The organism is Maribacter polysaccharolyticus (assembly GCF_028882255.1).
GTDB lineage: Bacteria > Bacteroidota > Bacteroidia > Flavobacteriales > Flavobacteriaceae > Maribacter_A > Maribacter_A polysaccharolyticus.
Map to the genome: position 1 here is coordinate 288,357 of NZ_JARBUY010000005.1, position 57,671 is coordinate 346,027.

Sequence of the window (57,671 nt, forward strand, 5' to 3'; positions counted from 1 at the left end):
TATACTGGGCGACTTAAAGGTCAATTTAAAGTCCCCTTCATCGGCTATGATGTTCCCCCTAATAAATGTATTGGGGTCAAATTGCACCTCGGGAAAGAACACATCGACGATTTTATTGTATATCTTAAAATTAAAAGCCAAGGTTTGACCGTCTGAAATTTCAAAAGGCCTATAATTGGTATAGATACTACCTATGGAGTTCTGAACCAAACGTCCTAATTCCTTGACCCTGAAATTACCCTTCATGTACCCGGTAATGATATCGGGGGAATTTATATCGATGGTCCGAATGGAATCGCCCTCAAAGGAAGAAGACACCTTGAAATCATCAAAATAATAGGTGTCGTTTATATTTTGGAAGATCGTCTTTGTGAACTTTATGTCTCCTACGATATTATCCAACGAATTTCCACTAATATCAATATTCACGTTTCCTTTAAAAACCGAAACACTGTCTTTAATGAAATTCAATCGTTTTAGGTCCGCATGCTCTACGTTGGCGATAAAATTGAAGTTGTTACGATCCTCCCCAAAATCGGCCAATCCCTTAAAATTGAATCGTATATTGGGATCGTTACTAAAGATCGACCCGTCAAAAAGTTGTTCTTTCAGAATACCCGAAACCTTTAGGTTCTTATAATTGTAATTGTTGAAATTTATGGAATACACCTCCCCGATCACCTCGGTATTGAGTTTTTCCTTAACAAAACCTTTGCCTTCAACATTAAAGTCCAAGGTTGTTTTACCCAGATTCTTATTATCGACAAAATCACCCAGATCGAAATCGATCAAAGAAACAAACCCTTTATAGGCCGCATTTTCGATATTATTGAAGTCGGTCAATTCAAGATCCGTATAACTACTACCAATGGCCGTATTCAGGTTCACTTTGGCATATACCGAGCTTTCGGTCACCGTTGCGCTTCCCCTTACGGTAAACTGCCCGAATTTACTAAAGGCATTGGACATGGATTTGCTTCCCAAGAAATTCGGCATCAACGCCCGCAATTCATAATAGGTACTGGTCACGTTCTTCATTTGTGCCTTTAACACAAAGGGTTTATCTTTTGTAAACAGGTTCTTGAAATTAAAATCGCCCCGTACCCCCGTGTTTTCCACCAAAAGGAAAAGATCATCAGTATCAAGGTCATTGAGGACGCCATTGACCTTGGATGAAAACGACACCATTTTTCCCTTCCCGAATTGGTTATAAAGTAGATTTACTTCATCAAGGGATACATTGGAGTCCGAAAACTCGGCGGTTATTTTTACCTTGTCCAGAAAATCCTTGAAATCTTTCCTCTCGTAATCAAAAACAAGGTTCCCGATCAATTTGGATTCAGGCGTTTCGATATTCAAGGTATCAAAACGCATTTGCTGTTTGGTGTACTTGAACTTCGTTGCAAGTTTTTTTACTTCAATATTTCGCTTATCCACAAATGACATGGCATTTATGGCCGTTGAAACGTTGGGGCCCAAAATCAAAAAGTCCTCCGATGAAATATTGAGGCCCCTAAAGTCCAACGTTTCTTTGTTCTCCAGATTTTCATCGGTCAATCTAAAGGCACTGTTCGCTATATCGACATGAGATGAGGAAAAATAAAAAGGGGCCGTGTCCGGATCCCTAGGTTTTTTGTCATCCAATTTATCTATAAAAACCTCCAAATTGGTACTGAGCGAATCTTTGTAAGTCGTTAACTTAAAATTGAGTCCATCGATACCGATATCGCCAAATTCGAGTCTTCCCTTTGCCAAATTCCGGGCACTGAGTACGGAAGTTTCCAACCGGTTGATGAAAAACAATGTGTCTTTTTGATAATCCTCAATATAGATCCCTTTGATCGCAACGTCCCAAGAAATCAATGAAAGACTAATTTCATCGATATTGATATTCGTACCGAACTCTTTGTTTATGGTGTTTGTGGCGTATTTTGCAAAACGCGTCTGTACGAAGGGAAGGGAAAGTATTATGGTGCCCAATACGCATATGAGCAACAATACCAAGAGTATTCGAACCAGTATTTTTCTCAGTTTTCTGATAGGGCTTTTATGTTTTACCTTTGTACTTCAAATTTTATTCCAAACCTTGTGGAAAAAGAAACCATTTATATCCTTGCCATAGAATCGTCTTGCGACGACACTTCTGCGGCCGTTTTAGCCAATGACAAAGTCATCAGCAATATTGTTGCAACCCAAAAAATACATGAGGAATATGGGGGTGTTGTACCCGAACTTGCCTCTAGGGCGCACCAACAAAATATCGTTCCTGTCGTACACCAAGCTTTACTAAAGGCAAATATCGACAAAAAACAATTATCAGCCATAGCTTTTACTCGGGGACCGGGACTAATGGGTTCACTTTTGGTAGGAACCTCTTTTGCCAAGTCTTTGGCCTTGGGATTGAACATCCCCTTGATAGAGGTCAACCATATGCAAGCCCATATTTTGGCCCACTTCATTGCCGATGAAGATAACCGCGCACCGAATTTCCCGTTTTTGGCCATGACCATTAGTGGTGGCCATACCCAAATTGTTCGGGTAAACGATTATTTTGATATGGAAATCCTGGGCGAGACCTTGGATGATGCTGTTGGGGAAGCTTTTGATAAAAGCGCAAAAATCCTAGGCCTTCCTTACCCTGGTGGACCTTTGGTAGATAAATACGCCCAACTGGGAAATCCGAAAAAATTCCCTTTTCCCAAGCCAAAAGTAGGCGGATTGAATTTTAGCTTCAGTGGTTTAAAAACCAGCATCCTTTATTTTTTACAGCGGGAAACCAAAGCGAACCCCGATTTTATCGCGGAAAACCTGAACGACATTTGCGCCTCCATCCAATATACCATTATCAATATTTTAATGGACAAGCTCAAAAAAGCCGTAAAGGAAACCCAGATAAAGCAAGTGGCCATCGGCGGTGGTGTATCGGCCAATTCGGGCATACGCATCGCATTGAAAAATGCAGAAAAGAAATACGGTTGGTCCTCCCATATTCCTAAATTTGAATACTGTACCGATAATGCCGCCATGATCGGTATCGTAGGGTACCATAAATACAAACGAAATGTATTTGCGTCCCAAGACGTAACAGCTAAGGCAAGGTATATCATTCAATAATCGGGGTATGGCTTACAACAAGGATTTGGAAAAAAGATTGGACTATGCCTTTGGGGTATTCCCCAAAGAAGTCTCTAAGGCCATTTCAAAAAAAAGGATGTTCGGAGGTCTAACCTATTTATTTAAAGGAAAGATGACGGTAGGAATCTTCAATAACGATTTAATGGTTCGTATATTGGACAGGAAAATGGATGGGATTCTTAAATTGGAAGCCGTCCGACCCATGGATTTCGCCAAAAGCCCGATGAAAGAATTCATTTACGTCTCCCCAAAAGGGTATGAGACCGAAGAAGCGCTCCAAAATTGGATTGAATTGGGTATTGAACATGCCCAAAATAAATTACGTAAAGCCCATTAGAAACCATAAAGAACCATGCAATTATTCTATTACCCCAATCTGGATAACAGTACCACCCAATTTGTTTTCACCCCAGAGGAGAGCCACCATATCGTAAAGGTATTGCGCAAGAAAGAAAATGACGACCTTCTGATAACGAACGGGAAAGGATACCTTTTCGAAGCGAAGATCCTATTGGCCGATGCCAAAAAATGCAAGGCCCAGATAACCTCCACCACAAAAAAACATCGGAAGATGTATTGGTTTCATTTGGTAGTGGCCCCTACAAAAAGTAACGACCGATTTGAATGGTTCCTCGAAAAAGCAACGGAAATAGGTGTCGATGAAATCACACCGATCATTTGTGAAAGATCGGAACGTAAAATCGTTAAACCGGAACGTATGGAAAAGGTCTTGCAATCCGCTATGAAACAGTCCATGCAGGCCTATTTACCAAAATTGAACCCTGCCGTTACCTATAACGAATTCATAGATCAGGAAAGAAAGGGACTTTTATTCATCGCACATTGTGAGGAAGACGAGAAGTTGGAATTAAAAAGATGTGTAGCTCCGGATAAGGACATCACCATACTGATCGGGCCTGAAGGCGATTTTTCAAGGCACGAAATAGACAAGGCATATAAAAAAGGATTTCTTCCGGTTTCACTGGGAAAAAACAGACTTAGGACGGAAACCGCGGCCATCGTAGCCTGTACGACCGTCAATTTAATCAACAACGGATAAATACAACTTTGTATCTTTAGGCAATGGGATATTCAAAACTCCTCGCTATACTATTTTTCACCACCCTTGCAAACTTGGTAAGTGGTCAGGAAATCGCCATCTTAAAATACAAAGGCGGTGGGGACTGGTATGCCAATCCGACGGCATTGCCCAATTTGATCCGATATTGCAATGCCCATATCGACACCGAAATCAAAGAAAGGCCCCAAACGGTAGAAGTTGGCGACATTACCATATTCCAATACCCCATGCTCCATATGACCGGACATGGGAATGTGGTATTCTCCCAAGAGGAAGCGGACAACCTAAGGACGTACTTACTTTCAGGTGGCTTTTTACATATTGATGACAATTATGGCATGGAGCCTTATTTACGAAAGGAACTTGCCAAGGTCTTCCCCAACAACGATCTGGAAGAACTCGGTGCCGATCACCCCATTTTTTCGGAACACTATCAATTTCCCCAAGGGTTGCCAAAAATACACGAACATGACGGCAAAAGACCACAAGCCTTTGGCATTACCATTGACGGTAGATTGGTACTTTTGTTTACCTATGAATCCGATTTGGGCGATGGCTGGGAAGACCCTTCTGTTCATAACGACCCCGAAAGCGTACGTATAAAAGCCTTACAAATGGGTGCGAATATCATCTCCTATGTATTTAAAAGTTAATTGATATATGACAGCCAAAACAATTGCAGACGGCATCTTAAGGGCAATAGCCATTCTTGTGGGTATTTTTCTTGTCTTACTGTTCCTCTATAAAATTCAATCGGTTTTGGTCTATTTGGCCATTGCTTTGGTAGCCTCGTTATTGGGAAGGCCCATTGTCCTGTTTTTACGCAAAAGACTTAAATTCAACAATACATTGGCCGTTATCGTTACTATGTTACTGTTCATAAGCCTGATAGGGGGAATCATAGCATTGTTCGTACCTCTCTTGATCACCCAGGGCCAAAACCTTTCATTGTTGGATATTGATAACCTACAAGCCGATGTCGAGAACCTTTACCAGCAGGTGACCCAATATTTTGGAGTAAGCTCTTTGGAAATTGAACAGGGCATAAAAGATTCCAAGATTTTCGCCAATCTGAATTTTGGTTTTATCCCCGACGTATTGAATTCGTTCGTTAGTCTTTTGGGAAGTCTGAGCATAGGCTTGTTCTCTGTGCTCTTCATTGTATTTTTTTTCCTGAAAGACAGTAAATTGTTCGAACAGGGACTAATGGTCTTTATTCCGGAGAACAAGGAAAGTCGTTTAAAAAAATCGCTCGACACCATTAAGGATTTACTTTCAAGATACTTCGTAGGCCTGGTGTTACAGATACTCATCTTATTCATTATCTACTCCATTGTTTTGTTCATTTTCGGGATTGAAAATGCCATCGTCATCGCGTTCTTGTGTGCCCTTCTGAATTTGATCCCCTACGTGGGTCCGATCATTGGGGGCGTACTAATGATGATCCTGACGATGACCAGTAATTTGGGGTCCGAATTCAGCACGGTAATCTTGCCGAAAACCATCTATGTAATGATCGGTTTTGCCATCGGGCAATTGGTCGATAATTTCTTTTCTCAGCCCTATATCTTTTCCAATAGTGTAAAGTCCCATCCCCTTGAAATCTTTCTGATCATCATCATTGGCGGATTGCTTTTCGGAATAACAGGAATGATCATTGCCGTACCCGGATACACCGCCATTAAGGTAATTTTAAAGGAATTTTTAGCCGAAAACAAGATTGTGAGATCCTTGACAAAAAACCTATAGTATAACTTTGAATAAAGACATATTAAATACTGGTGTTCAAAAGTTTATAAACTCAAAAATCAATACTGACATCATGTCAGTATTACTTAAAAAGAGTCCATTTCCGGGTATTTCCCCCCAAGAGTTGGCCGAACAGGTACAAGCTAAGGAAAAGTGCGAAAAAAAACTTCCTACCTGGTTCCATACAGCGGGAATTTATTACCCCAATAAGCTGAATATCGAACAATGTTCCTCGGAAATCACCGCCGGGTACAAGGCGGAGATCGTAGGTGGAAAAACCCTGGTTGATATGACAGGGGGATTTGGGGTAGACACCTATTTTTTCAGTAAGAAGACCGACACCGTTTTCCACTGTGAAATCAATGCAAACCTATCGCAAATAGCTACCCATAATTTTAAGGTTTTGGGACTGAAAAATGTGGAGACGATACCGACGGACGGCATGGAATTCCTGTCCGGTTCCACGAAGGGATTTGATTGGATATTCATTGATCCTTCTAGACGTTCGGAAAGCAAGGGAAAGGTTTTTTTATTGTCTGACTGCACCCCGAATATTGTAGAACACCTCCCCCTATTGTTCAAGAAATCGAACCGGATATTGGTAAAGACTTCCCCTTTATTGGACATCACCAGTGGACTGAATCAATTAAGCCATGTGAAAGAAATACACGTCGTGGCCGTGAAAAACGAGGTCAAGGAATTGCTTTGGGTTTTAGAGAAAGGTTATGAGGGTGAAATAAAGATCCGTACCATAAACCTGAAACGACCAAAACCCCAATGTTTTGACTTTATCCTTTCTGAGGAAAAAAAATCATTGGCCCCTTTCGGATTACCGCTCACATACCTTTATGAACCCAACGCAGCGATTTTGAAGGCAGGTGCATTCAAGCAAATAACAACATCACTTGATCTAAAGAAGTTGGGCGAACACTCGCACCTATACACTTCGGAGCATCTGGTGGAATTTCCCGGTCGGACATTCAAAATAGAACGGGTTATCGGATATTCGAAAAAGGACCTAAAACCCCTTATGGGTATAAAAGCCAACGTTACGGTAAGGAACTTTCCGGATAACGTCGCCAAAATCCGAAAAAAATTAAAAATCAAGGATGGTGGTGACAGCTACCTTTTCTTTACCAAACTCCACAACGACCATCTCGTGGTCATACAGACCTCCAAGATCATGCCGTAATCATTTTACCACACTTAATTTTATGGGTGGATAAGGTGGACTTATCGATATAGTGTAAAATGGCCCACATACCTGATCTTGTTCTTATCATTCGCATTCACCACATACCAATAGTCCCCAGAAGGTACCGGACTACCGTCATAATATCCGTCCCAGTTTTTAACCGCATCAAGTTCGGCCACGACCCTACCGTACCGATCATAGATCTTGACCTCTATATTGGGGAAGAATTCCCGGTTCCCGGGTGCCCATACATCGTTGTTATTATCCCCATCGGGAGTAAAGAAATTAGGTATTTCCAACATTCCCGTAAACTCGAAAGGAATCGTCACTTCAGCCTCACAGCCATTTTGGTCGATGACCGTTGCCGTAACCGTCACACTCTCATTGGTCGTAAATACGTTTTCACTTCCATAGGATTCCCCCTGGAAGAAAAATTCATATCCTCCAAAACCTCCACTCGCCGTTACCGTGAGCTCATTGGGTCCTGTCTTGACTCCTTCTATGATAAGCGGTTCATAATTTTCCAAGGTAAATTCCTCAAAACTGGTACACCCGTTTTCATGATAGATATAAATGGTATGGTCCCCGGCAGAAAGATCGCCCCAAGTGGTTTGTGTATCCGCAAGGTTGATGTCATCAACATCCAAAGAAAACAACAATTGGGACATTAAGCCGGTTTCTTGCATTTCAATACTTACCGAATTATAAGGGAAAATCCCTTCACAACCATATTGAACGATGGCTTCTGCAGTCAAATCGACCCCGATTTCTATGGGTAACAAGGCATCGGTACCACACATATTCGCATCTTGGATAAATACGATGTAGGTTTCCCCACCTTCAAGGTTCTCAAAAATGAGATCATCATTGCGAACGAACACTTCACTGCCATCCGAATCCGGCCCCACTAACATGGTTTCATAATAAGTCACCGAAGTAAGGGGGTCAACAAAAGGTGTACCTCCCGAGACCGTCAATTGTGCCGTACCATCCGCGAATCCGATACAGGTTTCGGGGGTAGTAATCACATCATCGACACTAACTACCGTTGGTTCGGTTATCGTGATAACATCTTTTTCAAAACATCCGTTCTCATCCTGGATCAAGATTTCATAGCTACCTACCGCCAATTCATCAAAGGTATAGGTGCCGGGATTTAGGGGATCACTGAAAAATTCATTGAAATAAGGTGCTATCGCAAATTGAACGAGTCCAACCCCTCCACTAATGACCTCAATGGTAATCGCCCCATCTTCCTCCCCATAACAACTGACGGGAATAGGGGTAGCATCAAATATTATTGGATCTGGCCGTACTATTTCGAAAGGACCGGCAATATCGCTACAGGTATCCCCACTGGTAACTACGACATAATAATCGGATGCGGCATCCAAACCTTCAAAAGTCCCATAATTTTGGGGACCTCTTACCAAGGTTGCCGTAGCGGACGGACTGAACGCATCGACCGGATCGCCTGTATATAAGTAAAAGAGGTTATCCCCCACACCACCACTGGTGAACGATTCGATCCTACCGTCTAGTTCGGAAGCACAGGATATATCATCGGGCAGATTGGCGAATAATGTAATGCCCGTAGCATCGGTCATGGTAATCCCATTGGATGTAACTGCCGGACATACATTAAGAGAATTTTTCTTTCTTACATTGAATTGATAGGTAATTCCGGAAACTCCCGTGAACAATTCGGTAGTACCGGTCATATCGGTATAGCCACCCACGGGAATCCCATTTTCAAGGGCGAGGTATTCGTAGGTAAACAACGGATCGGGATTTTCGATCGTTAATTGCATTTCTCCCATGCCCCCACAACCAGGCACTTTGGTCTGTACCAATTTGGGTTGTACCGCTGGTGGTGGATCTACATAATAGGGTTCCGTAACGAAAACACAATCATAACTTGAGGATACCTCGATAGCATACCACCCTTCACTAATGAAACCACCGGTGGCCCCTATAAACGTAGGGGTATTTTGAAGTCCACTACTCGACGCTATATCGGTATTGTCATTGCTGTTCAAATATAACAACCGATAATTATATCCGGCACCGGGATATCCGCCCGTCGCACCCGCAAGGGCAGTTGTAGCATCTCCGGAAGTCGGGTCATACGCTTCCAACACGGCATTGTTACCCCCTGGACATTGTAATGCAAGTGGCTCACGAATTCCGGCATCAATTTGGGGCACCGCGTCCAAACTAATTTCAAACGTATCCGTACAGCCCTCTACATCCTGGATTTCAACTTGATAATCCCCACTGGGCAAGTTTTCAAATTCGCTATTGTTCGAGAAGGGTACCACCTCAGTCGTATAGGTAGATCCCCCATCGGTACTCAGAAGAAGTCGATATTCATAGGGCGAGCTGTCCCATCCTCCTTGACCTGTTGCTTCAATCTCCCCGGAATCATCATTACATCCCGTATTACCGACTTCTATGGCGGTAACCTCCAATTCCCCGTTCGGTGTTCGTATGGTTGCCGTATTACTATCACTGGTACAGAAGGGTATATCATCCGAAATTACCTCCACAAAGAAATTACCCCCTGTTAAACCGGTGATGGTTTCTGGATTATTGGCCGTATTAAAAGTTCCTGTACTCAAGACCGTCGTTTTTCCCGTGTCGCTGGCACTGTACACATTGTAGGTATAGGCCCCTGTATAAGTCGTTACTTCTATATACAATTCACCGTCGTTTCCGGGGTTAAAACAACTTACCGCTTTGGCCTCGCTAATAACGACGGTCGGGATTATTGGTTCAACTACGGTATGTACGGGCATCGGGTAGGTACACCCTCCGATATTGTCGGTAACTTCAAAAATATAATCCCCGGCAATGGGCAAATACATATCCACATAATCATTCCCTGGGGTATTGGTTACCGGGGTTATAGCCGCCACGGATACCGCGGATACCGTAAAATCGGTAGTACCCGAAACCTGGATCCGTACCCGTTCATCATCGTTACAGTTTAATGCATCCACTTCGATAATGGATGAGATGATATCATCAGGGGTAGCCAAAGTCGGTAAATCGAAATAGGTCTGACACCCATTGCCATCAATGGCATAAACAGTAATATCCTGATTGGAACCATTATCAACGATTTCAAAGGTATTGGAGGATTGATAGTCGGAATACCCCGTAATACTGTATTGATAGCCACTCCCTACCGTTCCTGGATTGGATGGATCCACGGATACCGTAATGGTTGTGGAACTATAGCGGTTTGCTCCACTTTCACAAGCGAAAGGCGGTGCAGATGCGGTAATGGCAAATGCATCCGGTTCATCGATGACCAATTCACCTGATAGCACCTCACAATTTCTGGCAGAGGTCACGATAACCTCATAGCTACCTTGGCTTAAGTTCGGGAAAGAACCCGAATTGTTCGTACTGATAGAAGCCCTACTGGAAAAATCGACCAATTCATAGGAAATAGGTCCATCAACATCAGTACCAGCCTGCAATGCAATATCGATACTCCCATCATTATCCCCAAAACAGGTGATATCGTGAACGGTCGTCGTGCCAATTACAGGGCTTACGGCAGCCTCCAAATAGATACTTGGGATGGTGAAATCACAATAATCCGTACCATCGAACATAATATTGTCCACAACGTGTACGGAATAGGTCCCTGGGAACAATCCCGTAAACACATCACTGTTCTGTGTTATGGATACTGCATTCAAATTATAATCAAATCCTGTAAGCTCAAAAGTGAAATCACCACTACCGCCCGTGGTTTGTATGGTTATCTCCCCATCGGCATCGTTACAGGTAGTATCGGTGGTAAAAGTACCGGAAGCCGATAAAAATTCGTAGACCGTGGCAGTAGCTGTAGCACTACATCCATTGGCATCGACAACTTCCACAATGTAATCGCCTGGAGAAGACACCACATAAGTATGTTCATATAAAGTCCCTAAACCGTTCAGAACCCCATATTGCTCATCCCCTCCTAAACTAAATAGGGGGGTATCTACCGTAAACGGCACACTTACCGTAATATCGAAAGCGGTGGACGTAAAATCACATTGATTGATCACGGTCGTAGTGATAACAGGAGCGTCATCAACAGGTATGATACTGGCAATAGCAAAAGAACTACACCCACTACTATCCATCACATACACATCATAGTCCCCGGCCGACCCAAAGAAAGTCGTTTCAGAAACATAATTACCCGCAACTGGCGTATTACCTTGTGGCATAAAAGCAAAGGTATACGGACCGCCATCTCCGCCCCTACCCTGAACGGTAATCGACCCATCGGCATTACAGTTCGCTGGAGCAGTTTCTAAAATATCAATGGCCGGTAGGTTTTGGTCTATGGTAACGGCAACGGCATCGGTACAGGTGTCCGTTAGGTTCGTTACGATGATTTGATAATCCCCATAGGGTGCATTATAACTGCCCGTATGTGGGTCAGTTGTGGTAGTGACAGCGCTTTCCAAAGGAATGGTCGAACCATCTTGTTCATTGAACAATTCTATATCCAAGTCATCCCCTATGATAAAACCGGTAATTTCATATAAGATTTCCCCATCGGTACTTGGGTAACAAGCTGCCGGATTTGTTGTAGCAGTCACCGCTAAAGTAGAAGGACCATCAATCGGGGGAATCTCCTGTTCGTAGATACATCCCGTACCCGTGTCCAAAACCATCACGGTATAGGCCACCCCGTATTGAATACCATCGGTCGCATTACTGAACGTATGATCGTTTACAGCCGGGGTATCATTCAATGCGTAATAGGCTGGTTGATGTTCCAATTTTATTTCATAAGCGCCTGAACCTCCACTTACGCTTACTGCATAGGTAAAACCACTATCATCACAAGTAATCGGTATGGCCGGAGGTATGGGCGTGATCACCACCTCATTGGTAGTAATGGTCACATAATCCTCATCGGTACATCCATTGTCGTCCAAGGTAATGACCCGATAATCCCCAGGCACCAAAGCCGTATCGGTTATCGATAAAGGGAAGGCGGTTAGATCTACATCATCCTGTCTGGTAATGAAATTACCAAAGCTATCCTCTATGACAAAACTGAAATTCGCGGTGCCATCGGTAACATTGTTGATCATGATCCCCCCACTGACCGTACCTGTTGCGCACAATGCCGATATTTCGGAAACACTGGCATCGGGTGTTGGCGTGGAATCGGTAAGAATATCAACGGTACCCGTATACAGACAACCTCTTGCATCACGGATTTCGAGATCATAGGTACCTACGGCCAAATCCGAAAAAGCACTTTGAGACCCCCAACCCCGATTATCAAAATTGATCTCATAAGGGGGCACCCCACTCGTGGCATCCGGGGTAATTACGATACGCCCATTGGCCGCCGCACCACAACTAACCGGGGTAGGATCTACCGTTGGCGGGTCCAAAGAAGCAGGTGGTGCCAAGTAAATGGGTTCGGATTCCGCCACACATGCACTGTTAGTCGTATTTTCATCAAAAATGCGGAAAATATAGTCTCCGTCTAAAGTAGTATCGTATAAGAAACTATTGGATGTAAATGTGGTCAATGCCCCCCAAGTAGCCCCGTTATCAGCACTTACTTGATACTGTTTGGTTCCCAACCCTGAGGTATACCCCCCAGTTACACTTACCCTTATTGTTCCAGGGGTTCCTCCACATGGGATTTCAGTTTCAATACTCGTAGAAACACGCAACTGTGGCTCAATGGTTATGGAAAGATCATCACTACAATTATTACCATCGACCACCTCAATCGTATAATTCCCCGGGGTTAGCCCTGTAAATGTTGGACTAGCTTGTAGCCCTCCCCCATTAATACGATACTGATGACCACTTAAAGGTGCCGTACCAGCTGTTGATGTTACTGTTGCAGTTGCCCCAAAACTAGGGTCGTAACAAAAATCCGAAGCAGCAGTATCCAAACTTATCGTTGGGGCATCCAAGGGGGTAAGATCAAAACTGAAAGTATCGGCACACCCTTCAGCATCCTCAACCGATAGCGTATACGTGCCAGGTACTGAAAGATTACCAAAAGTACTTCCCGACTTAGGACCTACCGTTGTACCCCCTCCAGGGTAAACCAATGTATATCTATACGTTCCCCAACCCCCAGTGGCATTGGCGACAACACGACCTAAATTACCATTGGCACAGGTCATATCGGTTACGACACTCGTACTTAAGTCGATTGGAGAAGCTTCTTGTATATCGAATGAAGCCGTATCGGTACAACCTGTATCGGCATCGGTAACCGTAATGGTATAGGTGCCGGTTCCTGAAAGTGGCAGCACGACTTCGGAATCGCTTTGTGGACCACCGGAGTACAGACCACCATTGATATCATAGGTATAGTTGTTGGCAAAACCATCGATCAAGAATGTTCCGGTTCCATCAGTGGCCCCGTTACAAACATTCAGATCTCCGCCCGATTTCACCCGTGCACGAATGGAACTTATTACCGCAGGTGTAAACCCTTCTATATAGGTACACCCATTAACGTCAGTTATCTGAAATATATAAGAGGTACTGGTACTCAGCCCTACGAAGGTATCACTACCCCCATTGTCGATACTGCCCGGACTGATCACCGAATAATTGGCTATTGCAGCACTGGAGGTAGCCGTCAATTGCACATCGGAAGTCCCCAAAGCACAATTGATATTGCTTTGTACAAAATCGATATCAGTTGGTGGATCAACATCCAAAATGGTTATCGGGGTCAATTCCAATCGGCATCCGCCACCATCCTCTATCATTGGGGTATAGGTGCCTGGGGATAAATCGGTATACGATGTGGTACTTGTAAAATTGAGTCCGTCAATACTAAAGACATAGCCACTACCGGAACCTCCTGTAAAAGGTCCCACGAAATCTATTTGACCCCCATTGGTACCGCCACTACCGTCACAGGTACGATCGGAAATTTTCGTTGCCGAGCCCGAAATGACCCCTACGCTTGAAACGGTAACATCGGCCAATGGCAAGGTACATTCGAATCCGCCCTGCTGGTAACGCACTTCTATTTCATCATAAAGGGTACCTGAAGAAGCGGCTGAAACCGTAATTTCAGGGGTAGACACCCAAGCATCGGAACTATTGACCCTATAGGAAAGGTTATATCCCCGTGCATCGGTGACATTGAAACTTATTTTAGCCCCACCATTGGAACAGGTTCCATCGGTCCCACTTGCCGTTACCGACGGCGGCAATAAAGTTTCGACATTTGCCGTAGCGGTAATGGTACAACCATTACTATCGGTGATTACGATATCATAAGGACCATCGGAGGTAACCGTATAGGTTGTTGAACCCGAATCTGTGGAGGCATCACCAAATGAAGGTTGTGAAGCCCCGCCATTAACCGTATAGGAATAGGGCGCTGCCCCTCCCGAAGCATTTATGGTAATATCAACGTCCGAAATGACATTGGGTGCAATGGTACACCCAAAACTACTGTTCACTTCCGTAGAGGCATCAAGGGCGGTCAAGCCGTCCCCAATGACGATAGGGTTTCCAAAGTCATCCAAACTTTCCTGAGGTGGATCGATCCCATTCAATAGGTCCCCTGTACATTGATAGGTTTCCACCTGTACCGTATATGTTCCAAAACCGACCGCTGAAAAGGTATAGGGGTTGTCCGATATATAGGCCGTAAACTCTTGGGCAACACCACTTTCATCCAATAGGGTATACTTATAAGGTCCGGGAACATTGTTCGCCGTTACTTCGATAGAACCTGTTTCCCCATAGCATTGGGCATCAACAAAAGTTACCCCGATATCAAGACTCTGCTCCTCGATGGTTATGGGTTCATATGGGTATTCACACGTACCGGCCGTGTCCTGTAACCTTGCCTTGACATTATAGGTCCCAGGGGCCAAATCGGTAAAAATCGGACCTTGCCAAGGACCATAACCACTACCGCTATCAATGCTGAATTCATAGGAACTCGATAAATTGGTTATTTGTATCCTTCCGGGCACATCACAGATGTAATCTTCCTTTACATAGGTCTGTGTAATCGTACTTTTCTTTACCTTAAAATAATAATAAGGTCCGGTGCCATTGACACGAACCCTGAATTCCGCACCTGTTGTCGAAGGTATTGAACTGGCATCGATCGTGTAATTCTGTGAAGTGCTGACCTCAGTATAACATGAATTATCCGTTTCGGGGCAATCCTCATTGATATCGGTAGAACAAGACCCCCCTAAAATCTCCCAGGAAACCGAGCTATAGGGCGCTCCAGACAAGGAAATGACCCTATCATCGGAATCCCCGCAAAGATTGAATCGCGCAATGGTACTCCCATCGTTCGCGCAACCCTCCTCTTCATCTGCCCCCTGAATGATCGTGGTGAACATGGGCGTAGGCGCTGCCATCTTTTCGGTTTTGCCGTTCGCAAAAACAATATGGGTATCTTTTTTTTCCGTAAATCCAGCTTCAGACTCGGGGTTATCGACAGCGACAGCTTTTTCAAGGACCTCAGAAATCCCGGCCAAGACGTTACGGTCATAGTTCGCAATAGCCGTGGTGCAAACTACAGAGAATAGCAACAGCAATAAAGCATATAAAATATGCCGTGGGCTTTTTGAAACCATAGGTTAAGTCTGTTATGGTAAGAATATACTTTTATTGGGGTCAAAGTATATTCTTTAGCGTATTTATATAAACTTATATTTTTCTAATTATCTTTAGGCTGCTAAGCCTTTCCTATAATATTTAATTTTAACGTAGAAATATGAAGAATAGTATTACATACCTTTATTTATTCGTTATAACGCTGAATTTTTCCTGTGCACAGGATACTGAAAATAAGGCAAATACAGCAAAGGACATTCCTTTTTCCGAGGAGCTTTTCATCGATGGGCTACAGATTCCATGGGGCATGGCGTTTCTTCCCGATGGCAGTATGTTGATTACCGAAAAATCAGGAACCCTCATTCATTTTAAAGATGGAAAAAAAACACTTGTCGACAATGTCCCCGAGGTTTATGTCAGGGGTCAAGGTGGTTTAATGGATATTTTTCTACATCCCGATTATGAAAACAATGGTTGGCTGTATATGACCTACGCTTCCAAAGAAGGGAGTGAAAAAGGAGGCCATACTGCCTTGATGCGGGCAAAACTAAAGAACAACGCCCTATATGACAATGAATTACTGTATAAAGCAGGGCCGAATACCACAAAAGGGCAACACTTTGGATCACGCATTGCCTTTGATGATGAAGGCTATCTTTATTTCTCGATCGGCGAACGTGGTGCAAGGGACGTAAATCCGCAGGATATTACCAAGGATGGTGGAAAAATATACAGACTGAACGACAATGGAAGTATTCCTGGGGACAATCCTTTTGTCGACGCTGAAAATGCCAAGACTGCCATCTATAGTTATGGCCATCGAAATCCCCAAGGGCTTATAAAACACCCTGTAACCGGGGCGATATGGGAACACGAACACGGGCCAAGAGGTGGCGATGAAATCAATATCATCAAAAAGGGCGCGAATTACGGTTGGCCGGTAATTACCTACGGTATCAATTACAGTGGAACGCCCATTACCGATAAAACCGAAATGGAAGGTATGGAACAACCCAACCATTACTGGGTTCCTTCAATAGCCCCTAGCGGAATGGCATTCGTAACCTCTGACAAGTACAAAAATTGGAAAGGCAGCTTATTGGTGGGATCTTTGGTCTTTCAATATTTAGAGCGACTCACCCTGGAGGGCACGAAAGTAATCCACCGTGAAAAATTACTGGAAAACAAGGGAAGGGTACGCGATGTTCGCCAAGGTCCGGACGGTCTTATTTATGTAGCCGTTGAAGGGAAAGGAATTTATAGATTAAACCCAAAACAATAACCGCGAAGATGAAGCATGTACGAACCATAACCTTACTTCTTCTTTTTGGACTGGGAAACCTTTACGCCCAAGAGACTGCCTTAAAAGCCAGTATGGAAAGAGGAAGTGAAATATATAACGATTTCTGTGTGGCCTGTCATATGCCTACCGGCGAAGGCATCCCTTTTGTCTTCCCCCCTTTGGCAAATTCCGATTATTTAATGCAGCAAAGAACGGCAAGCATTAAAGGAGTGAAATTCGGACAGGAGGGGGAACTGGTCGTAAACGGTGAGACTTACAACAACACCATGGCCTCCATGGGTCTGGAAGATGGGGAAATTGCGGATGTCATGAATTATATTTTAAATTCATGGGGCAATTCATCAAATGAAATGGTTACTGTTGAGGAAGTGGAAGCCGTTACCAAAGATTAGCCCTAGAGTTTTTCCGCATCCAATGCCTTCTTTACAGAACCATGTTTTTTAAGTAATTTTTCGGCCTGATCATAGGCTATGCCCAAACCTTCAACCAAATATCTGGTGCCACGGTCTACCAATTTGGTATTGGTCAGTTGCATATTCACCATTTTATTCCCCTTAACACGCCCGATTTTTATCATCAAGGCCGTGGTGATCATATTCAAGACCAATTTTTGGGAGGTACCACTTTTCATGCGCGTACTTCCGGTCACAAACTCAGGACCAACATTTACCTCGATAGGGATATCCGCAACAACGGCCAACGGGGAACCCGGATTATTGGTGACACCGGCGGTCAGCAAACCGTGCTCCTTGGCTGCTTTTAGCCCGCCGATCACATAAGGCGTAGTTCCCGAAGCGGCGATACCCACAATAACATCATTTTCACCAACATCGTACTTTTTAAGATCCAACCATGCCTGGCCCTCATCATCTTCCGCATTCTCAACGGCCTTTCTGATCGCCGTATCCCCGCCGGCTATCAATCCGATGACACGATCATAAGGCATACCGAATGTTGGGGGAATTTCAGAAGCATCCAAAATCCCCAATCGACCACTGGTCCCGGCACCTATATAAAACAATCGACCACCTTTATCAAATCGTTCTGCCAAAGCATCGACCAATTCGGTGATTTGCGGAATGACCTGGGCCACGGCAAGCGCCACCTTCTGATCCTCATTGTTCATACTTTGGAGGATGGTAGCAGTTGCCATATCTTCCAAATGATCATAATTGGAAGGAGTTTCGGTAATTTTTTTATACTTCATAAAATTATATAAGATGTACGTTGTTGTTCCTAAAAAGTTTTAGTTGGTCATCATCCGGAGTCAGTTCGGTAATCATGGTACTTATGGCATTCATATCGCAGGTCTTATAGCGGTGTCTTGAATTCAATTTTTGGGAAATGCACAAAAGTATTGTTTTTTTTGAGGCCTGCATAATAGCTTTTTTCACTTGCACGATATCCCAATCAAAATCGGTCAAACCCTCTATGGCATCGACATACCCCGTACCTATAAATCCATAATCGACCCTTATTTGGGATAAGGCATTTGTCGCATTGGCCCCAATGGCCACTTGTCCCTCTTTGGAAATTTTACCTCCAATGAAGATAACCTCCACATTGGGTTTCGTATTCAATTCCATGGCCACAGGTAAACTCATCGTAAAACAGGTGAGTTTCAATTCCGGTGGAATACTGCGGGCCAGCTCCATACAAGTGGTACCACCGTCAATAAAAATAACGCCTTCGTTCTTTAATAGTTTAACTGCCTTTTCCGCAATGACCATTTTTTCCGATAGGGCATAAATATTGGCATTCCTGGTACTATCGGTGGTGAACCCCAATGAGATTGCCCCCCCATGCACTTTGCGCAATTTATTCTCCTTATCCAATTCCTTGACATCCCTACGTGCCGTATCGATGGAAACATCCAATTTCTCGGCAATGTCGGTAAGCAGCACCCTGTTATGCAACTCAACCTGTGACAATATCGCCTGGAGACGCTCTTCTTTTAACATATTCGATGGTCTTGGTCATGCAAAGATAATAAAAGAATTCAATGCCGTTTTATTCCTATTCCATTAATCAAATTACATCTATTTTTAATTTTATAGCAATTTACAGCAAATAAAACGGCACAAAACTGCATATTGATTTTAAAATGTCTACATTTGCCTTTCATTCAATATCAAGAATAGCCTTATGAGTACACTTTTGGAAAAAACAGCAAAAGACATCAGTTACAGACCGGTCGGACAATTTGAAGAATCCCGTTTCGAAAAAATACACAATGTTATTTTCGAGGATTCAAACGAAGCTTCCATTCAGGTCGCACAGGAAATCGCGGATTTAATACGTAAAAAACATGCCACGGGACAACATTGTGTCCTTGGTTTGGCGACAGGTTCCTCCCCCATCAAGGTTTATGAGGAACTGGTTCGAATGCACAAGGAGGAAGGACTCAGTTTCTCGAACGTCATCACCTTCAATCTTGACGAGTACCTTCCTATGGACAAGGCCAATATGCAGAGTTATTATTACTTTATGCATGAGCATTTGTTCAACCATATCGATATCCCTGCCGAGAATATCAATATCCCCGACGGAAAAATTTCCCAAGATGAAGTCGTGGACTATTGTTTGGCATACGAACAGAAAATAAAGGATAACGGTGGACTCGACTTCCAATTACTGGGTATAGGTAGGACGGGACATATCGGATTCAATGAGCCCGGGTCCCATTATAATTCGGGAACCCGTATCATAACCTTGGACCACATTACCCGAGTCGATGCGGCCCCATCGTTTTTGGGCATTGACAATGTACCCAGAAAAGCGATTACCATGGGGATTGCTACGGTACGAAGTGCAAAGCGCATCGTATTATTGGGCTGGGGAAACAATAAAGCATCCATCATAAAGGAAACCATAGAAGGGGAAATTTCATCCCATGTACCGGCAACATACCTCCAAGAACACGATAATGTGACCTTCGTGCTGGATGTAGGGGCAGGTAGCGAATTGACCCGTAACAAAACCCCATGGTTGGTAGGTTCCTGTGAATGGACCGATGAATTGACGGCCAAAGCCATCGTGTGGTTATGTAGTAAGACCAATAAATCGATATTAAGCTTAACCGATAAGGATTATAATGATAATGGCATGTCTGACCTTTTATCATTGGAAGATTCTTATGACCTGAACATCAAGATGTTCAATAAACTTCAGCATTCGATCACGGGATGGCCCGGTGGCAAACCCAATGCGGATGACAGCAGTAGGCCCGAACGGGCAGAACCTGCCAGAAAACGCATTATAATATTCAGTCCACACCCCGATGACGACGTAATTTCAATGGGAGGAACCTTCGATCGTTTGATCGAACAGGGACACGATGTGCACGTAGCCTACCAAACTTCAGGAAATATCGCCGTTTCCGATATAGAGGCTTTGAAATTTGCCGAAATCGCCCAAACCATAACTCCTTCGGTCGAATCCAAACATCTTATTGAGGCCATCCAAAATAAGGAGGAGAATAGCTTTGACCCCTTGGAGGTCAGATCGTTGAAAGGGGCCATACGTAGGTCTGAATCCTATGCCGCCACACGCTATTTAGGCCTTAAGGATTCCAATGTCCATTTCTTGAACCTTCCTTTTTATGAAACAGGTACCATCAAGAAAAACAACCTTTCGAATGCCGATATTGATATCATGGTCGATCTGATCAATGAAATCAAACCCCATCAAATTTACGCAGCCGGTGATTTGGCCGACCCGCACGGCACACATAAAGTTTGTCTCGATGCCCTATTCGAGTCCATTAATCGCTTAAAACCGGAGCCTTTCATGAAAGATTGCTGGGTATGGTTGTACAGAGGGGCATGGCACGAATGGGATATCAATGAGATTGAAATGGCCGTACCCATGAGTCCAGATCAGGTATTGAAAAAACGACATGCGATTTTCTGCCATCAGTCCCAAAAAGACGGGGTGATGTTCCAAGGCAACGATTCCAGGGAATTTTGGATGCGTGCGGAAGAGCGAAATAAGAATACCGCAGGTCTTTATAATGCCCTCGGCTTGGCCGACTATGCGGCGATTGAAGCTTTTGTTCGGTATAAATTCGATTAAATACACCCTTTAGCACTTATAAATGGCCTATTTTTATTAAAAAATAGGCCTTCTTTTTCATCAAATGACCCTAAAAAACAGTGTAATACTTTTTGTCCTTTTATTAACCTCTTGTTCGGTCATCCAACATACCCCCCAACCAAAAACCGAATTCAGAGGGGTATGGGTCGCTACAGTGGTCAATATCGACTGGCCAAAAAACGGGTCGGATTCCATCGAAAAACAAAAAAGTGATTTCCTGAAAATCCTGGAATTTTACGATGGCCTTCATTTCAATGCCATTATTGTGCAACTACGTGCCGCCGGAGATGCATTTTATGCTTCCGAATATGCACCCTGGTCTAGATTTTTGACCTCAAAAGAAGGTGTTCCCCCAGCGCACGATTTTGACTACCTACAATGGATGATCGGCGAATCCCACAAAAGGGGCATTGAATTCCATGCATGGTTGAATCCTTACCGGGCTACCTTTGATTTAAACACCGATATCCTGAGTCCCATCCATGATTTCAACCTTCATCCGGAATGGATGATCAAATACGGTAAAAAATACTATTACGACCCAGGACTTCCGGAAGTCCGGAAACGATTGGTCGATATCATTACCGAATTGGTATCCAATTATGACATTGACGCCATCCATTTTGACGATTATTTTTATCCGTATAAGATCAAGGGTGAAAAGTTCGATGATTCCCTTACTTTTATTTCGGAGGTTTTACCGCACCAATCCTTGGAAGACTGGCGACGTAGCAATATCGATTCCTTGGTCATGAACGTCCATAAGACGATAAAACAGCACAAACCATGGGTACAATTCGGTATCAGTCCGTTCGGGGTTTGGAAAAACAATACCACAGATCCCAAGGGTTCGGATACTTCGGCAGGACAAACGACCTATGAAGACCTATATGCCGACCCCATGACCTGGATGGAAAATGGATGGATCGATTATATTATCCCCCAGGTATATTGGAGTATGCACCTACCTGCAGCCTCACACCTTAAAATAGTGGATTGGTGGGCAAAAAACAGTAAAGGGACCCATCTTTATATCGGCAACGGGGCCTATAAGGTTCGTAACAACGGTGATACGGCCTGGGACAGTAAAAGGGAGCTTCCGAATCAATTGAAATTGGCACGAAAGACCCCGGCCGTAGGAGGCAACGCATTCTTTAGTGCCAAAAGTTTAATGGACAACAATCCCGATGTGGTACAAATCCTAAAAAAGAAAATATATAAATTTCCTGCATTGCCCCCCAGTGCTCCCTTAGCACCAAAAGGTAATGCAGAATATGTACAATTGGAATCCTGGACCGAAACGAAGGAAAACCAAGTGTTGAATTTCCGGAACGCAGAGGAATATCGGTATGCGATGGTATATAGAACCGGAAAGAACACCCAAAAGTCCTACCCCATAAAAAAAATGCTTGTGAAGGCCCCTGTGATAAACGGCCAACATATCAGCCTTCCAAAAACGGCCCTCAAAGGCCTTAAAAGAATCGCAATTACCTTTATTGACAAATACGGGCAAAAGCATAAACCGATCATATTGAATTTGAAAAAACACACCTCCGACACATGATACAAAAAGACAAATGGGCATGGGCATGGGTACCCATACTTTATTTTACCCAAGGACTCCCTTATGTACTGGTCGTGACCGTATCGGTGATCATGTACAAAAAATTGGGGGTCAGCAATGAAGACATTGGCCTTTACACCAGTTTGCTATACTTACCATGGGTCCTTAAACCCCTATGGAGTCCGTTTGTAGACCTAAAAAGCACGAAACGGAATTGGTTTTTGGCCATGCAGCTCCTTATTTCCGTGGCACTTTTAGGGGTAGGTTTGACCCTACCCACCAAAATGTTCTTTATGACCACCTTGGCATGTTTCTGGATGACGGCATTCGCATCGGCTACCAATGATATAGCTTCTGATGGGTATTATATGTTAGGGCTTACCGAAAAAAAACAATCGTTTTTTGTAGGTATTCGAAGTACTTTTTATCGTTTGGCCATGGTGACAGGGGAAGGACTGATCGTCATTATGGCCGGTTTTTTAGAACAAAAATACGGCGATAACACCAAGGCTTGGAGTTTAACAATGACCACTACGGCCTTTCTGATGTTGGCGTTGACCGTATCGAACTATTTCGTTACCCCGAAATACGAATCCTCGTCGGCGATCATCAAGGAAAAACCCAAAAGTTTTTGGGAAGTGTTCACCTCCTTCTTCAACAAACCCAATATCGGTATTGCCTTGACCTTTATATTGACGTATCGATTAGGGGAATCCCAATTGGTAAAAATGGTCGCCCCCTTTCTTTTGGATACCCCTGATAAAGGGGGGCTGGGCTATTCAACGGAACAATTGGGAACGATCTTCGGTACGGTGGGCGTAATCTTCTTATCGCTAGGCGGTATTTTAGGAGGCATATTGATTTCCCGTGACGGACTAAAAAAATGGATGCTTCCCATGATACTTTCCCTCAATATACCCAATATTCTATATGCCTTACTGGCTTTTACAAAAACCACAAGTATCGTGGCCGTAACGGCCACAGTGATCTTTGAGAAATTTGGTTACGGTTTTGGATTTGCCGCTTTTCTAATGTACTTGATCTATATCGCCGAAGGCAAATCGAAAACATCGCATTATGCCATTGCCACAGGTTTCATGGCCCTTGGGATGATGTTACCGGGAATGATCAGTGGTTACCTACAACAGTGGTTGGGGTACGGTGGGTTTTTTGTCTGGGTGGTGATCGCCTCCCTTCCTGCCCTTCTTTTATTGAAATTCATAACCTATCCTGCCGATTACGGCAAAAAAACAAAGCATACCGATGTCTAAAATACTGCCCTACTTACAAGCGTCAGCAACATTGCCCCTTATTGAGAAAATAGGTCAATTATTCATGCCCGCCGCATTCATTAACGATGCTGAGGAAGAAATCAAGGCCATGGAGGCCCTTATCAGTGAAAACCATATAGGAGGACTCTGTTTTTTCCATAGTAGGCAAAGTGCTGCCACGAATTTTGAAGGTAAAAAAAAGATCGTTTACAATGAACAAAGTTTTGAAACCCTTCGATACCTGATCGAACGCTATCAAAAAAAATCAAAACATAGGCTTCTTATCGCAATTGATGCCGAATGGGGACTTGCCATGCGAATAGAAAATACACCGCAATATCCATACGCCCTAACCTTGGGGGCCATACAGGACAATACCGATTTGGTTTTCCAAGTAGGGAAGCAAATAGCCCATGATTGCAAGCAAGCAGGAATCCATTATAACTTGGCCCCGGTTTTGGACATAAACAATAATCCCAAAAATCCTGTAATCGGATATCGCTCTTTTGGAGAAGATAAGATCAATGTAACCGAAAAATCATTGGCCTACCTTAAAGGATTGCACAGTGAAAATATACTTTCGAGCATCAAACATTTTCCCGGACACGGGGACACGGCCATCGATTCCCATTTGGGATTGCCGATCATCGAAAAATCCAAGGAAGAATTATTGGACAATGAACTTTATCCTTTCAAGGAACTTATAAAAGAAGGGGTAGATTCCGTTATGGTAGGTCATCTTTGTGTACCGGCACTATCCAATGACAAACAGATTTCCTCGAGTATTTCCAAAGATATGATCAAAGGGTTCTTGCGAGCGGAGCTTGGTTTTGAAGGGGTGGTCATCTCCGATGCCCTTAATATGCATGCCGTATCCAAAAATTATCCCATAAAGGGTGAATTGGAATGGCTGGCCTTTGATGCCGGGAATGATATTCTTTGTTTTGCGGAGGAGGTTGGTGCCGGGATTGAAATGATTTCGAAAAAAGCCGACAAGGATCAAATCGAAGAGGCCTTTAAACGGGTATGGACCCTGAAGGGGAAAGCTTTTATAAATGAAGTGGACAAGCCTATAGGACTTAGTGACCCCGACCCATTGAACGAGGAAATAGCCAAAGCCAGCATCACTTTGATACAAGGCAATGAAGAGGACCATACCACATTTCGGAAGAATGGGTTTATCGGCATCACAAATGCCATGATGACCGGGAACCCCTTTTTCCGGATGATTGCGGAAAACCATAGTTTTCGGGCTTATTCCTTTTATGACACCTCATTTACGAGGTTAAGGGAATTGGTCGAAAAAGAAGAAAACATTCTCTTGGCCATAGTACCCCCACAAGCCAAACCAACCCATAATTTCGGTTTTTCAGACGAAGAAATCGATTTTTTCAATGCATTGATCAACACCAAAAATACCGTCCTATACCATTTTGGGAATCCGTATGCATTGGCACTTTTTGATTATCACAAGGCCAAATCGGTCGTAATGGCCTACCAAAATTTCGATGCATTCCAAAAAGTAGCGGCGAACCATTTTCTTGGCAACCTTACGGCCCTTGGCAAACTACCCATCCATTTAAAATAAAGATCCTGCCCATAGGAATTGGGTACATGACATAAAAAAGCCCCAATGGTATCTTATACATCATTGGGGCTTTTCCTTGTTAATAGGACTCCCTTACAGTTCCTTGATTTTTATGTTCCGGAACCATACGTCATCCCCATGATCTTGTAGCCCGATATATCCTTCTGCAGGAACCTCGGCCCAATCAGGATTCAACGCCGGGAATTTACTACCAGCGACCAATTCGTTCCATTCCGGTGTCCATAAATGATACTCCACGACGTTTTCACCGTTTTGATTATGGATCACCGTGCCTTTGAATACGGTAAGTTCTACGGTATTCCATTCCCCTGCCGGCTTGGCATTCTGGGGTTTGGCAGGGATTAAATCATATAAAGACCCGGCCATACGATTACCATCCTTACCCAATTTGGCATCCGGATGTCTTTCATTGTCCAATACCTGCATTTCCGGAGCTGTTTTCCAGATATAATCCAGTTTTTCCTCACCGAGGTAAAAGATTCCTGAATTGCCCCCTTCAGATATCTTCCATTCCAAACGCAGGGTAAAGTTCTGGAATTTTTTATCGTAAATGATATCCCCACCATCCTTGGATCCGGCTTCTCCCCTACCGGAGCCGATCATGTGCAAGGAACCATCAACGATTTCCCAACCTTCCGGAAAATGGTCTTTTTTATAGCCCCTCCAACCTTCGGAAGTACTGCCATCGAAAAGCATTACCCAACCTTCGGCCTTTTCCGCTTCGGAAAGTCCATTCATTGGGGCCTCTTCCTGCATTTCCATTCCTGCTTCGGCTTCAACTGTGGATTCTTCTTTTTGTTCGGATTTTTTCTCCTTACAACCATGAAGTACAGGGAGGACCATCAATCCGAAAATAAAAACTAAACTTATTTTTCTCATTATTATTTGTTTATTGGTTTTGAAAACAGAACCAACCTATAAAAGGATGGTTCTGCCTATGGATTAATATTGATATTTGTTTCGAGTTATTTGGGCATATCCGGTAATGACCAACCATCCCTATAGGTATGTTTGACCAATTCTTCGGCATAGGCCATAGCGTTCATGGGGTCTGTCCAATCCTTATCAAATGTTGGGTGGCCATCGTGGATCTTGAACCCGTCTTTAATAACGGTCCTGATTTCCTCGTTCGGGCCAATATTGGTGAATTTCATGTTTTCACCATCCCATTCAAGGGTTTTGTTCAGGGCCTGTAGACGAACCGCCAAGACGCCCATTACTACCATTTCATTAAAAGGACCGGCTTCCGCAAAATCGGATGTACATGGCTTTCTATTCTCGGCACTTTCTTTACAAGCCCGTACCCAATCCATTTCATGCGCTCCTTTACTCCATGAAAGACCTAATTCATCTTCTACCCTACGTTCTGTTTTAGGGGCGGATATTTTCCTGCCCGATAACAATTCCGGTTCTACACCATAGCAACCTACGTGAAGAATATCTTTTGTTCCGTAGAAGAAAGTTCCACCACCGCTTTTATTCGGTTCTTTACCTGAAGGCCAATTGTCGGGCAACATAGGCTTGATTCCACCGTCGTACCAACTTACCTCAACCTCATTTAGTTTCATCTTTCCTTGTCTACCCCTTGAAGGGAACGTAAGTTTAACGGCTTGGGACACAGGGGCTGAATCATTCAACAACAATGAAGAACTAGCCTGTACCTTAGAGGGATAACCTAATTTTAAACCTTCAAACACAGGATGTAGTATATGGCAAGCCATGTCCCCTAGTGCTCCTGTTCCATAATCCCACCATCCTCTCCAGTTCCATGGGTGGTACACTTCATTGAAAGGACGCATTTTCGCAGGTCCCGTGAATAAGTCCCAATCGAGGGTATCGGGTACCCAGTCCCCTCTTTCCGGGGTATTCAATCCTTGCGGCCAAATAGGTCGGTCTGTAAACGACTCCACCTTGGTCACATCCCCTATAGCGCCACTCCATAGGATTTCACAGGTTTCAGCAACTCCGGCACCCGAAGCACCTTGATTTCCCATCTGTGTAGCCACTTTATATGTGTCGGCCAATTTGGTCAATAACCTGGATTCATAGACCGAATGGGTCAATGGTTTCTGTAAGAAAACATGTTTCCCCATGGTCATGGCATTGGCTGCGATGATCGCATGGGTATGATCTGCCGTGGCAATGACCACACCATCTATCTGATCGCCCATTTCATCGAACATTTTCCGCCAATCCCAATATTTTTTGGCCTTGGGATACCTATCAAAAGCTCCTTTGGCATATTTCCAATCCACATCACAAAGTCCAACAATATTCTGACTCTCCAAATTCTTTAAATTTGCCAGGCCCATACCCCCGACTCCGATACCGGCAATATTCAATTTATCGCTAGGGGCTACATGACCAAGTCCGCTTACCGCATAAGACGGTACTATCGTAAAGGCAGCGGAGGCCGCCAAGGTTTTACCGACAAAATCACGTCGGGATAAAGTCTTCTCTTTTTTCTTATTAGTCATATTGTACTTTGTATAATTGGTTAAATAATCAATAAATCATTTTAATCAAGGGTAGATACTTCTTTCAAGAAACACAAAACATCGAACCACAAGCATGATATCAATTTTGATTAAAAACAAATGGCTGTTGGAAATTACCGATTCTAAAAATAAACATTTTTAACAAAAACTAACAGAAAAAAACCGCAGAATAATAATTTCCCCCAAAGTAAATAATGATTATTGTAATTTTTATACAATCACATTGTTGAAAAAGTATCGTTCGATTTGCTCTTTTTAGCATTGAAACTTAGTAACTTTCCGCTTATTTTTTTCCTATTCCATGAACAATTATACTTTCCGATTATGAACATTTATAAAGTCATCGGACTCATGTCCGGAACTTCCTTGGATGGTTTGGACCTTACCTATTGCCATTTTACGAAAACCTTGGACCGTTGGGACTATAAGATCGTGAAAACCCGAAGTGTCGCGTACTCCAAAAAAATGGAAGCACAATTGAAGGATTCCATATCCCTTTCTGCCGATCAACTTCTGATTTTCAACAATAACTATGGGGAATGGCTGGGAAAAGAGGTGAAATCCTTTATTGCTGACAACCATTTGAAGGTCGATTTTATAGCCAGCCATGGCCATACAACCCATCATCAGCCTGAAAACGGCCTCACCTACCAAATAGGTTCGGGCCAACATTTGGCCAATACCTGTGGCTACAAGGTAATATGCGATTTTAGGACCAATGATGTCGCTTTGGGAGGACAAGGGGCGCCTTTGGTACCCATTGGTGATCGGTTGTTGTTCGGGGAATACGATTTTTGTTTGAACCTAGGGGGAATCAGTAACATATCCTTTGAGAAAAACGGCCAACGCATTGCCTATGATATCGGGTTGGCCAATATGGTCCTGAATCATATTACACTAAAAATAGACCTGAAATATGACAAAGGAGGGGCATTGGCCCAAAGTGGAAAGATAAATGAAAAAATGCTCAAGGCACTGAATACTTTGGAATACTACCGCTTACCCTACCCTAAATCCACCGGCTACGAATGGTTTATGGAAAAAGTCGTGCCCATTGTAGCGGCTACCGATGACCGTATTGAAAATCTTCTGCACACCTGCATTCATCATTTATGCGAACAAATTGCCATTCAAGTCCATAACACAAAAAGTCCATCGGAATCCAGTTTATTCGTAACGGGTGGTGGAGCATTGAATGATTTTCTTATAGCAACCTTGAGGGAAAAATTAGGTAAGGAGGTAAAGGTCGTGGTCCCATCAGGGGAGTTGATCGAGAATAAAGAGGCCTTGATATTCGCCCTAATGGGTGTTTTGCGTATGGAACGGGAAATCAACGTACTTTCTTCGGTCACAGGTGCCATTAGGGATTCATCGTGCGGGGTGCTTTATTGGCCTAACTAGGTATTCCGAATTTAGAGCAAGCCTTTGCGGTTCCAATGAAACAATAGGTCGTTCAACATGGGGGTCCGGGTCTTGGATAAATTGGACACGATCTTTAAAAATACCATTGCCGTTAAAAAGGCATCGCCAACCGCCGTGTGGCGATCATGTTTTTTCAAGTTGAAGAACGAACACAGACGATCAAGGGAATAGAGTTCCTCCCGATCTTTACATAGGGTGGTTTTCTTGAACAGTATTCCGGTATCCAATACCTTGTTCTTGAGTTTGGGCAACCCCATTCTATCGAGCCCGATATTGATCATGGTGATATCGAAAGCTGCATGATGGGCCACCAAAACAGCATTCCCGATATAAGCCAAAAAAGCTTTTATGGCCTCTTCTTCGGATAGTTTATGAACTTTCCCTTCTTTTAAAATACCATGTATACGTACGGTATCGGCATTAAAGAATTCCTGTTTTACGTACAACTCCAATGAATCCCCGACATCGATCATCAAATCAAAAACCGAAACGGCCCCAATGGACAAAATACGATCCCTACCAATGTCAAGTCCCGTTGTCTCGGTATCGAAGACCACAAAGCGAACTTCATTCAAATGGCGCGAGGGTTTATTCTTGAAATGACGGGTGTAGTCCTTCCAAAATTCGGGCGTATTATTTCTGAACATCCTTTTGAACATCTACATTAATTGAGCCAGGTTAAAACGTACTTTTATCAACTCCTGAATATCCTTAACGGCACCAAAACAACCTTTTAGTTTTAACCGATTTGCTTTGCTGATCGATTTTAAGTCTATAAACCTACCGGAATCATTCTGATTCAGTCCTTCCACCGTCCTAAATCGCAATAAAGTCTTGAAGGCATCGATACAACCATGGTAAATGTCTTTATTCTGTGGTTCGAGTTCGGCGAGCTTCTCGAATCTCATGATCGTATTGGTAGGCCCTATTATGCCCTTGGAGAATATCAAAAGCCTTGCAGCATCGACCAAAGGCATCATGGCCCTGGCCTTTATATCGAAAAGATCTTTATGCGCTCCTCCCGACTCCACTAAAAACTGTCTAAAGAAACCCAATGGTGGTGGATTCTTGATGGCATTCAAAGCTAAGAAATTCAAAAATATGGCATAACCGTCTATGGACTTAAGAATGCTTTCTGACAGCTGCTGGACCAAATTCGCTTCCCCATATACCGCCTCATAATCAAAAAATATGGTCGAATGCATGATCTTATCCTCATCGGGTTTGGTAATCCAATCGTGGAATTGGTTTTTCCATTGGGTGAGGGACAAACACCACTTCGGATTGCTCGCCATCATTTGGGCCGGGCAAAAGTCGAATCCCACCGTATTCAATTTTTCAGTAACCGATCGGGCCAGTGCAAGAAAATATGCCTTGGTGCTTTCCATATCCCGGGGAGGCACGTCGGCAAATACCAGGGCATTGTCCTGATCGGTCAAAAGCAGTTGCTCTCCCCTACCTTGGCTCCCTAGGGAAAGCCATGAAAAACCTGTAGGGGGCTGATCTGCCATTTCCTCCAGGCTCAAGGTGATTATTTTTTGGGTAATGGCCTCGTTGATCGCGGAAATTATCTTCGAAACAAATCGCACCGGAATATGTTGGTCCAAATATCGCCGCATCAATCCATGTGATTTTTGGCGAATATCCCTGAGTTTCATAGCCGATTCTGCCCGTTTTACTTCTTTGATCAAGAATGAGGGATTGTTCGTTTGTGAAACAACTATGTCGTGTTCGGAGAGTACCCCGACCAATTCGGAATCGGGCGACCCGTCTTTGGTAATGCACAGATGTGTGATTTTATTGCGCAGCATGGTAATCTGGGCTTCGGCAATGGATATATTTTCCGCTATCGTTATCACCGGAGAGCTCATTATACAGGTTACCACATCGGAGATCGAAAACCCACCCGTTGCAATTTTTGTGCGTAGATCTTTATCCGTTATGATCCCTATGGGCCTATCTTCAGCAGTGATGATTATCGACCCTACTTTTTTTTCGGTCATCGTTAAGGCGGCATCGCGGATCGGTGTATGCGGTTGACAGGTTACCGGTGATTTTTTAATAGTCACATTCTGGATGTAGATCAAATGATCCATTTGCCCTCTGCCTACTGCTATATCGGAGGATTGCCCACCGTTATCGCCCCCTTTGATAAGATTTCGGGCATTTGAGGCAAAGCTCTCCTTTACAAAGGAATCGGCCTCTACATTTCCGGTAATATACGTTTCCAGTAATTCGGATGACAGGGCATAAACAATGCTTTCCTCAATGGCTTTGGCACTCAATGAATAGTTGCTATTATGGGTAAGTGCATTCAAACCGAAAATATCCCCCTCATCGCATTCATCCACAAGGACATCCCCATCCTTGAAAATGCCGACAGCACCATCTTTTACCACATAAAACACATCATGTCGAATTTCATCTTTCTTAAAGATAAAATCCCCAACCTCATAATAACCTACCTTGACCTGTTCGCAAATGGCCATCAGTTGGGAAGTTTCCAAAGTATTGAACGGAGGAAAATCCTTCAGAAAATCATAAATACGTTCGGCAATGGTATTTTTCATAGGTTAAATATAATCATTGAAACCCTTTCACAATCAAAGGCATAACGATAAAGCCATAAGAAAGTACGCCTCCCAAGACCACAGGTCACTTTTAACCCAATATTACTCGAAATAAACCACCTAAATCCTGTTATAAATCATATAGTTTGCTAATTTGATATATTTATGCTAATTTTATATATATGAAAATCAATAGCTGTCCCAACTGCGGATCCGAACGATTCGTAAAAAGTGGTATCGTCAACCAAAGGCAACGGTATAAGTGCAAGGCCTGCAATTATTTCTTCTCTGTAAATAAAATCGGGAAAAATATAGACCGGTATTATGTAAACAAGGCCTTACAGTTATTTTTAGAGGGTTTGTCATATCGCGAAATCGAACGGATATTGGGGATCTCACATGTGAGCATCATGAATTGGGTAAAGAAATACAACATCAAAAGACCCTATAACCCGGACTATCATCCCACCTATAAAATATTGAATGCCGTGGAACTTTCCCACTATTTTCAAAATACCGATAATATATCCGGCGCAGGAGTCGTGGTCACTGAACTGGGCGACAAGTTCATGCTCATAAAATGGGAGCGATTCAGAGATTGACTATATAAAATTTCCAATTATATATATCGTTTTTTTATTCCCACTTTCTTTTGAGGAGTTTAGCTAGGCACACAAAACCAATTTGTTACTAACTAAATCCTTAAAATCATGAAGAAACATGCCTTGCTGCTGATAGGTCTCTGCTGTACCTTTCAGTTGATGCAATCACAAGGGTCACCCGATTATGACGGTGGCCTTAAGGTTACCTTGGATGACGAAGGCACCAAATATTTCCGCATCATCTCTTGGGCACAAGTACAAGGCTCCTACGAAACCGATGCCCCCGACACCTCAAGTAGCACAAATATCAACCTTAGAAGGGCCCGGATTTTAATGTACGCCCAAATCAACAAAAAGTTTCTGATCCTCACCCATTTTGGTCTTAACAGCCTTAATAGCGACACCATGTCACCCACAGGGAAGGGAGAGGGCTCCCAATTGTTCTTCCATGATGTTTGGGCGCAATACAACATTGCCAAAGACCATGTCGTTGGTGGCGGACTGCATTATTTCAATGGAATATCAAGATTGAACAACCAAAGTACCTTGAATATCATGACCTTGGACAACAATCGGCAATCCTGGTCTACCCTAGGGCTCACCGATCAATTTGCCAGACATATCGGTATTTTTGCCAAAGGTAATTTCGGAAAGCTACAATACAGGGTTGCCATTAATGATGCGGCTACCGAAGGCCTGGACACCCGTACACCCGAAGCAAACGGCCCCGCCGTTTACGCAGGAAAAAGGCTTCTGGGATCCAAGGATTCGGGCAAGGCCTATGCCGGTTATTTCGATTTCAATTTCCTGGATCAAGAATCGAATTTCCTGCCTTTTAAAGTAGGCTCTTATTTAGGTACGAAAAAAATATTCAATCTAGGGGCAGGTTTCTTTTTACATCCTGGAGGATCGGTTATCGCCGACGCCTCGGGTAATCTGGAAAAAGAAGATGTCAGCATTTTCGGTATAGACGCTTTCTACGATACCCCCCTCGGTGATGACGGCAGTGCGCTTACCGCCTACGCCACCTATCAAAACAATGATTATGGTACCGAATACCTGTATAGTGTTTATGGTACCGGGAGTATGGTCTACTCCCATATAGGTTATGTTTTTGCCGGTGATATTACTAAAACAAGATTTCAACCTTACGTATCCTTCGCTTCCAACAGTTATGATGCCACAGACGACAACAGGAACATCCTTGGCCTAGGTGTTAATGCCTACATGAACGGACATAACTCCAAATTAACCTTGGAGTACAAAAACGAAAAGTTCGGTGATTCCGACTCAGGGACCATCACCCTCCAAGCAATGATTTATCTATAAAAATTTCAACTATGAGTGAAAAACAAAAAAAAGCAACGGCCTATTGGAAAGAAAACCTCCGGTATTTGATCATACTGCTCACCATTTGGTTCGCGGTATCCTATGGGGCCGGCATACTATTCAGGGAAGCCCTCAACGAATTCCGATTAGGCGGATTCAAACTGGGATTCTGGTTTGCACAACAAGGTTCGATCTATGTCTTCGTGGTACTGATCTTCGTTTACGTAAGATTGATGAACAAACTGGATAAAAAATACGGTTACGACGAGTAATCGAATAACTAACCAAAAAAAACAGTACTTATGAGTGTTCAATTATGGACTTGGATTTTAGTTGGGATTACGTTCTCATTGTATTTTGGAATCGCTATCTGGGCAAGGGCAGGATCCACCAAGGAATTTTATGTGGCCGGTGGCGGTGTTTCCCCTTTAGCGAACGGGATGGCCACTGCAGCGGATTGGATGAGTGCCGCCTCCTTCATCTCAATGGCTGGCTTGATCTCTTTTATGGGATATGATGGTTCTGTCTATTTAATGGGCTGGACAGGGGGTTATGTACTATTGGCCCTGCTCTTGGCACCTTATCTAAGGAAATTCGGAAAATTCACCGTACCCGATTTTATCGGCGACCGCTATTATTCGAACACTGCACGAACCGTGGCCGTTATCTGCGCCTTGATTGTTTCGTTCACCTATGTGGCCGGACAGATGCGTGGTGTCGGCATCGTATTTTCACAATTCTTACAGGTCGATATTAATATCGGGGTCATCATCGGTATGGCCGTGGTGCTCGTTTTCGCTTTTTTAGGCGGAATGAAAGGGATCACCTATACCCAAGTGGCACAATACTGTGTTTTGATTTTTGCTTTTATGGTCCCCGCTTTCTTTATTTCCATGCAAATGACGGGAAACCCCATTCCTCAAATAGGTATGGGCGGCAAGCTGGAAGGCGGCACCTTTTTGTTGGATAAATTGGATACCCTACATACCCAATTGGGTTTTAACGAGTACACAAGTGGTACGAAAACCACGTGGGACGTGTTCGCGATCACCCTGGCTTTGATGGTGGGTACGGCCGGCCTACCCCATGTTATCGTACGCTTCTTTACCGTACCTAAGGTAAAGGATGCCCGAAAATCAGCCGGTCTGGCATTACTGTTCATCGCCATACTCTATACCACGGCACCCGCAATCGCCGTTTTTGCCCGTACCAACTTGATAGAGACCGTAGACAACACGGCATACACCGAAATTCCACAATGGTTTAAAAACTGGGAAGATACCGGGCTAATCGCTTGGGCCGATAAGAACAAAGACGGGAAAATCCAATACGTAAACGGTGCGGCCACCGACGGTAAACCAAAATATACGGAAGCCAGGGGAGCCAATGGGGAAAGATTGATTTCCAATGCCAATAGCTCTTCAAATGAATTGTATGTAGATAGGGACATCATGGTATTGGCAAATCCGGAAATCGCCAATTTGCCCAATTGGGTCATCGCCCTGGTAGCGGCCGGTGGATTGGCCGCAGCCTTATCTACGGCTGCCGGTCTACTTCTTGTCATTTCCACATCCATATCCCACGATTTGATAAAAAAACAAATAAATCCCAATATTTCCGAAAAGGGGGAATTAATGGCCGCACGAATCGCCATCTTGGTAGCGATCATCATTGCCGGACTTTTCGGTATTTATCCACCCGGGTTTGTTGCGGCGGTCGTTGCCCTGGCCTTTGGTTTGGCGGCGGCCTCATTCTTCCCAGCGATTATATTGGGGATTTTTGACAAACGGATGAACAAGCAAGGGGCCATTGCAGGTATGATCGTAGGTATTACCTTAATGCTGTTCTATATGATCCGTTATAAAACGGGCTTAATCGGGGTTATGGATGCCAGACCGGCGAGTGAATGGTGGCTCGGTACCTCCCCGGAAGGTTTCGGTACGATCGCCATGATCATCAATTTCATCATTTCGGTGGTCGTATCCCGTATGACTCCAGCCCCACCCGAAGATGTACAGGAAATGGTCGAAAGTATTAGGATCCCAAGTGGTGCCGGGGAAGCCGGTTCACATTAAAATAGTTAGTAGGTTATTGTCCAAAGCAGTGCTTCCAATAGGTGTACTGCTTTTTTCATATATTTAATCCGTTCCGCATTATACCATGAAAAAACGCCACGAACAGAAATTGATCATCATAACCTTAGGGCTGTTATTGGCTTTCAATATCCCTATCATATTGGTTTTCAACATTGATGGCGCCATTTACGGAATCCCATATTTCTATTTCTATGTTTTTGGCGTTTGGCTGATCTCCGTCATAATATCATATATCATTCTAAATAGATATTATGAATAACTATATTTTGATCATTATCATATTAAGTTATATGGCCGTGCTTTTTTTTATCGCCTTTATTGCGGAAAAAAACGCCAAGAGCAAATGGGTGAACAATCCGTACATCTACTCCCTGTCCCTGGCCGTGTATTGTTCCGCATGGACATATTATGGGAGTATTGGTATGGCCGCAAGTTCGGGCGTCGATTTTTTACCTATCTATCTTGGTCCTGTCATAGCCATACCCCTTTGGATTATTTTAATGCGGAAGATCATGCGGATCTCCAAACAGCACAAAGTATCGTCCATAGCCGATTTCATATCACTTAGATATGCAAACAACAGGTCTTTGGGGGCATTGATTACCATTATGTGTATTACGGCCACCGTACCCTATATTTCCCTGCAGTTGAAGGCGGTCGCGGAATCTTTTGCCATTATGGCAAATGAAACACATAGTATCGGCTCCAGTATTTTTGATGATTCTACCTTCTATATCGCCTTGATCTTGGCCATTTTCGCCACTTTTTTTGGCACCCAAGCAACCGATGCCTCCGAAAAACACAAAGGTATCGTTACCACCGTGGCCTTTGAATCACTCTTGAAACTCACCTTCTTTTTAATTATCGGGGTGTATGTCACGTATTATCTTTTTGATGGCACCCAAGACATTTACGATAAGGTTTCCCAAACGACCGATTTTGACCTTTTGGTCAAACTCCCCGGTTTGGGAGGCGGCATGGATTGGGGCTTTATGATACTGCTTTCGTTTACCGCTATCTTTCTCTTACCCCGACAATTCCAGGTTTCGGTATTGGAGAATAGCCGGGAAAAACATTTAAAGAAAGCCATATGGTTTTTTCCCCTATACCTATTGCTCTTCAATATTTTTGTGATTTTTATTGCATGGGCGGGTAAATTGTCATTAACGGAAAACGCCAACCCGGAATACTTTGCCCTTTTGCTTCCGCTGAACAGCGATCATACGTTTCTTGCCTTATTGGTGTTTCTTGGAGGGCTGTCGGCCGTCATATCGATGGTAGTCGTTTCCACCCTGGCCCTATCGAAAATGATCAGTAACAACTTGATCATACCCTATGGGTTCCTCGATAAGTTCATAAAGGCCAAACCTGAAGTCAATGCCATTTATATTAAGAATATACGCCGCATCTCCATCTTTTCGGTCATTATCATCGCCTATTTCTTTTACAATAATTTTTCCATTGAACTCTCTTTGTACTCCATCGGGTTGATTTCTTTTGTAATCGTCGCCCAATTGGCCCCCGCCTTTTTTATCGGCTTATTCTGGAACCGTGGCTCTTCCCTTGCGGCCATCTTGGGCATAATCCTCGGTTTTTTGATTTCTGCATATACCCTGATACTTCCCTTTACCATAGAGGCATTTACAGGAAATAGTGCATTTACCGAACATGGACTATTCGGCATTTCCGCTTTAAGGCCTTATGCCCTATTTGGTATTGATTTTTTAAGTCCGCCAGCCCATGCCTTTTTCTGGAGTTTAATGGCCAACACGATGTGTTATCTTATAATTTCGTTGGCGTTTAAAGGACATTATAGGGAACGTAATTATGCCGAAATGTTCGTGGATAGCAAGAATTATTCCTTTTTACAGGATAGTGCATTTGTATGGAAAGGCGAAGCCTATGTATCGGACATAAAGAATGTACTGATAAAATTTTTGGGGGAAGACCGGACCCAACGTGCCCTGAACCTTTTCTTTCGGAAATACAATATTCCCAGCGATACCCAAATGGCCGATGCCCGATTGATCAACTTTTCAGAAAAATTATTGACGGGGAGTATAGGCGGTGCCTCTGCCAAAATCCTGATCGCCGGGGTGGTGAAAGAACAAGAGATAAGTTTGCCCGAAGTATTGAAGATCTTGGAAGAATCGAAAGAAACCATCAGTAACAACAAGGCCTTACAGGAAAAATCCAAGGAACTTACCGATTTAACGGGCAAGCTAAAAGATGCCAATGAGGAATTGATCGTCAAGGATAAACAAAAAGATGAATTTTTGGATACCGTTGCCCATGAATTAAAGACCCCAATTACCGGTATCAGGGCGGCATCTGAACTTTTGATGGATGAAAACGACGAAATGCCCACCGAGGTTCGCCAGACATTCCTGAAAAATATCGTTAGCGATTCGGATCGCCTGTCCCGATTGATCAATAACATCCTCGACTTTGAGAAACTTTCTACAGGCAGGGAACAACTCAACCTTAAGAAGAGAAATATCCAAAATACCTTAAAACAGGCCATTGGCAACACCCAACATATCGCTGCCAAAAAAGAAATCACCATTGTGAACAACAATGGTTTCCATTACGAGCTTCCCTATGATGAGGACCGTATCCTCCAAGTATTGACCAACTTACTTTCCAATGCGATCAAATTCTGTGAACCCAAAAAAGGTGTCATAACCTTGGATTATAAGTTAGGGAATGATGGTATCGAAATTTTCGTCAAAGACAATGGGAAAGGCATACCCCAAGAGGATATAAATTATATTTTCGATAAATTCTATCAATCCAAGAACCAAAACACGATCAAACCGGAAGGAAGTGGCTTGGGCCTGGCCATAAGCAAACAAATCATTGAAAAACACCAGGGCAGCATTTGGGTGGAAAAAGGCACTAAAGTTGGAACAACCTTTGGATTTAAACTTCCTTTTAATTAAATTGTAAGCACTATTGGGAATGAAAAAAATATTGATTGTTGATGATGAACCGAATATTGTAATGACCTTGGAATATGCTTTCAAAAAAAAGAATTTTGAAGTGTTTATCGCAAGGGATGGCGGAGAAGCAATGCAGATATTGGAAAACAACATTCCCGATGTGGTCCTATTGGATATCATGATGCCCAATGTAGATGGCTTTCAAACCTTGGACCATATTAAGAACAGTGCGTTGTTAAAGGATACCAAAGTGGTATTCCTTTCCGCAAAAAATAAAGTTTCAGATATTGAAAAAGGCTTAAAACTCGGAGCTGACAAATACTTGACCAAGCCGTTTTCGATAAAAAAGATAGTTTCAGAAATACTAGGACTGCTTAATTAACAACTGGTTTTGTGTGCAAACAACACCTATGTCTAATTAATGTAAGTTATAATGAAATTACGTCTTAATCCTTTGGCATCGGATATACTTATCTGTATATATGCCATAGTGTCCCTTTACCTACGTTTTAAGTATGAAAGTGAAACGGCCATCAGTCCCATGAACTCCATTGTTATGGGCATCTGTTTCGTAACGATCCTTTGGGTATTGATTAAACTAGAGATCCTTAACCCCAATTGGTTTGGTCTGTTCAATACCTCAAAAACCAAGTCATGAGATATCGGGAATTCTACCAACAGAGCCTTGAGAATCCGGAAGCATTCTGGAAAGCGCAAGCGCACGAACTGCAATGGTACCACAAACCGGAAAACATACTTACCAACGATGGGAATGACCACCCCCAGTGGTTCATCGACGGTAAATTGAATCTGTGTTATCTATGCATAGACCAACATATAGAAGAGGGTTTCGGAAGGCAGAATGCCATTATTTATGATTCTCCGGTTACCAACACCAAAGAAATCATTACCTACAATCGACTGCATAAAGAGGTATCGAAATTAGCCGGGGCCTTAAAGGATTTAGGACTCGAAAAAGGTGATACCGCCCTTATTTATATGCCGATGATCCCACAGGCCGTATATGCCATGTTGGCCTGCGTACGGATCGGGGTTATCCATTCCGTGGTCTTTGGAGGCTTCGCCCCCCATGAATTGGCCATAAGAATCGATGATTGTACCCCAAAGGTCATAATTACGGCATCGAGCGGTATAGAGATAGACCGCATCATACCCTATAAACCTTATGTTGACAAAGCCATTACAATGGCCTCGCACAAACCGGAAAACGTTATACTATTCCAAAGGCATTTAGGGGCTGCAACGCCGGTAAAACCCTATGATATCGATTACTTGGAAGCCGTTAAAAATGCCCTGCCCGCCGAACCGATCGAGGTGGCTTCCAACCATCCGTCCTATATTCTGTACACCTCCGGAACTACGGGAAAACCCAAAGGAATCGTTAGGGACACCGGAGGTTATGCCACGGCCCTCAAATTTTCAATGAAGTACGTTTATGGGGTAAATGCCGGGGATGTATTTTGGGCCGCAAGCGATGTAGGTTGGGTCGTAGGCCATAGTTACATCGTTTATGGCCCGTTGTTGAATAGGAACACCACCGTTCTTTTTGAAGGAAAACCTATCAGAACCCCCGATGCATCCACTTTTTGGAGGGTCATTAGCGAATATAGGGTCAAGGTAATGTTTACGGCACCCACAGCCATAAGGGCGATTAAAAAAGAAGACCCCAAGGGGGAAATGATACGTGGCTATGACCTTTCCTGCCTTAAATATCAATTTTTAGCCGGGGAACGTTGCGATGTTTCCACACTGAAATGGACGGAGGAAAACCTAAAGGTCCCGGTCATTGACCATTGGTGGCAGACCGAGTCCGGTTGGCCGATGCTGGCCAATATGGTAGGTGTGGAATTGGCCAAAGTAAAACCGGGTTCAGCTACTTTTCCGGTCTGTGGGTACGACATTCAAATAGTAAATGGATCGGGGGATGTCCTAGGACCGAATTCCGAAGGATATGTTACCGTTAAATTACCCTTACCTCCGGGTAATCTGAGAACTATTTGGCGAAACCCCGAGCGGTTCAAGGCCGGTTATCTAGAACGTTTTCCCGGCTACTATTTTTCGGGTGACGGAGGGTTTAAGGACGAAGATGGCTATGTTTACATAACGGGAAGGGTCGATGATGTCATCAATGTTGCCGGACACAGATTATCTACCGCGGAAATGGAAGAAATCGTCGCTTCCCATCCTCAAGTGGCCGAATGTGCCGTCATTGGTATACAGGATGACCTTAAGGGCCAAATTCCCTTGGCATTGGCCGTTACCAAAGCCGGTAATGAAATTGCGGAATCGGTCATTCAAAGTGAGATAATCAAAGAAGTAAGAAGTCAAATCGGACCCGTAGCAGGCTTAAAACAGGTCATACTGGTAAGCCGATTGCCCAAAACCCGCTCCGGGAAGATCTTGCGGAAATTATTGCGGGGAATTGCCGATAATGAAGACATCAGTATCCCTTCTACCATAGATGACCCAAAGATCATAGATGAAATAGCACAAGTATATAAAACACATAAAATCGGATCCATTTAAAACCAGAATAAAATGAGTAACTATCACATTAAACACTTAGAAGAATACTATCAAGTTTATAGAAAATCCGTCCGGAATCCGGAGGGTTTTTGGGAAGAAATCGCAGAGGAACATTTCATTTGGCGTAAAAAATGGGACAAGGTGCTGGAATGGGATTTCTCCAAACCGGAGATTAAATGGTTCCAAGGTGCCCAATTGAATATTACCGAAAATTGTATCGACAGGCATTTACCGACACGAAGAAACAAAACCGCCATTCTATTCGAACCTAATGACCCAAAGGAAAAAGCCTTGCATATTACCTACGGGCAGTTATTCGAGAAAGTATGTAAAATGGCCAATGTGCTAAAATCCCTAGGGGTAAAAAAAGGAGACCGGGTGTGTATTTACCTGCCGATGATCCCGGAACTTACCTATGCCGTTTTGGCCTGTGCAAGGATCGGGGCCATACATTCCGTAGTATTCGCAGGTTTTTCATCGAATGCCCTTGCCACAAGGATCAAAGATTCGGATTGCACAATGGCCATTACTTCCGATGGTTCGTATAGGGGAAATAAATCGATCGACCTAAAAGGCATTGTAGATAAGGCTTTGGAAGAATGTCCTGGCGTTAAGAACGTATTGGTGGTCAAACGCACCAATAGTAACATTGAGATGGTCAAAGGAAGGGACAAATGGCTCGCCCCCCTAATGGAAGAGGCCTATGGCGATTGCGAAGCTGAAATCATGAATGCGGAAGACCCCCTGTTCATTCTTTATACCTCGGGATCCACCGGTAAACCCAAGGGTATGGTACATACCTGTGGGGGGTATATGGTGTATACCGCCTACACCTTCAAGAACATCTTTCAGTATCGGGAAGAAGATGTGTATTGGTGTACGGCCGATATCGGGTGGATAACAGGGCACTCCTATATCGTTTATGGTCCCTTGGCCAATGGTGCGACTTCGATAATGTTCGAAGGCGTGCCCTCCTACCCCGATTTTGGCCGTTTTTGGGAAGTTGTGGAAAAACATAAGGTAAATCAGTTCTATACCGCTCCCACGGCTATCAGGGCCTTAGCGAAAGAAAATTTGGACTACCTCGAAAAGTATGATCTATCCTCATTAAAGGTTTTGGGTTCTGTGGGTGAACCGATCAACGAAGAAGCATGGCATTGGTACAACAACAATGTGGGCAAAAAAAAGAGTCCGATCGTAGATACTTGGTGGCAAACGGAGACAGGGGGGATCATGATTTCCCCAATACCCTATGTCACACCTACAACACCCACTTTTGCCACTTTACCCTTTATTGGCATTCAGCCCGCATTAATGGATGAGGCCGGCAATGAAATAAAAGGCAACCAAGTAGAAGGTCGATTGTGCATCAAATTCCCCTGGCCTTCCATGGCAAGGACCATTTGGGGAAACCATGATCGCTACCGGGATACGTACTTTTCGGCTTTCAAAAACATGTATTTCACGGGGGACGGTGCCAATAGGGATGCCGTAGGATATTACAGGATCACGGGCCGTGTCGATGATGTGATCATCGTTTCAGGCCATAATTTGGGTACCGCTCCTATAGAAGATGCCATTAATGAGCACCAAGCCGTTGCGGAATCGGCCATCGTAGGATTTCCACATGACGTTAAAGGAAATGCACTTTATGGATTCGTGATCCTCAAGGAGACCGGTGAAAGTCGTGATAGGGACAATGTACGTAATGAGATCAACCAACAGATTACCGAGCTGATCGGCCCAATCGCTAAATTGGATAAAATCCAATTTGTAACGGGATTGCCAAAAACCCGAAGTGGAAAGATCATGCGACGTATTTTACGTAAAATAGCCAGTAATGACACCGCTAACCTAGGGGATACCAGTACATTATTGAATCCTGAAGTGGTTAAGGAAATCATGGATAACGCACTATAAAACCGGTTAGGCCTTTGGTCCTAAACAACCGAAAACCGTTCTTGGGCAATGGCCGAAGAACGGTTTTCTTATTTGGTCAAGCCATGAGTTTGGCCTTTTTGGAAATCCGCTTTTGCGTAATCAGAAAAATAGCAAGGGACAACATCCCGCATATCGCCAAGCCCATAAACATGGGCAACACGGTCTCATTGATAAAGCTACCCACAAAAGCGGCTATGGGAATGGAAAGCAAAGTGGAGATAAAACCGGTAATCGCAGCACCGATACCGGCAATATGGCCGATAGGCTCCATGGCAATGGAACGGAAATTCCCCCACATAAAGCCCAGACAGAAAAATTGTAGGGATAAAAATACGACCAATACGATGATATCGGGGTTTGCGGAATTCCAAAATAATACCACATACAACAAGGCAATCGTACTGAACAGGGATAAGGCCGTCAAGGATAGTTTCCGCATCCCAAATTTCAATACCAAGGTACCATTCAAAAAGGTCGATAATCCAATGGATACGGACAATCCTGCAAAAATGAACGGAAATGCTTCCTTAAGGCCGTAAATATCTTCGAAAATATGCTGGGAAGCACTGAGATACACCAAAAATGACCCGGTGATCAACCCGGATATCATGGTAAACGCAATGGTTTCCTTAAACTTGGATAATTCCTTTACCCCATCCACAAAAATATGACTCGAAAAGGGGATCTTATATTCAGGATGAAGGGTTTCGGGTTGACGTTTCCAAAACCAAACGGATACCACCAAAGCCATAATCAGTTGCACATAAAATATGGCCTGCCATCCGAAAACCCCCATAACCCCCTTGCCAATCGCCGGTGCGACCACAGGGACCAAAATAAAAAAGGCGGTAACGAAAGACATCACCTTTGCCATATAATCCCCCTTATAGGTATCCCGGATGATGGAAATACTTATGGTCCGTGCTGCGGACAATCCGATTCCTTGGAGTATCCTACCGACAATCATCCACTCCAATGAAGGTGCCCAAAGGCATAGGATACTGGCCACGGTAAAAACACTGAAACCCAAATAAACCATAGGTTTTCTGCCAAACGTATCGGACAAAGGCCCAAAAAACAATTGACCGATGCCCAATCCCAAGAAAATCATGGTGATCAATAATTGATGATCGGTAGAATCAAAACTATTTATAGCTATTCCTATATTAGAAAGTGCTGGTAATAAGGCATCTATTGCCAATGCAACAATAGACATCAGGGCCGCCATTAAGGCGACAAATTCAAAATTCGGTTTTTGGTTTCCCTCTTGCATCGGGCAAAGGTAGCCATATCCTTTTTAAATTTTCAGTAATAAAAATCAAATTAGTGCATCCGAAAACCGCGCTTTTTTGTGGGTATAATGATTGTAAATGTTTACCAAAGGCCGTTATAAAGGAATATTACCGTGTTTCCTATCCGGCCGATTTACTTCTTTGCCCTCCAACATGCTAAAGGTCTTTATCAATTTACGCCTCGTATTTTCCGGGCGAATGACCTCATCTATAAACCCACGTCTTGCCGCCCTATAGGGGTGGGCGAATTTTTCGGCGTATTCCGCTTCCTTTTCCGCCAATTTGGCCATGGGATCCTCCGCTTCATCGATTTCCCTTTTGAAAATTATCTCACTGGCCCCTTTTGCTCCCATCACTGCAATTTCCGCCGTAGGCCAGGCATAATTGAAATCGGCACCGATATGTTTGGAATTCATGACATCATAGGCCCCACCATAGGCCTTACGGGTAATTACGGTTACCCGTGGTACCGTAGCCTCACTTAATGCATACAACAACTTTGCCCCATGCACGATGATTCCATTCCATTCCTGATCGGTTCCCGGCAAGAACCCCGGGACATCCACCAATACCAAAAGCGGAATATTGAATGCGTCACAAAAACGGGTAAACCGAGCGGCTTTAATAGAACTTTTGACCCCCAATACCCCGGCCAGGAACATAGGTTGATTGGCGATGATACCGATACTCCTACCGGCCAACCGGGCAAAGCCCACAATCATGTTCTCGGCAAAATCCTTATGGATTTCGAAGAAAGAACCCTCATCAATGATCCCTTTGATCACCCCATGCATATCATAGGGTTTATTGGGGTTTTCCGGAATTATGTCCTTCAATACATTTCGTACCTCATCCTTTAATTCATAAGGGAGTTTTTGGGTGACCTCCTTATTGTTCTGCGGAAGGTAGCCCAGTAATTTTTTCAGGTCTTCCATACACTCCACATCATTGGCCGAGGTGCAATGGGCCACTCCCGATTTTGAGGCGTGGGTATTGGCCCCACCCAATTCTTCGGAAGTCACTTCCTCGTTGGTAACCGTTTTGACCACATTGGGTCCCGTCACGAACATATAGCTGGTTTGTTCTACCATTAAGGTAAAATCGGTCATTGCAGGGGAGTAAACCGCCCCTCCGGCACATGGACCCATAATTGCGGAAAGTTGGGGAATTACCCCTGAGGCCTGGACATTTCTATAAAAAATATCGGCATACCCCCCCAAGGAACGGACACCTTCCTGGATCCTGGCCCCTCCCGAATCATTCAGTCCGATAATGGGAGCACCGACTTTTACGGCCAAATCCATTACTTTACAGATTTTTTCCGCGTGGGTTTCCGATAAAGCACCACCAAAAACCGTGAAATCCTGTGCGTATACATACACCAACCGGCCGTTTATCGTTCCGTATCCCGTGACGACACCATCCCCGAAATACTGCTTCTTTTCCATACCGAAATCGGTAGATCGGTGTGTGACCAATACCCCCATTTCTTCGAACGACCCTTCATCAAGCAGGTATTCGATACGCTCCCTTGCGGTCAGCTTTTTCTTGGCATGTTGTTTATCTATTCGCCTTTTACCACCACCTTTATGTGCTAAAGCCTCTCTTTCTTCCAGTTTTTTCAATCTTGGATCCATAATCTATTGTCTTGGGGTTCTTAGGATTTTTTGGTCTTCCCTATATTTTTTCAACGCAATGATCGCGGCTATTCTGGCTTCCTCATGTGTTTTGGCCTTTAATACCTCTGGGGAATAATAATCCTTCACAAAGTGGGTATCGAATTTTCCGGTCCGAAAGGCATCATGTTCAAAAACAAATTTTCCAAAAGGCAAGGTAGTTTGCACCCCCCTGATCGTATATTCGCTAATGGCCTTCAACATCCTTTGGATGGCTTCATCCCTAGTTGCTGCGTATGTGATCAATTTGGACAACATTGGGTCATAATAGATCGGCACGTTCATACCCTCCTCAAAACCATTATCTACCCGAACCCCTTCACCTACGGGTAACTTGTACGTTTCCAAAGTACCAATACTCGGTAAGAAATCGTTCAAGGGATCCTCTGCGTATACCCGCAACTCCAGGGCATGCCCTTTTATCCTAAGATCTTCCTGTTTCAATACCAAGGCCTCACCGCGGGCGACCCGAAGCTGTAGCTCGACCAAATCGACACCGGCAATCAGTTCACTCACCGGGTGCTCTACTTGTAGCCTTGTATTCATCTCCAAGAAATAAAAGTTGTGGTCCGCATCCAAAAGAAATTCGACGGTACCCGCTCCCAGATAATCACAGGCCTTGGCTACCTTAATGGCGGCGACACCCATTTTATTGCGAAGTTCCGGGGTTAAAACCGAGGAAGGAGCTTCTTCTATAACCTTTTGGTGCCTTCGTTGTATACTGCATTCCCGTTCAAAAAAATGAAGGATGTTACCATGACTGTCCGCCATTACCTGTATTTCGATATGCCTTGGGGATTTTACATATTTCTCAATAAAGACAGCCCCATCCCCAAAGGCCGAAGTAGCTTCACTAATGGCCCTGGTCATTTGGGATCCAAGGTCCTTTTCTTTCTCCACCACCCGCATACCTTTGCCTCCCCCTCCGGCAGAAGCTTTGATCAAGATCGGAAATCCGATCTTCTTTGCGATTTCTTTCGCCTTTTCCACATCGGTAATGGCCTCATCTATTCCCGGGACCATGGGAATATCATATTTTTTGACGGCATCCTTGGCCGCCAATTTACTCCCCATTATCCGTATGGCCTTTGCCTTCGGACCAACAAATATGATATCGTTTTTTTCGACTTCTTCGGCAAATTCGGCATTCTCGCTTAAAAAGCCATACCCCGGATGTATGGCATCTACGTTTAATTTCTTGGCGATATCAATGATTTTCGGAATGACAAGATAGGATTCGTTCGAAGGTGGCCCACCAATACAGGCAGCTTCATCGGCAAACTTTACATGGGGAGCGTCCCTATCGGCAGTGGAATAGACCGCAACGGTCTTAATGCCCATTTTCTGGGCGGTCTTCATTACACGGATGGCAATTTCACCACGATTGGCCACTAAGATTTTTTTCATCTGTCTTTATATTTTTCTAGCTTATTGGAGTCTCTTTTATTGACGACGGTATAATGCGTTCGTAAGGGAAACTTATTCGAATTCGATCAGCAATTGTTTTTTCTCAACGGCCTCTCCTTTATTGACCGCTATGGACTTAATGGTTCCCGTACGGGGGGAAGCAATAACGTTTTCCATCTTCATGGCCTCCAAAATCAGCAAGGGATCTTCCTCCTTCACCGTCTGGCCGATGACCACATTGATTTCTAAAATAAGTCCGGGCATGGGTGCATGTATGGCGTCTATATTTTTGGTCGAACCTGTTGAGAATCCCATTTTGGCGATCAATAGATCCAGGTCATCCGAAATGACCGTTTCGTAGGTACTGGTATTTACTTTTACGGTATATGTTTTGGTATTGAAATCCGAAGCAAGGATTTCGGCCAGAAAAGGTTTATGGTCCTTTAAAATGTGATACGCCGTACCGGAAGTAGGTAACGCATCCAAACTGGAAATATCCTGATCCGTGATGTTGAACGATATATCTTGGTTTACGTTTACTTTGAAGTTTTTATTCATATTCGGTCTGGTTTTTCTTTTTTGTATGACTAATGGTTATGACATATAGGCAATCGATAACGTAACCCTTTCCTAGGTTTTTCCTTAAAGGGAGAATTACCGACTTTATATATCTGAATTGACCAAGTCCCCGATTAACCCTACCCTTTTTTTTCCATTCATCGTTCGTTCTTATTTCCCGAAAAAGTACTAACAAGTATAACTATAAAAAAAGAAACTAAAAATGAATTTTATCATTAATTGACAAAATTCGACGCCTTTTCTTTCCCTTCTTTCATTAGGGATGATAAAATTTTAAATTATTGAAAATACACGGGAATTGACGCGTATAAAAACCGATCTTAATTATGGTGCTTTTGGCTTTATGCCTACCTTTGTAACTTTCAATTTTTAAGTTAATTTCTGTTCAAGAACCATCTCTTTTTTTCTTACGGGAACCAAGTGATTTTTTTCTGTTGGACAAAGGATATTCCGATTTTATACTGTACTCCATGACAAACTATAAACCCAAAGGACGACTTACCGCGAAAGCGTATATTGATGGTATTTTAAAAGGCGATAGGGTTATTCTCTCCCGGGCCATCACCATTGTTGAAAGTAATTTGGAAAGTGATAAAGTACTGGCCAAAGAAATCATACAGGCAATTTTACCCTATTCTGGAAATTCGATCCGTATCGGTATTACCGGTGTTCCCGGAGTGGGAAAAAGTACGTTCATCGAGGCTTTCGGAAAATACCTTATAGGTCAAGGACACAAAGTAGGTATTTTGTCTATTGACCCCAGTAGCCAACGCTCCAAAGGAAGTATCCTAGGAGACAAAACCCGAATGGAAGAGCTTGCCAATTTGGAAGACGCTTATATAAGGCCTTCCGCCACAGGGGACACCCTTGGGGGCGTAGCCAATAAAACGGGGGAATCCATGTTGCTTTGCGAGGCGGCAGGCTACGATGTCATCCTGATAGAAACCGTTGGCGTTGGCCAATCAGAGACCGCCGTACATGGGATGACGGATTTCTTTTTACTATTGATGCTGTCCGGTGCAGGGGATGAACTCCAAGGGATAAAAAAAGGGATCATGGAAATGGCCGATATGGTGGTCATCAACAAAGCGGACGGGGACAATATCAAGAAAAGTGAGATCGCCAAGCGACAATACCAGAATGCCTTGCACATTTTCCCATTATCCGAATCGGGATGGAGTCCGGTGGTTTCAACGGCATCTGCCATTAAAAATATCGGTGTCGATACCGTATGGGAACAAATTACCAAATACAAAAAACTGGTCGACGAAAATGGGTACTTTTTAAAGAACCGCAACCACCAACAGATCAAATGGATGTACAACAACATCAATGAGGGCCTTAAACAATTGTTCTATGGGTCAAAAAATATAGCGGATCAATTGGCTGAATTGGAAAAAGATATTGTTTCCGCTAAAATATCCCCTGTAAAAGCGGCACAGCATATCTTACGGGAATTCAAGGATTCGATATAAAGGCTTACTTTCGGCGTAGGCATGAAAATCAGTTTCATGAAGAAATCAACACTTTTTCTTTTTGCTTTTTTTGGAATGGGCTTGGCCCTACAATGCCAAGAAACTTTTGACAATCGATCCAAGGTATTGATCCGATATTTAGACCATTGGCATAACGGGGAAACCGGCATATGGGAAACCACATCATGGTGGAATGCCGCGAATATCCTGACCGCACTCATCAACAATGCCAAGTTGACCGACAATCCCGGTTTTAAGGAAGCTATAGATGACATCCATAACAAAACCAAAGCTTTTAAAGTGGAGGCCACAGAAGAAAAAGAGGCATGGATCTGCAAGAATTACATCAATGATTTTTATGACGATGAAGGATGGTGGGCACTTGCTTGGTTAGATGCTTGGGAGTATACGGGCGAACAAAAGTATTTGGATATGGCCAATATCATTTTTGGGGATATTACCACGGGTTGGAGTGAAAACGGCGGACTTTATTGGAAAAAAGGACTGAAATTCAAAAGCGCCATTAGTAACGGTCTTACATTGACCTTAGCTACCAGACTCCATTTGGCCGGCACAAAAAATGTGAACGGGAAATCCGCACTGGATTGGGCAACGTCTATTTGGGAGTGGATGATAGCTTCCCAATTGCTCAATTCGGACGGAAATATCCAAGACGGGGTACGCTTTAAAAATGGTGAGGAAAGCATCAATGAAAATGTATGGACATATAACCAAGGGGTAGTTTTGACCGGACTCGCGAACCTGCACAGGATAACGAAAGAGGGGCATTATCTCCAAAGCGCCCATGCACTGGCAAGGGCAACGATAAAAAACATGACCGATTCCCGGTCGATCTTGGTTGAAAAAAGATGTGAACCCGATAATTGCAGGGCCGATGCCAAACAGTTCAAAGGGGTTTTTATGCGCCATCTCATGTACCTGCACCAACAGGATCCCAAAAATAGCTATAGACGATTTATAAAGAAGAACGCAGCCTCTATTTGGCACAAAAGTATGCTGAACGGAAAAACAGCTCCGGGTGTGGTATGGACCGAACCTTCCGAACCCAACGGTGCAACGGTCTCTTCCGCTTTGGATGCCTTTAATGCGGCCATTTCCTGCAATAAAATCCGTTAACGTATAAATTAAAACAGAAACCGATCTAAATCGGGCATATGCTAACGCGTACTTCAAATCCGACCGAATGAATTTAGTTTTTGAGAAAAAATAACAAATGTCAGTTTTGACTATTTAATTATAGTATACTTTTGTCACTTATTTTGAAATAAACATCCATGTATTTTTTAGACACCACTTACCTTGTATTGTTTTTGATCATTTGTATCGGTTTCATCATCGGTAATATTAAAGTAAAGGGCATATCTTTGGATATCTCGGCAATCATTTTTGTCGCCTTGCTTTTTGGGCATCTTGGGGTTTCACTTCCGAATATCCTTCAAAAAATCGGATTGATACTATTTATATATACCATAGGATTACAGGCCGGTCCGGGATTTTTCGATTCCTTCAGGAAAGACGGTAAGAATCTGATAATCATGGCCACCATCGTCATCATAACCGCAGCCCTTTTGGCCCTTTTGGCCATACTGGTCTTGGATATCGACAAATCGATCGCCATTGGTTTAATGGCAGGGGCTTTGACCAGTACACCGGGGTTGGCAACCGTCATCGACATCACACATTCCCCATTGGCATCCATCGGTTATGGTATTGCGTATCCGTTTGGGGTCATCGGGGTCATCCTGTTCGTGAAATTATTTCCAAAGATTTTACGAATAAACCTTAAAAATGAAGAAAAGGATTATGAGGCAAAAACCCTTAGCCATTACGAACCCATAACTAGGGCGAATTTCATTGTAGAACATGAAGGGGCCATTAACAAGACCATCGGGGAACTCAGGGTGCGCTCCATGACCAAAGGTGTTATTTCGAGGGTCATGCATGACGGAAAAGCATTTACCCCTAAAAAGGACACCGTTTTGCACAAAGGGGATTATGTCCGCGTTGTGGGTACTGAGGAAGCCCTTAGACGTGTAGAGTTATTGATAGGTCCTAAATCCAATGTTGAAATCGCCTTTGGGGAACAGTATGTATCACAATCTTATTTAATGACAAGGACGGAATTGGTGAACAAATCGTTGGGGGAATTGAACCTTAGGGAAAACTTCAATGCGACCATCACGAGGATCCGAAGAAGTGGTATCGACCTTTCCCCGAATTCTACCTTAAAATTACAGATCGGGGATAAATTGATGATCTCCAGTGAAAAGGAAAATGTTTCCCAGATATCACAACTGATCGGCAACAATAAAAGTGAACTCTCCGATACCAACTTTTTCCCTTTGGCATTGGGTATTGTTCTCGGTATTTTGGTTGGAGGGGTTTCCATCAATTTTGGCGATGCCTTTAGTTTTAATTTGGGACTTACCGGTGGCGTATTGATCGTAGCCATGGTTTTAGGCCGTATCGGCAAGACGGGAAATATTTTATGGATGATGAGTGGCAATGCCAACCAACTCTTAAGACAATTCGGGTTGATGCTTTTCTTGGCCGTGGTAGGTACCGAAGCGGGTGCTACATTGGTTGAGACCTATTCACAATATGGGATCAAACTCTTCTTGGTCGGTGGGATAATGACCTTTTTACCCATGCTGATCGCTGCGGTTATCGCCCGTTTATTCTTTAATATCAATACCCTGACCTTATTGGGTACCCTAACGGGATCGATGACCAGTACGCCTGGCTTGGCAGCAGCCGACACCATGACCAAAACCGATGCCCCTTCTATAGCATACGCAACGGTCTACCCTATAGCCATGGTACTTTTGATTATTTGCACACAACTGTTAGGCCTGTTATTTTAAACCCCTGCCCGCCGTAAAGCCATGGGGTAAACTTATGGGATGCCCCCATGATATTCGGAGTATAAGATCAAGGGTTGAATTTACCGGAGAGCTTATCGATTTTATCCTTCAACAGGTTATTTTGATATTCTACCTTTACGGCTTGCATGCATTTGGCACATAGACAATCGGTATACCGTTCGCGCATATAATTGCGTTCTTCCTCATTAAGCGTTACCGTAGTGCATTGGCAAAGCAAAATGGACCCCACCTTGCACTCAAAGACCGTGTTGCATCTTTGGCAATATTTTTCTTCGTGTTTATTCATTTACTTCCAAAGGTATTAAATCGCAAAACCAGAATCCGTTGGTGGTATCCCCATTGTTGTATTCCCGATACACTTTTTCCCCTATTGTAAACCCAACAGCTTCCTTAAAATAAGGCGCATCAAAGCAAAATGTATGGAACTCCCCGTTTTCACCACAAGGATCCACACCTTCGGGAAGGTCATTGATAAAGTCCGTATCGATAACCCTTCCGACAAAGGAAACGTCCAATACCGCTGCATTCACACAGACCACGATGGCCTTAAAACCCTTTTCCAGAAAATCATGGATCAAATGGGTAGTATCCTTCTTCCATAATGGAAAAACGGTCTTTATACCAACCTGTGCCAATTGGCGTTCGCGGTAGTCCTTTAAATCTTCCAAAAAAATATCCCCAAACGCGGCAAATCGAATTCCTTCCGCCTTTAATTCTTCGACTTTTTGTCCCATCAGTTTTTCGTATTCACCATTTGAAGGACTCTCTGGCAGTGCTACCCTATAGCTTGGCAAGCCAATAGCCTTAACTTGTTTTTCAAGCATTTCAATCCTTAAACCATGCATACTGACCCGATTGAAATGTGCATTTACGGTTGTAAGCAAACATTCAACGTTATATCTGGGATCCTGCAAAAGGTAATTGAGCGCAAGAGCGGCATCTTTGCCACTACTCCAGTTAAAATAGGTTCTAAACATAGCCATCGATAGTTGTTTGGTTTGGTCTTGGGGTTAAAATAATAAAGTTAATCAGTAATGTTCACATCCATGAATTATAAAACCACTATCCAATAAAAAATCGGATAGTGGTTTCTTTTTATTTGAGAGCAATTTGTCTTAGGAAATGATAGCCCCTGACAAAAACTGCTTAAGGAAGCAAATCCTTATTGCTCTAAATATTTCTCCATGATTTTAATGGCGGATTCTGAAATAACGGTACCAGGTCCAAAAATGGCCGCAACTTTCCTTTCCAACAAATAGTCATAATCCTGCTCAGGAATAACCCCGCCGGCAAAAACCATGATATCCGGTCTTCCAAGTTTTTCCAACTCACCGATCAACTGTGGAATCAATGTTTTGTGCCCTGCGGCCAAACTGGAAGCGCCAACAAAATGAACGTCATTTTCAATCGCTTGTTTTGCCACCTCCTCTGGAGTTTGGAACAATGAGCCCATATCCACATCAAAACCTAAATCGGCAAAACTGGAAGCAACGACCTTGGCGCCCCTATCATGGCCATCCTGACCCATTTTAGCGATCATCACCCTTGGGCGACGACCTTCGATTTCGGCAAACTTATCGGCCAATTGCTGTGCTTTCGCAAATGTACTGTCGTTATCCACTTCTTTACTATAAACTCCACTGATTAATCGTGTATCCGCTTTATGACGTCCGAAATGAGTCTCCAAAGCATCTGAAATCTCACCTAAAGTAGCAAAATTTTCCGCAGCTTCGACCGCCAATTCCAGCAAATTACCTTTTCCTGTTGCAGCGCAATTGGATAGGGCGGATATTTTGGCATCGACCACCGCTTGATCTCTATTGGCACGGAGTTTCTTAAGCCGTTCGATCTGTGATTCGCGTACCACGGAATTATCAACCTCAAGAATTTCGATATTCGCTTTCTCCTTCGTCTTGAATTTATTGACCCCTACCAAGATATCCTGACCAGAATCCAATCGGGCCTGTTTACGGGCAGAAGCTTCTTCAATACGCATTTTAGGAACCCCGGTCTCAATGGCTTTTGCCATTCCACCCAATTCTTCAACCTCTTCGATCAATTTCCAGGCTTTTTTGGCAATCTCTTGGGTGAGGTACTCTACATAGTAGGAACCGGCCCATGGATCAACCGCTTTGGTCATTTGGGTTTCATCCTGGATATAAATCTGGGTATTACGGGCAATACGGGCAGAGAAATCGGTCGGTAAGGCAATGGCCTCATCCAACGCGTTTGTATGTAAGGATTGTGTTCCTCCCAATCCGGCAGCCATAGCCTCGATACACGTACGGGCCACGTTGTTGAAAGGATCCTGCTCACTTAAACTCCATCCTGAAGTCTGGCTATGCGTACGCAATGCCATTGACTTTGGATTTGTCGGGTTGAACGATTTTATGATCTTTGCCCAAAGCATACGTGCGGCACGCATTTTGGCGATTTCCATAAAGTGATTCATACCAACTGCCCAGAAGAATGATAAACGAGGAGCGAATTCATCGATTTTCAAACCGGATTTCAATCCGGTCCTAATGTACTCCATACCATCTGCCAATGTATAGGCCAACTCAATATCGGCAGTTGCACCAGCTTCTTGCATGTGGTAACCACTGATTGAAATTGAATTGAATTTAGGCATATTCTTGGTGGTGTAATCAAAAATATCACCAATGATCTTCATTGAAGGTAATGGTGGGTAAATGTAGGTATTACGCACCATGAACTCTTTTAAGATATCATTTTGGATCGTCCCGGAGAGCTTATCCAAAGAAACCCCTTGTTTTCTCGCTGCAGCAATATAGAAAGCCATGATAGGCAATACCGCACCGTTCATCGTCATGGATACCGACATTTTATCCAAAGGGATCTGATCGAAAAGGATTTCCATATCCAAAATGGAATCGATGGCAACCCCGGCCTTACCCACATCACCGGTTACACGGGGGTGATCGGAATCATACCCACGGTGTGTGGCCAAATCGAAGGCTACAGAAAGTCCTTTTTGACCTGCAGCCAAGTTTCTTCTATAGAAGGCGTTCGACTCCTCTGCCGTCGAGAAACCCGCATATTGGCGTATCGTCCAAGGGCGCATGGCGTACATGGCACTATATGGGCCTCTTAAAAATGGTGGTACACCGGCGGCATAATGTAAATGTTCGGCATCCTTTATGTCTTCGGCCGAAAATTGATTTTTAACCGGTATCCCTTCAGGAGTATTCCAAACGTCTTGATTCTCTGAAGTTGCAGCGGATTGTTTCACCGCTGAATTTAATTTTATATCTGAAAAATCTGGTTTCATACTTCTTAAGATTTTAATGTTTTTTGAACTTTCTCCTGAATACTTGAAAGTGTAACCAGAACATCGGTTCTCATATTTACGATTCCGTCCAAACCTGCTTCAGTCAATTCGTCCATGTTTTTAGGGGCACCGGCCAACAATAAAACCTTGCTGGTAGTAATGGCCCTAAATGCTTTTATAAAGTTGAGTGCCGTTTCATCATAATCTTGGTCCGAACTACAAATAACCACAATATGGGAATCCGATTTCGCACTTTCGGTAGCGGCTACCTGGGCACTTTCAAAACTTTCTTCCTGATGCACATCGAAACCACTGACCCCGATAAAGTCATAGGCAAAAGCCGCCCTGGCCTTACGCATGGTCAAATTGCCGTAACTTGCCAATTGAACGATCGGACGTACCTTGGTTTCCGCAACCAATTCTTCGGTCTTTCTTCGCATCGCTTCAATTTCCAAAGAGGCCCTTCTTGGGACCAACACTTTTGGATTATCTTCCAGACCTCTTGAAAGTAAATCCGAGGCCACGGTTTCCATCAAATTGGGGTATTTGTTCACCCCGACCAACGGAAGTCTACGTTGACTGATCAATTTTAATTTTTGCAAACGGATTTCCGCGATCTGTTGCTGAATGGCTTCCTTCTCAAATGCAGTGTAAAAACCGCCATCGGCCTCTATGGACTTAAATAATTCCAAGGCTTTTTCGGCAATTTTAGAAGTTACTTCTTCAACATAATAAGATCCATCAACCGGATTCGTCACTTTGCCAAAATAGGATTCTTCCCTTAAAATAGTGGTGATGTTGCCTGCGATCCTATTTGAGAATTCTGAAGGCTCCTTGAATTCCTTATCATAGGGATCAACGATAATACCGTCTACATTACCCAAGATGGCGGACATGGCTTCTGTGGTAGCGCGCAACATATTGGTATGGGCATCCGTAATGGATTTACTCCAGATCGAAGTTTTTGCGGTCACCGTCTTTGCTATATCCGCAACACCGAATTTATCGGCAACTTCGGCCAATAAGCTGTTGAAAGCCCTGAATTTACCGATTTCAATGAAATACTCAAGACCGATCGCGAGCTTAACGTTTAAATTGTTGAATACGGCTTCTGCCCCAACGCCTTTTTCGGTTAACTTATCTATTAGGAAAACCAATGAGTTCAAGGTGTAGGCAATCTCTTGTACTTGGTTTGCCCCGGAATCCAAATATTCCGTACCAGAAACCGTGATCGCCTTAAAATCGGGGAATTCGGCGGTTAGCTTCACCAATTCCGCGGCCACCTCAACGTGCTGTCCATCAAAGGACCCCGTGGTTACATAATCGGAGAATATACCTGTATCGATATATCCCTTTAAGTCCTTACCCTTTGCAACCGCTACCAAATCGGCCACAAAGTCAACCGCTTTAGTGGGCAATTCAAAGGAAACCGCGATTTTATTCAGGTCTATCCCCTGTAACAAGGTTGCGGCAGGGACAACTTCCTTCATTTGGAAT

At 43.6% G+C, this 57,671-nt stretch carries 42 protein-coding genes (2 of these 42 cut by a window edge); 26 read left to right on the top strand and 16 right to left on the bottom strand.

Annotated features, from left to right (window positions below):
- Positions 1 to 2,031: the 5' portion of a translocation/assembly module TamB domain-containing protein gene (locus tag PHU20_RS16910; protein WP_476703474.1), read on the bottom strand. 2,424 nt of this gene lie to the left of the window's left edge; only the first 2,031 of its 4,455 coding nucleotides appear in the window; it begins with the start codon at positions 2,029 to 2,031; the stop codon falls past the left edge of the window.
- A gap of 18 nt (positions 2,032 to 2,049) precedes the next feature.
- Between PHU20_RS16910 and tsaD the strand changes: the two genes are divergently transcribed.
- From tsaD to PHU20_RS16940, 6 genes are all read left to right on the top strand, one after another.
- Positions 2,050 to 3,114 carry a tRNA (adenosine(37)-N6)-threonylcarbamoyltransferase complex transferase subunit TsaD gene (gene tsaD, locus PHU20_RS16915; protein WP_420828685.1) on the top strand — a complete coding sequence of 355 codons (1,065 nt, stop codon included), beginning with the start codon at positions 2,050 to 2,052 and terminating at the stop codon, positions 3,112 to 3,114.
- A 7-nt stretch (positions 3,115 to 3,121) separates the two neighbouring features.
- Positions 3,122 to 3,472 carry a TfoX/Sxy family protein gene (locus tag PHU20_RS16920; protein WP_274826588.1) on the top strand — a complete coding sequence of 117 codons (351 nt, stop codon included), beginning with the start codon at positions 3,122 to 3,124 and terminating at the stop codon, positions 3,470 to 3,472.
- A gap of 15 nt (positions 3,473 to 3,487) precedes the next feature.
- Positions 3,488 to 4,195 carry a 16S rRNA (uracil(1498)-N(3))-methyltransferase gene (locus tag PHU20_RS16925; RefSeq protein ID WP_274826589.1) on the top strand — a complete coding sequence of 236 codons (708 nt, stop codon included), beginning with the start codon at positions 3,488 to 3,490 and terminating at the stop codon, positions 4,193 to 4,195.
- Positions 4,196 to 4,218: 23 nt separating this feature from the next.
- Positions 4,219 to 4,869, top strand: coding sequence for a DUF4159 domain-containing protein (locus PHU20_RS16930; RefSeq protein WP_274826590.1), 651 nt, complete (start codon positions 4,219 to 4,221; stop codon positions 4,867 to 4,869).
- Between the two features lie 7 nt (positions 4,870 to 4,876).
- Complete coding sequence (locus tag PHU20_RS16935; RefSeq protein WP_274826591.1) at positions 4,877 to 5,965, top strand: AI-2E family transporter; 1,089 nt, start codon at positions 4,877 to 4,879, stop codon at positions 5,963 to 5,965.
- A 73-nt stretch (positions 5,966 to 6,038) separates the two neighbouring features.
- Positions 6,039 to 7,157: a class I SAM-dependent methyltransferase gene (locus PHU20_RS16940; protein ID WP_338040897.1), complete on the top strand. Its 1,119-nt coding sequence runs from the start codon at positions 6,039 to 6,041 to the stop codon at positions 7,155 to 7,157.
- A 41-nt stretch (positions 7,158 to 7,198) separates the two neighbouring features.
- Here PHU20_RS16940 and PHU20_RS16945 read toward each other — a convergent pair whose 3' ends face one another.
- Entirely contained in the window at positions 7,199 to 15,778 is an 8,580-nt protein-coding gene (locus tag PHU20_RS16945; RefSeq protein WP_274826593.1) for a T9SS type B sorting domain-containing protein, read from the bottom strand.
- Between the two features lie 140 nt (positions 15,779 to 15,918).
- On the opposite strand from PHU20_RS16945, the gene PHU20_RS16950 reads away from it, so the two are divergent.
- On the top strand, positions 15,919 to 17,040 hold the full coding sequence (locus tag PHU20_RS16950) for a PQQ-dependent sugar dehydrogenase (protein WP_274826594.1): 1,122 nt from the start codon (positions 15,919 to 15,921) through the stop codon (positions 17,038 to 17,040).
- Between the two features lie 8 nt (positions 17,041 to 17,048).
- Positions 17,049 to 17,453 carry a c-type cytochrome gene (locus tag PHU20_RS16955; RefSeq protein ID WP_274826595.1) on the top strand — a complete coding sequence of 135 codons (405 nt, stop codon included), beginning with the start codon at positions 17,049 to 17,051 and terminating at the stop codon, positions 17,451 to 17,453.
- 2 nt (positions 17,454 to 17,455) lie between these two features.
- Here PHU20_RS16955 and murQ read toward each other — a convergent pair whose 3' ends face one another.
- Positions 17,456 to 18,268 carry an N-acetylmuramic acid 6-phosphate etherase gene (murQ, locus tag PHU20_RS16960; protein WP_274826596.1) on the bottom strand — a complete coding sequence of 271 codons (813 nt, stop codon included), beginning with the start codon at positions 18,266 to 18,268 and terminating at the stop codon, positions 17,456 to 17,458.
- A gap of 4 nt (positions 18,269 to 18,272) precedes the next feature.
- Positions 18,273 to 19,022, bottom strand: coding sequence for a DeoR/GlpR family DNA-binding transcription regulator (locus PHU20_RS16965; RefSeq protein ID WP_274826597.1), 750 nt, complete (start codon positions 19,020 to 19,022; stop codon positions 18,273 to 18,275).
- A 184-nt stretch (positions 19,023 to 19,206) separates the two neighbouring features.
- Here PHU20_RS16965 and nagB point away from each other — a divergent pair, with 184 nt between their 5' ends.
- The 4 genes from nagB to PHU20_RS16985 all read left to right on the top strand — a co-directional run bounded on the left by nagB (position 19,207) and on the right by PHU20_RS16985 (position 25,579).
- On the top strand, positions 19,207 to 21,135 hold the full coding sequence (gene nagB, locus PHU20_RS16970; RefSeq protein WP_274826598.1) for a glucosamine-6-phosphate deaminase: 1,929 nt from the start codon (positions 19,207 to 19,209) through the stop codon (positions 21,133 to 21,135).
- 64 nt (positions 21,136 to 21,199) lie between these two features.
- Positions 21,200 to 22,720 carry a glycoside hydrolase family 10-like protein gene (locus tag PHU20_RS16975; protein ID WP_274826599.1) on the top strand — a complete coding sequence of 507 codons (1,521 nt, stop codon included), beginning with the start codon at positions 21,200 to 21,202 and terminating at the stop codon, positions 22,718 to 22,720.
- Positions 22,717 to 23,991 carry an MFS transporter gene (locus PHU20_RS16980; protein WP_274826600.1) on the top strand — a complete coding sequence of 425 codons (1,275 nt, stop codon included), beginning with the start codon at positions 22,717 to 22,719 and terminating at the stop codon, positions 23,989 to 23,991. Before PHU20_RS16975 ends, PHU20_RS16980 begins: the two co-directional genes overlap by 4 nt.
- A complete protein-coding gene (locus PHU20_RS16985) occupies positions 23,984 to 25,579 on the top strand; it encodes a glycoside hydrolase family 3 protein (RefSeq protein WP_274826601.1) in 1,596 nt (531 codons plus the stop codon). Before PHU20_RS16980 ends, PHU20_RS16985 begins: the two co-directional genes overlap by 8 nt.
- Before the next feature lie 93 nt (positions 25,580 to 25,672).
- On the opposite strand, the gene PHU20_RS16990 is transcribed toward PHU20_RS16985, so the two are convergent.
- Complete coding sequence (locus PHU20_RS16990) at positions 25,673 to 26,479, bottom strand: 3-keto-disaccharide hydrolase (RefSeq protein ID WP_274826602.1); 807 nt, start codon at positions 26,477 to 26,479, stop codon at positions 25,673 to 25,675.
- Positions 26,480 to 26,565: 86 nt separating this feature from the next.
- The gene (locus tag PHU20_RS16995) at positions 26,566 to 28,077 is read right to left on the bottom strand and encodes a Gfo/Idh/MocA family protein (protein WP_274826603.1); all 1,512 of its coding nucleotides are present in this window, start codon (positions 28,075 to 28,077) and stop codon (positions 26,566 to 26,568) included.
- A gap of 345 nt (positions 28,078 to 28,422) precedes the next feature.
- Between PHU20_RS16995 and PHU20_RS17000 the strand changes: the two genes are divergently transcribed.
- Complete coding sequence (locus PHU20_RS17000; protein WP_274826604.1) at positions 28,423 to 29,499, top strand: anhydro-N-acetylmuramic acid kinase; 1,077 nt, start codon at positions 28,423 to 28,425, stop codon at positions 29,497 to 29,499.
- An 11-nt stretch (positions 29,500 to 29,510) separates the two neighbouring features.
- Here PHU20_RS17000 and PHU20_RS17005 read toward each other — a convergent pair whose 3' ends face one another.
- Positions 29,511 to 30,167, bottom strand: coding sequence for a 3'-5' exonuclease (locus PHU20_RS17005; RefSeq protein ID WP_274826605.1), 657 nt, complete (start codon positions 30,165 to 30,167; stop codon positions 29,511 to 29,513).
- Positions 30,168 to 30,179: 12 nt separating this feature from the next.
- Positions 30,180 to 32,090, bottom strand: a complete 1,911-nt coding sequence (locus PHU20_RS17010) for a DUF294 nucleotidyltransferase-like domain-containing protein (protein ID WP_274826606.1) — start codon at positions 32,088 to 32,090, stop codon at positions 30,180 to 30,182.
- Between the two features lie 182 nt (positions 32,091 to 32,272).
- Between PHU20_RS17010 and PHU20_RS17015 the strand changes: the two genes are divergently transcribed.
- The 10 genes from PHU20_RS17015 to acs all read left to right on the top strand — a co-directional run bounded on the left by PHU20_RS17015 (position 32,273) and on the right by acs (position 43,526).
- Entirely contained in the window at positions 32,273 to 32,692 is a 420-nt protein-coding gene (locus tag PHU20_RS17015; protein ID WP_274826607.1) for a transposase-like zinc-binding domain-containing protein, read from the top strand.
- A gap of 108 nt (positions 32,693 to 32,800) precedes the next feature.
- A complete protein-coding gene (locus PHU20_RS17020; protein ID WP_274826608.1) occupies positions 32,801 to 34,021 on the top strand; it encodes a hypothetical protein in 1,221 nt (406 codons plus the stop codon).
- Positions 34,022 to 34,032: 11 nt separating this feature from the next.
- A complete protein-coding gene (locus PHU20_RS17025; protein ID WP_274826609.1) occupies positions 34,033 to 34,293 on the top strand; it encodes a DUF4212 domain-containing protein in 261 nt (86 codons plus the stop codon).
- A gap of 30 nt (positions 34,294 to 34,323) precedes the next feature.
- Positions 34,324 to 36,096 (top strand): sodium:solute symporter family protein, encoded by a 1,773-nt coding sequence (locus PHU20_RS17030; RefSeq protein WP_274826610.1) that lies wholly within the window; start codon positions 34,324 to 34,326, stop codon positions 36,094 to 36,096.
- Between the two features lie 85 nt (positions 36,097 to 36,181).
- Positions 36,182 to 36,376, top strand: coding sequence for a hypothetical protein (locus PHU20_RS17035; RefSeq protein ID WP_274826611.1), 195 nt, complete (start codon positions 36,182 to 36,184; stop codon positions 36,374 to 36,376).
- A complete protein-coding gene (locus PHU20_RS17040) occupies positions 36,369 to 39,059 on the top strand; it encodes a sensor histidine kinase (RefSeq protein ID WP_274826612.1) in 2,691 nt (896 codons plus the stop codon). Before PHU20_RS17035 ends, PHU20_RS17040 begins: the two co-directional genes overlap by 8 nt.
- A gap of 19 nt (positions 39,060 to 39,078) precedes the next feature.
- Positions 39,079 to 39,441: a response regulator transcription factor gene (locus PHU20_RS17045; RefSeq protein WP_274826613.1), complete on the top strand. Its 363-nt coding sequence runs from the start codon at positions 39,079 to 39,081 to the stop codon at positions 39,439 to 39,441.
- A 51-nt stretch (positions 39,442 to 39,492) separates the two neighbouring features.
- Positions 39,493 to 39,717: a hypothetical protein gene (locus PHU20_RS17050; protein ID WP_274826614.1), complete on the top strand. Its 225-nt coding sequence runs from the start codon at positions 39,493 to 39,495 to the stop codon at positions 39,715 to 39,717.
- Positions 39,714 to 41,606: an acetate--CoA ligase gene (locus tag PHU20_RS17055; protein WP_274826615.1), complete on the top strand. Its 1,893-nt coding sequence runs from the start codon at positions 39,714 to 39,716 to the stop codon at positions 41,604 to 41,606. The genes PHU20_RS17050 and PHU20_RS17055 overlap by 4 nt, the downstream gene beginning before the upstream one ends.
- 12 nt (positions 41,607 to 41,618) lie before the next feature.
- A complete protein-coding gene (acs, locus tag PHU20_RS17060) occupies positions 41,619 to 43,526 on the top strand; it encodes an acetate--CoA ligase (RefSeq protein WP_274826616.1) in 1,908 nt (635 codons plus the stop codon).
- Positions 43,527 to 43,602: 76 nt separating this feature from the next.
- On the opposite strand, the gene PHU20_RS17065 is transcribed toward acs, so the two are convergent.
- From PHU20_RS17065 to PHU20_RS17080, 4 genes are all read right to left on the bottom strand, one after another.
- The gene (locus PHU20_RS17065; RefSeq protein WP_274826617.1) at positions 43,603 to 44,820 is read right to left on the bottom strand and encodes a multidrug effflux MFS transporter; all 1,218 of its coding nucleotides are present in this window, start codon (positions 44,818 to 44,820) and stop codon (positions 43,603 to 43,605) included.
- Positions 44,821 to 44,934: 114 nt separating this feature from the next.
- Positions 44,935 to 46,476, bottom strand: coding sequence for an acyl-CoA carboxylase subunit beta (locus PHU20_RS17070; RefSeq protein WP_274826618.1), 1,542 nt, complete (start codon positions 46,474 to 46,476; stop codon positions 44,935 to 44,937).
- Between the two features lie 3 nt (positions 46,477 to 46,479).
- The gene (gene accC / locus PHU20_RS17075; protein ID WP_274826619.1) at positions 46,480 to 47,922 is read right to left on the bottom strand and encodes an acetyl-CoA carboxylase biotin carboxylase subunit; all 1,443 of its coding nucleotides are present in this window, start codon (positions 47,920 to 47,922) and stop codon (positions 46,480 to 46,482) included.
- 72 nt (positions 47,923 to 47,994) lie between these two features.
- On the bottom strand, positions 47,995 to 48,480 hold the full coding sequence (locus PHU20_RS17080) for an acyl-CoA carboxylase biotin carboxyl carrier protein subunit (protein WP_274826620.1): 486 nt from the start codon (positions 48,478 to 48,480) through the stop codon (positions 47,995 to 47,997).
- A gap of 491 nt (positions 48,481 to 48,971) precedes the next feature.
- Between PHU20_RS17080 and meaB the strand changes: the two genes are divergently transcribed.
- The 3 genes from meaB to PHU20_RS17095 all read left to right on the top strand — a co-directional run bounded on the left by meaB (position 48,972) and on the right by PHU20_RS17095 (position 52,861).
- A complete protein-coding gene (gene meaB / locus PHU20_RS17085) occupies positions 48,972 to 49,976 on the top strand; it encodes a methylmalonyl Co-A mutase-associated GTPase MeaB (protein ID WP_274826621.1) in 1,005 nt (334 codons plus the stop codon).
- Between the two features lie 36 nt (positions 49,977 to 50,012).
- Positions 50,013 to 51,113, top strand: coding sequence for a glycoside hydrolase family 76 protein (locus tag PHU20_RS17090; RefSeq protein WP_274826622.1), 1,101 nt, complete (start codon positions 50,013 to 50,015; stop codon positions 51,111 to 51,113).
- Positions 51,114 to 51,271: 158 nt separating this feature from the next.
- Positions 51,272 to 52,861, top strand: coding sequence for an aspartate:alanine exchanger family transporter (locus PHU20_RS17095; RefSeq protein WP_274826623.1), 1,590 nt, complete (start codon positions 51,272 to 51,274; stop codon positions 52,859 to 52,861).
- A gap of 67 nt (positions 52,862 to 52,928) precedes the next feature.
- On the opposite strand, the gene PHU20_RS17100 is transcribed toward PHU20_RS17095, so the two are convergent.
- The 4 genes from PHU20_RS17100 to PHU20_RS17115 form a co-directional block, all read right to left on the bottom strand.
- A complete protein-coding gene (locus PHU20_RS17100; protein ID WP_274826624.1) occupies positions 52,929 to 53,168 on the bottom strand; it encodes a cysteine-rich CWC family protein in 240 nt (79 codons plus the stop codon).
- Entirely contained in the window at positions 53,161 to 53,865 is a 705-nt protein-coding gene (locus PHU20_RS17105; protein ID WP_274826625.1) for a Dph6-related ATP pyrophosphatase, read from the bottom strand. Before PHU20_RS17105 ends, PHU20_RS17100 begins: the two co-directional genes overlap by 8 nt.
- Positions 53,866 to 54,044: 179 nt before the next feature.
- Positions 54,045 to 56,174: a methylmalonyl-CoA mutase gene (scpA, locus tag PHU20_RS17110; protein ID WP_274826626.1), complete on the bottom strand. Its 2,130-nt coding sequence runs from the start codon at positions 56,172 to 56,174 to the stop codon at positions 54,045 to 54,047.
- 5 nt (positions 56,175 to 56,179) lie between these two features.
- A protein-coding gene (locus tag PHU20_RS17115) for a methylmalonyl-CoA mutase family protein (protein ID WP_274826627.1) crosses the window boundary here: on the bottom strand, positions 56,180 to 57,671 show its 3' portion. It continues 299 nt past the right edge of the window; 1,492 of the gene's 1,791 nt are visible here — the last part of the coding sequence; its start codon lies off the right edge, out of view; the stop codon is at positions 56,180 to 56,182.

Excerpts from the sequence above, each read along its gene's own strand:
- PHU20_RS17100 (WP_274826624.1), bottom strand. The coding sequence starts at position 53,168 with ATGAATAAACACGAAGAAAAATATTGCCAAAGATGCAACACGGTCTTT.
- PHU20_RS17030 (WP_274826610.1), top strand. The coding sequence starts at position 34,324 with ATGAGTGTTCAATTATGGACTTGGATTTTAGTTGGGATTACGTTCTCA.
- PHU20_RS17020 (WP_274826608.1), top strand. The coding sequence starts at position 32,801 with ATGAAGAAACATGCCTTGCTGCTGATAGGTCTCTGCTGTACCTTTCAG.
- acs (WP_274826616.1), top strand. The coding sequence starts at position 41,619 with ATGAGTAACTATCACATTAAACACTTAGAAGAATACTATCAAGTTTAT.
- PHU20_RS16980 (WP_274826600.1), top strand. The coding sequence starts at position 22,717 with ATGATACAAAAAGACAAATGGGCATGGGCATGGGTACCCATACTTTAT.
- PHU20_RS16930 (WP_274826590.1), top strand. The coding sequence starts at position 4,219 with ATGGGATATTCAAAACTCCTCGCTATACTATTTTTCACCACCCTTGCA.
- murQ (WP_274826596.1), bottom strand. The coding sequence starts at position 18,268 with ATGAAGTATAAAAAAATTACCGAAACTCCTTCCAATTATGATCATTTG.
- PHU20_RS16920 (WP_274826588.1), top strand. The coding sequence starts at position 3,122 with ATGGCTTACAACAAGGATTTGGAAAAAAGATTGGACTATGCCTTTGGG.
- scpA (WP_274826626.1), bottom strand. The coding sequence starts at position 56,174 with ATGAAACCAGATTTTTCAGATATAAAATTAAATTCAGCGGTGAAACAA.
- PHU20_RS17090 (WP_274826622.1), top strand. The coding sequence starts at position 50,013 with ATGAAGAAATCAACACTTTTTCTTTTTGCTTTTTTTGGAATGGGCTTG.
- PHU20_RS17070 (WP_274826618.1), bottom strand. The coding sequence starts at position 46,476 with ATGGATCCAAGATTGAAAAAACTGGAAGAAAGAGAGGCTTTAGCACAT.
- PHU20_RS16975 (WP_274826599.1), top strand. The coding sequence starts at position 21,200 with ATGACCCTAAAAAACAGTGTAATACTTTTTGTCCTTTTATTAACCTCT.
- PHU20_RS16945 (WP_274826593.1), bottom strand. The coding sequence starts at position 15,778 with ATGGTTTCAAAAAGCCCACGGCATATTTTATATGCTTTATTGCTGTTG.
- nagB (WP_274826598.1), top strand. The coding sequence starts at position 19,207 with ATGAGTACACTTTTGGAAAAAACAGCAAAAGACATCAGTTACAGACCG.
- tsaD (WP_420828685.1), top strand. The coding sequence starts at position 2,050 with ATGTTTTACCTTTGTACTTCAAATTTTATTCCAAACCTTGTGGAAAAA.
- PHU20_RS17000 (WP_274826604.1), top strand. The coding sequence starts at position 28,423 with ATGAACATTTATAAAGTCATCGGACTCATGTCCGGAACTTCCTTGGAT.
- PHU20_RS17005 (WP_274826605.1), bottom strand. The coding sequence starts at position 30,167 with ATGTTCAGAAATAATACGCCCGAATTTTGGAAGGACTACACCCGTCAT.
- PHU20_RS16995 (WP_274826603.1), bottom strand. The coding sequence starts at position 28,077 with ATGACTAATAAGAAAAAAGAGAAGACTTTATCCCGACGTGATTTTGTC.
- PHU20_RS16985 (WP_274826601.1), top strand. The coding sequence starts at position 23,984 with ATGTCTAAAATACTGCCCTACTTACAAGCGTCAGCAACATTGCCCCTT.
- PHU20_RS17045 (WP_274826613.1), top strand. The coding sequence starts at position 39,079 with ATGAAAAAAATATTGATTGTTGATGATGAACCGAATATTGTAATGACC.
- PHU20_RS17050 (WP_274826614.1), top strand. The coding sequence starts at position 39,493 with ATGAAATTACGTCTTAATCCTTTGGCATCGGATATACTTATCTGTATA.
- PHU20_RS16955 (WP_274826595.1), top strand. The coding sequence starts at position 17,049 with ATGAAGCATGTACGAACCATAACCTTACTTCTTCTTTTTGGACTGGGA.
- accC (WP_274826619.1), bottom strand. The coding sequence starts at position 47,922 with ATGAAAAAAATCTTAGTGGCCAATCGTGGTGAAATTGCCATCCGTGTA.
- PHU20_RS16965 (WP_274826597.1), bottom strand. The coding sequence starts at position 19,022 with ATGTTAAAAGAAGAGCGTCTCCAGGCGATATTGTCACAGGTTGAGTTG.
- PHU20_RS17035 (WP_274826611.1), top strand. The coding sequence starts at position 36,182 with ATGAAAAAACGCCACGAACAGAAATTGATCATCATAACCTTAGGGCTG.
- PHU20_RS16990 (WP_274826602.1), bottom strand. The coding sequence starts at position 26,479 with ATGAGAAAAATAAGTTTAGTTTTTATTTTCGGATTGATGGTCCTCCCT.
- PHU20_RS17065 (WP_274826617.1), bottom strand. The coding sequence starts at position 44,820 with ATGCAAGAGGGAAACCAAAAACCGAATTTTGAATTTGTCGCCTTAATG.
- PHU20_RS16940 (WP_338040897.1), top strand. The coding sequence starts at position 6,039 with ATGTCAGTATTACTTAAAAAGAGTCCATTTCCGGGTATTTCCCCCCAA.
- PHU20_RS17015 (WP_274826607.1), top strand. The coding sequence starts at position 32,273 with ATGAAAATCAATAGCTGTCCCAACTGCGGATCCGAACGATTCGTAAAA.
- PHU20_RS17040 (WP_274826612.1), top strand. The coding sequence starts at position 36,369 with ATGAATAACTATATTTTGATCATTATCATATTAAGTTATATGGCCGTG.
- PHU20_RS17080 (WP_274826620.1), bottom strand. The coding sequence starts at position 48,480 with ATGAATAAAAACTTCAAAGTAAACGTAAACCAAGATATATCGTTCAAC.
- PHU20_RS16950 (WP_274826594.1), top strand. The coding sequence starts at position 15,919 with ATGAAGAATAGTATTACATACCTTTATTTATTCGTTATAACGCTGAAT.
- meaB (WP_274826621.1), top strand. The coding sequence starts at position 48,972 with ATGACAAACTATAAACCCAAAGGACGACTTACCGCGAAAGCGTATATT.
- PHU20_RS17025 (WP_274826609.1), top strand. The coding sequence starts at position 34,033 with ATGAGTGAAAAACAAAAAAAAGCAACGGCCTATTGGAAAGAAAACCTC.
- PHU20_RS17095 (WP_274826623.1), top strand. The coding sequence starts at position 51,272 with ATGTATTTTTTAGACACCACTTACCTTGTATTGTTTTTGATCATTTGT.
- PHU20_RS16925 (WP_274826589.1), top strand. The coding sequence starts at position 3,488 with ATGCAATTATTCTATTACCCCAATCTGGATAACAGTACCACCCAATTT.
- PHU20_RS17010 (WP_274826606.1), bottom strand. The coding sequence starts at position 32,090 with ATGAAAAATACCATTGCCGAACGTATTTATGATTTTCTGAAGGATTTT.
- PHU20_RS17055 (WP_274826615.1), top strand. The coding sequence starts at position 39,714 with ATGAGATATCGGGAATTCTACCAACAGAGCCTTGAGAATCCGGAAGCA.
- PHU20_RS16935 (WP_274826591.1), top strand. The coding sequence starts at position 4,877 with ATGACAGCCAAAACAATTGCAGACGGCATCTTAAGGGCAATAGCCATT.
- PHU20_RS17105 (WP_274826625.1), bottom strand. The coding sequence starts at position 53,865 with ATGGCTATGTTTAGAACCTATTTTAACTGGAGTAGTGGCAAAGATGCC.